This is a genomic window from Paenibacillus sp. J14, from assembly GCF_000518465.1.
Lineage (GTDB): Bacteria > Bacillota > Bacilli > Paenibacillales > Paenibacillaceae > Fontibacillus > Fontibacillus barengoltzii.
Genome location: NZ_JADQ01000009.1, coordinates 1 through 57,671, shown reverse-complemented (window position 1 = coordinate 57,671; position 57,671 = coordinate 1). Strand labels below are relative to the sequence as shown.

Genomic DNA, 57,671 nt, shown 5'->3' with positions numbered 1-57,671 from the left:
TAGACGAGCTTCTGGCTTGTTGTTAATTGACCGATGAAGTTGTTCGGCTTCAACGTCAAAGGCTTGGCCGTCATCCATAGCAGGTTATCGTAAGGATCGAAGCGGGATGACGTATACACCATAGCGGCGGGCGATAAGGCATCGCGGCTGCCGGCGGCCAGCCGCGGCGGCGCGTAGCCGCCCGCCTGCTTGTCCCAGCTGCCCGTCGTCTCGGGCAGCCATTCGCCGTCGGCGGCATTGACGTAGCCGGGTTCACCGCCCTCGGGCAGGTGAACCCTCCACGCGGCCAATGCCGGGCCGGCGTAGAGCGGGACGGCGGTCACGCGTCCCGCAGCGGCTGCGCCGAGGCCGCTCTGCCGCAGGGCGGCCTCGAGCAGCGCCGGGTCGAATACGGAATAAGCGCCCATTCCGTATTCGACCAGCTTGTAATCTCCGCTCTCTGTCGCGGAGATGATGAGGTAGCCGCGCGGCGTTCCAGCCGCACCGCCGGCGGCTACGGTGACGAGCCAGCTGTGCGTGCCCGGTCCCAGCGGCTCGATGGCGGAGCTGGCACCAGCCCAAGCCGTAAACGGCTCGGACTGGACCAGCTTGTCGATGGCCTCGGCGGCAAAGCGTCGCAGCGCCTCCGGCGCTGGCGTATCCGCCGTGGCCCGCATCGTCGCCAGCGCGACCGTCCCCGTCCACGCGCCGGCCGCGCTGCCTGTGCCTTCGGCGGCCGCTGCGCCCAGGCCGCCAAGCCCTCCCGCTGTGCTGGCTGCACTATATAAGATGCTTGCGCATAAGAGAATTTTGCGAGTGATCGATCGTTTCTTCAGGTTGGTTCGGGAATAACGCGGTTGCAGCATGAGATCGCCTCCCTGGCAATTCGTTTGGCACCTAGGCCTGTAGATTTCGATTGCTTGTCCATTGTACCGAATCCGGTTCAAAAAGGATGTTACAACCTGTCGCGCGGCTGGTCTGCCAACCGCTTCTATTTTTGCGGTCTTTTAGCGAGATCCGTCTATTTGTCGTTACCTCTGCGAACGCAGATGAAAGATGCCGCAGCCCATGGCGGATACGACAATTCTCGGCTCATATTGCCAGCGGATTTCCTCCCGTCTCGCTTCATATTGCTCCGTTGCGCCTTGCGCCCGCTCGGGTTCAGGATCTTTGATCAAATCCTTGTAATAGGCGTCGATCAATGCCAACTCATCGCTCAGCCGTTCGCGCGCTTCCTTCGCCCAGCTGTCGTCATAGGCCTGGATCCGTTCGGTCAGACGCTGTTCTAATGCCAGCCGACCGGCATCCAAGGACAGGCGGGTAGGCTCGATATGGATATTCTCTGGCAATCGGGGAACCAGCGGCTTGCCTGCGATTCGCGACTGAAACGATTCATCGACCGTACCAGACTGCAAGGATACCCCGTAAAAATGGAGCTCCTCCCGCTTCATATCACAGCAGAACTCCACCTTAAAGCAAACCCCGAGCCACGGCTCATAAGCGGCGGGCAGCAGGGCGGTTCGCTGCCGTGGCCCCGGCTCCTCGAACAAGTACACGTAGCGGCCGCCTTTTCGCGCCGCCTCAAAAATCTGTTTGAGCCGTGGGCTGCCAAACGCCAGCTCTTCGCGCTGAATCCGTCCGGGGCCAAGCACCGGCAGCGGCCGGACCGCGCCAAAGTAACGCCCCAGCAGAGTGTCTTCCTGGGCAGTTTCCATCGGTTGCCCGGCGTTCGCCTGCTCTCGAGCCGCTTTCGCTTTCTCAGCCGCTTGATGCGCCTCCGGGTCAAAAATAAACGAAAACGACATCGTTTCCGGCTCCGCTCCGGTCCGATCGATGAACCCCCAATAATAAGGGCGGTTCGTCAAATCGCGGTCGGCGCGGGGGGAGAGCTTCACCGTGACGTGATGGGGCGATTTTTCGAGAAACTGGCATTCCGTCGCTTCCAAATAAGTCATCACAAAATCGCGAATCTGCTCTCGGGTCATCGACATAACCGTTTAACCTCCCAAGAGCTGCTGCAGGCCGCCGCTGTCCCCGCGGTCTTCGGCTTCTGCATCCAGCTCGGATTTAATCGTATCGAACTCGCGTCCCAGCGAATCGACGCGGCTGGCGATTTCCTCGTCGCTGCCGGATTCCAGAATGATTTGGTAGAGGCTTTTTTCCAGGGAATGCTGCTTCTCGAACCGTTCCAATATCACATCCAGGTGGCCGATGACCATTTCGAACATATTGATCTTCTCATGCAGCAAGTGAAGGATGTGTTCTTCAATCGTGCCTTTGGTGGACAGGTTATAAATATGGACGTCATTGGTTTGCCCCAAACGATGGACGCGGCCAATCCGCTGCTCCACACGCATCGGGTTCCATGGCAAGTCGAAGTTGATCATCTGGTGGCAAAACTGCAGATTGATCCCTTCGCCGCCCGCTTCAGTAGCGATCATGACCTGGGCTCGGCCGCGGAACAGGTCCATCATCCAGTCTTTTTTGCCGCGATTCATTCCGCCCCGATACGGCACCGCCGTCATTCCGCGCTCGCGGAAGTATTTCAGCAAATACTCCTGCGTCGCCCGATACTCGGTGAACACGATCACCTTGTCGTTCATCTCGCGGATTAGCTCCATTGCTTTCTCCGCTTTGCTATTGGCCTTGATCTGACGGATCAGGTCGACGAGATCCCATATCCGGTCGCGGATCGGGGAGTCTGGAGCGAGCTTCTTCGACAAGTTCACCAGCGTAACAAATACGGCGTCGCGGCTGCTGCACACCTCGCGCTGCAAGGTGACAAGGGACAGCATGCTGTTCAGGTCGCCGCCGTTGGCCTGATATTGGTCTTTGACAAAGGAAGTGACCCCATCATACAGATTCTTCTCCTCAGGGGATAACTCCACATCGATGTTGCGGACGATCCGCTTGGTGAATTCCAACTCTCCGTCGCCGCGCCGGTTACGGATCATGACCTTGGCCAGCTCATCCTTCAGCTGCTCCTCATTCTTCGGCAGCCGCTTGTCAACGACGAAATTGGCGGCAAACTCGCTTTGACCGCCCAGTTGTCCCGGCTTCAGGAGCGTGATCAAGTTGAACAGCTCGCCGAGGTCGTTTTGCACCGGGGTGGCGGTGAGGAGCAGGCAATATTTTTTTCGCAGCTGCAGCATGAACTGGTAATTTGACGTTTTCTTGTTTTTCAACTTATGGGCTTCGTCCACGATCACCAGATCGTATTCGTTGTTGAGCAGAATGTTCTTATGTGGGTCGCGCTTTGCCGTGTCCATGGACGCGACCACTACGTCGTTGTGCCAGGAATGCTCCTTCTTCTGGGCAACGGCTGGAATGCCGAACTTCTGGTTCAGCTCCCGAACCCATTGCAGCACCAAGGAGGCGGGCACCAGGATCAACGCCTTTTTCACTAATCCGCGCACGATATATTCTTTTAAAATTAAACCTGCTTCGATCGTCTTCCCCAGTCCCACCTCGTCAGCCAAAATGGCCCGTCCACGCATCTCGAACAAGACTTTGCGGGCAGTTTCCGTCTGATGGGGCAGCGGGGTGACATTGTTCAGATGCTTTAAGCACTGCATTTCCTCAAAGCTGGTCACAAGCGAAGCGGTTTCGGCCTCAAGGGCAAGGTTAAACAGCTTCCAATCGTCCCAGGGGCCGCCCTTTTGATGCCGGGTCTCCAGTTCGTTGAACCAGCTTCGGTCGAAGTCGATGGGAATCGGGGCGTGCAGGTCTGGCGACGCGGCCGGGTGGGGGGAAGGGCCGGAGGGATGTGGATTCATAGTGTAAAACCTCCCTTTCGGTGCGTAATTATCAGCTCGATTACGGTGAGAAGAAATCCGAATCAGGCAGCTCTTGTGCTTAAATTGCAGACGTAGGTGTAGTATGGACGAAAAGGAAGGAGTTCATAACTTTGGAAGGGCAGGAGGGGAGGCGGGATGCTAACTTTCTGATATGTAAAAAAGCCGGTCAGGGATTATCTCCCTGACCGGCGAATTTCTGTGTACTATTTTACTCTGCTTTCACCAGGATCTTGATTTGGTTCCGCTCTTTGAGGAGTCCTTCAAAGCCTTCATCGATGGCTTGGTCCAGCTTAATGCGCTTCGTCACCAGCTTGTCCGCCGAGAAGTACCCTTGAGCCATCAAGCTGATTACCGCCGGGAAGACATCGCGATAGCCGATAATGCCGTTCACGGTGCGTTCCTTCATGACGATGTTTTGCGGATGGAGGGAAGCTTCCTTCTCGAAAATGCTGACGATCATCGTTTCGCCGCCAATTTTGGTGGATTGGATCGCTTGGGTGAGCACAGGAGAAACTCCGGTTACTTCATAGGCGACATCCACACCGCCTTGAGTGCGTTTGTGAATTTCCTCAACGGCATCGTATTCTTTTGGATCAATGACAATGGCGCCAAGCTCGGCAGCTTTCTGTTTCCGTTCCTCGGACAGCTCGACTGCATAGATTTCCGATGCGCCTGAAGCCTTCAGCGCTTCGATCACGAGCAGACCAATTGGCCCGGTGCCAAACACAGCGGCTTTATCGCCTACTTTCAATTTACTGGAGCGAACAGCGTGAAGAGCTACAGCGGATGGCTCGACCAGAGCGCCTTGCTCGAAAGATATTGAATCCGGGATTTTATGCAGCATTTGTTCCGGTACATTAGCATATTCGGAGAATCCGCCGCCTCCGCCCGCCAGGCCGAAGAAGCCCATTTTATCGCAAAGATTATATTTCCCTTGTTTACAAGCCTCGCAGGTTCCGCAAGCATAAATCGGTTCAATGACAACGCGATCGCCGACAGCTACGCGGGTGACGCCTTCGCCAACCTCAACCACTTGTCCGGAAAATTCATGTCCCATGACGATTGGCGCTTTATCTCCGCTGAGCGGGTGGGTTTCCAGCGGAATGAATATCGGGCCAGCTACATATTCATGCAGATCACTGCCGCAAATGCCGCACCATTCCACCTTGATTTTCGCTTTACCCGGTTCCGCCTTCGGCTCCTCGATGTTCTCCAGTCTTAGGTCCTTGACGCCATGCCATCTTAACGCTTTCACTTGAACTCATCTCCTCGTAAATTATGAACCTCATATACTAGGTTACTCCTTTTTCGCGGAGTGGCATCGATCAATTGTTAAAATTGTGTTAATTCAAATTCAATTAAACTTAGGAGATGTTTCCCTGGTTTCTTGGAAATGGTTACAAAGCGGTTTCATAGTTTTGAGTCTGAAAAATAGAGAGAATGGAAGGAAACGGGGGGTTGGGCCAGATGAAATCGGATTAAAGCCTAAAATTTCACTCTGAACTGCTATGACAACGAGATATTGTATAGTATAATGGTATTCGCACACAATATATTGTGATTCATACATATGATATTACCGTTTACAGGGTGTGTGCTGCGGTGATCAAGTGGGCAGATTCCGGCTTGATACAGCGTTTTTTTTCGTTTTTTTGCCTAATTTTCACTTCAGGAAACGAGGCGAATGACCGATTAATTAATGGATACTCTGAATCAATTTTTAGGAGGGTGTTTTCTTTGAAAACTGTGCAAAAACAGCGCCTTGAGGGGCTAAGTGAGAAAATCTTCTTGGACCGGTACGCCTGGAAGGACGCAGATCCTAGCCACGCTAAGGTAGGCGATGTCGTACTTGTTCTGACGAAGGACGACCCCAAATTCCCGACGAAGGAAGTAGGGGAGGTTGTTGCCCGTGACGGTCGCAAGGTCACGGTGAAGACCCGCCGGGGAGATCTGGTGGAGACCGACGTCGAGAAGCTGACCCTCAATATCGAGAAAACGCCTGAAGAAATGTGGGACCGTCTGGCCAAAGCGATGGCTTCGGTAGAGGAGACGCCGGAGAAACAGAAGGAATGGGAAGAGAAATTCCGTTATATTCTGGATGATTGGAAGCTTGTTCCGGGCGGACGGATTGCAGCTGGCGCAGGTGCCAGCGATGAGTTAACTTTGTTCAACTGTTACGTTATTCCTTCGCCGAAGGACAGCCGGGGCGGCATTATGGAAACTCTGTCCGAAATGACCGAGATCATGGCTCGCGGCGGCGGTGTTGGGATTAACTTGAGCTCCCTTCGTCCGCGTCGTGCGATCGTTCGTGGCGTGAACGGCTCTTCCAGCGGTGCGGTTTCTTGGGGCGGCTTGTTTAGCTACACCACTGGTCTGATTGAGCAAGGCGGCAGCCGTCGCGGTGCGTTGATGCTGATGATCAATGACTGGCATCCGGATGTGCTGGACTTCATTACCGTGAAGCAAACGATGGGCCAAGTGACCAATGCGAACCTGTCGGTTTGCGTCAGCAACGCCTTCATGAAAGCTGTGAAGGAAGACCTCGATTGGGAACTGGTATTCCCGGATACAACTTATGAGGATTACAACGAGGTGTGGGACGGCGATCTTGATAAATGGAGAGCTGATGGACGTAAAGTCATCCACTACCGTACCGTCAAGGCGCGTGAAATCTGGCATACGATCATCGAATCGGCTTGGAAATCCGCTGAGCCGGGCGTGGTCTTCATGGAATACTACAACCAAATGTCCAACAGCTGGTACTTTAACCCGATCATCTGTACGAATCCGTGCGGGGAGCAAGGGTTGCCGGGCTGGGGCGTATGTAACCTGTCGGCGATGAACTTGTCCAAGTTCTACGATGAAGAGAAACATGATGTCGCATGGGATGAACTGGCGACAACTACGCGTTATTCGGTTCGCTTCTTGGACAATGTCATCAACAAGACGCCTTATCATTTTGAAGAAAACGAGAAGAACCAGAAGAAAGAGCGCCGCGTCGGCCTCGGAACGATGGGTCTGGCCGAGCTGATGATCAAGCTGAACATCCGTTACGGCAGCCCGGAATCGCTGGAATTCCTCGATAAATTGTATGGCTTCATTGCGAAGGAAGCTTACTTGGCCTCTGCGGATATCGCAGAAGAGAAAGGCTCCTTCCCGGCATTTGAAGCTGATAAATTCCTGCAAAGCGGCTTTATGAAGAACATGACGGAAGTGTATCCGGAAGTTGGCGAAGCAGTTCGTACCAAAGGGATTCGCAACGTCACCATCATTACCCAAGCGCCAACGGGCAGCACGGGGACGATGGTAGGCACCTCGACGGGGATCGAACCGTACTTTGCCTTCAAATATTACCGTCAAAGCCGTCTCGGCTTCGACGAGCAATTCGTGCCGATCGCTCAGGAATGGATGGACGCGCATCCGGGCGAACCGTTGCCGGATTACTTCGTAACGGCGATGGATTTGTCTGCGGAAGATCATATCCGCGTACAAGCAGCCATTCAACGTTGGGTGGACAGCTCGATCTCGAAAACGGCCAACTGCCCGTCCGACTTCACGGTTGAAGATACGAAACGGCTGTATGAACTAGCCTTCGACTTGGGCTGCAAAGGCGTAACGATTTACCGTGACGGCAGCCGCGACGTGCAAGTTCTGCAAACCGAGAAGAAAGAGGAGAAGAAAGAGGAAGCACCAGCTCAAGCTAGTGCACCGGCAACTCCACAACCGGCAAGTGCTTCGGTTCAAGCTAGCAGCCCAAAAACCGGCGAACAATACAAGAGACGCCCGCAAGTGCTGCATGGAGCAACGTATAAAATTAACACGCCGTTTGGCATGGCTTATATCACAATCAATGACATGAACGGGACTCCAGGTGAGATCTTCTTGAACGTAGGGAAAGCGGGTTCTGACGTATTCGCGATGGCCGAAGCCCTTGGCCGCGTCTGCTCGCTGTTCCTGCGTTACGGCGACCATGGCGAGAAGGTTGAACTGCTGATTAAGCACCTCAAAGGCATCGGCGGAACGGGAGCAATCGGCTTTGGTCCGAACCGTGTAGAATCGATCGCGGACGCCGTCGCCAAAGCGTTGGAGACACATGTACAAAACGGCCCATACGGGGACCACGACCCGGCTCCGGTAGCCGCAACGGTTGCCCAAGAGCCAGCACACGTTCATGATACAGCAGATGGCTCGCATGGCAGCCACAACCACGGCAGCGCACCAGCCACCTCGCGGGACCTGTGCCCATCGTGCGGATCGGCCTCGCTGATCAACATTGAGGGCTGCAAAACATGCAGCAACTGCGGTTATAGCAAGTGTTCTTAAGCAATTCAACAACACCTTTAGGTCAGGCGACTTTTGCCTGACCCTTTTTTTGTTGTCAGAAGTATAACTTATATAACCCTATCTTCGTATGCCTTCCCCTACCACTTGAATATTAGCAACAGTCCGAAGCTTCAAATGGGGATAGTGCGCTTTCCAGGTGTCTTCTTCCCAATGCCGGGTCTTGCTCCGGACAAAGTCGCCTATGCCAAGCGGATCAATTTCATTTCGTTGGAACATCCACATGAGTTCATTCCCTGAACGTTCTAAATTTTCCTTGAGTGCTTCGCGTACTTCTTCGATCGTATGCGAGGAGAAATTCTCACCATTCAGATCCGACACCGTGACCTTCATGTTCAGCATAATGTGGACTTCGTCCTGTTCTAAGTTATCCGTCGATCTTATGAGGTGATAAGTCGGCTTAGTCCGTATTAGTTGAACGGTGATAATCGTTCCGGTTGGCAACTTGACACTGATTCTGCCGTTATGTTTGTCCTCCAGGAGAAGCTTCAAGATCGTCATTTCTTTCACATTAATGGACGTTATATACTTATCGTGTTTAAACAGAGCTAAGCCGCAAAGAGTGACTTTATGATCATCATCAAGTTTTATCAACGGCAGGAAGGGGTCTATGCCTCTCCCTAAGAGGGCGTACTCGAATAGATGAATGTCTTGCTTCGGAAGGTATCCGTATTCGATATTCTCCTCAAGTAATCTTTCTAGGAACATGCCTTTTACTTCTTTGCCGTTGAAGTCTGCATGCAGAAGCTCCTTCGCCGTCCCATCGACTACCGCTAGATGCATTTTTCGAGTCGATCTGCCATCCCGCAATATCACATCCAGATCTTTTTCCAGGCCCTGTGTTGCCACTTCCTTTCCATACAAGAACACCGTAGTTTTCGAGGGATAGATGCGTCGATTGATTTTCCTTTGCATCTTCTCAGTAATCTCTGCCTTGGTAGGACCTGCAAGCGTGATCACTTGATCCGATACCGTTTCTATATTTCCAGGGCTGAAAGATGGGAACGCGAAGGTCAGTTCGATTTCATTATTATCGACAAAATCCACCCCGCCTGTCAGCGGTAAGGCGATTCGATCCACAATCTCTTGATCCACACATGCGTTCATCAATAAGCAGCACAAAAATATCGGAATGAACTTGCTCATGATACTTTCCCTGCCTTTGACCGGATGAGATGCAGGATATATAGGAGAGGAATATATCCATACAGCAGATATAAGCTGAAGTTGGATAATATAGTTTGAATCTTCTCCATGATCTCATCGCTCGATATGATACAAAAAATGGCAAGTACGATAATCAGGATGACCGGTACAGCATGTTTCTGTTTCATGTTGCTTACCGATTTCAGAATTCTGGCCGCCGACCATAGACATAAACAGACGATCGGCATAACCCGGAAAACATGGATGGCTGCCCCCATAAACTCGAACCGTTCGAGAAAAGGGAGTTGTACGAATTTAAATTTTGTCATGACAGGCCATATTTCCTTAGCCAGCTGTTCAGGCTTGAAGAGCAGAATGGAGAGAAACATCGATAACAAGTAGGTAACCGTCGTCGCAGCGTTTCCGGCATGGGCCCATCTTTGAGACTTTGGAGCATTTTTGACGAATATGTAATAAAAAAATAACAATTCAAAGCCCATATAGGAGAACGTGATAGGTTTGGATGCTTTGATAAGCTCTGCCACTGTATGTTCAAAAATGGGAGTCAGATTGCGAAAATGAAAATAGGGTGCTGAGAATACGAGTGTAAGCACCAAAACTTGGGTCGTCAGGGTGAAGGCGCAGATCCCTGCAATGGTGCGGATGCCGCCGGAAACAATGTAATAAACCAGCAGGAAAATCACGAAGCCGAGTACCCATCCGCTAATTTCAGGAAACAGCCAGGCTTGAACGAGTTTAATATACGAGCTCACTTGGAATGCGGCTGTTACCATGAAATAACAAAGAAACAGGAGGTTGAATACATGTCCTGTCCATTTCCCAAGCAATTGCTGATGAATTTGGATTAAGTCAGCGTTGCGTCGGGTCAATATTCTATACATCAGGAAAATAATAAGATGAACGCTTATCGCGCTTATTAGAACCGATATCCATACATCTTGTCCGGCCCATTGAATAGCCGGGGTAGGCATGGACAGGTAGCTAAGCCCATACTGAGAGGAATGGATCAATACCATGACATAGAAATCCGATACCTTGAAGCGATCCTGTATGGGTGGCGACTCCATGACATGTACCTCCTCTGTTCAATAATCGTCCGTATCCATCGGATTTTGGGACTTATTCCCTCTATTGTTTACTTTTGGTGTACGGAAGTAGGATGGGGGACGACCCATCTTGTCGAATTGCAGCCTTATGAGCGTATCGAAATGATCCTTCGAACGCCATGGGTAGAAAGGGGCTAGATAAGGCATTCCAAGTGATGTCAGCCTGATCAAGTGGGTTATAAGGAATAGGGTGCAAATGGCTATGCCGAGCACTCCCCATAAGTGAGCTGCAATAATAAACGGAAAACGTAATAGCCTGATCGTGGTGCTCATCCGAAAAACGGGAATCGTAAATGACGCCATCGCCGACGAGGCAACGATAATCAGCAAAATATTGCTTGTTAATGCCCCTTCCACAGCGGCAGTACTGAGTACAAGGCCCCCAACGATACTGATCGTCTGCCCGATCTTGGTCGGCAGTCTAGATCCGGATTCCCGGAGCAGCTCGATCACAAGCTCCATCAACAGAACCTCTACAACAGGCAAGAACGGAACATTCATTCTCGACGTGATGATCGTGGGTAAATACAAACTCGAGATGCTTTGGCTGTGATGGGTGACAATCGCTACATATAGAGAAGAAGCAAATATGGAAAAGACGATGGATACGATCCGAAGCAATCTTAAGGCAGAACCTACGATCCAAGGCAAGAAATAATCTTCGTAGGAGACAAAAAACAAACCTATATTAGCTGGTCCCAGTAACGCGGTAGGGGAGCCATCGAGCATAATACAGATTTGACCAACCGATATCGCCCAAGAAATTCGGTCAGGACGCTCCGTTCCGAGCAGCTGGGGGAAAATCGATTTCGAATTGTCTTCAATCATTTGTTGGAGGATCGTAATATCCGGGATAACTTTAAACTCTATATCCTCAATACGCTGTTTGATCGTTTCGATATTTTGTTGGTTGGCAACCCCTTCCATATAACAGATGGCCACTCTCGATTTAGACATATTGCCAATCTTTAGTTCGACAATACGCAGGTCAGGGACGGGAAGACGCTTGCGCACAATGTTGATATTGGTATCCAAGGATTCAACCAGCGCTTCCTTGGAGCCCTCCACTGTCGATTCTACTTCGGTTACGGTAACTTGACGCCCTTTGTCGGCGGTGGCATGAACAAGAAGACATTGGTGAGCCTCGAGTCCGCACTGAATAGCCACATATCCCCTTAACAGATTAGAGCGAATGGACTCCATATCGGAGGTGAGCTTCTTATCCGCAACAGGCATGATTGGTAGAAGCTGCTCCAATGTCAGCTCGGATTTGATGTGGACCAGGGTATCCATAATATGTTCATTTAGTACTTTTGAATCTACGATCGACTTGATATAACCTACATAATACGATTGCCCGCCAATCATGTGCTCATAACATTTGAAATCTGTTGAAAAATATAATTCCTTCCACATCGGAGGCACACGATCCATAACTGAACCCCATTTCTTATAACGTTAAACATTAACATTATTGGTACAGATGAGAGGGACTATTCCAATATTTCAATGGATATCATGGAAATCATCGGTCAAAATAAGTTTTGAGAAGCAATAAATTCGCGCATGTGCTCATTATCTCGCACCGCACCTCCTCCAAAATCGGTTGCAATGGCTCCTGGAGCTACAACATTGACTCGAATCCCCCGTTTACCCCATTCTTTGGCCATATATTTCGTGAGAACTTCAATTGCACCCTTCATGGCTGAGTAAGCCCCAAACCCATCAATAACAAAACGTGTTAAGCCCGTTGAAATATTGATGACTCTTCCATTATCGGAAATGAGCGGGAACAACTTTTGGGAAAGGAAAAATACGCCTTTGACTTGCACGTTCATCAGATTGTCGAATTGCTCCTCCGTCGTTTCCATAATTGGAGCATGAACTCCAAAACCTGCATTGTTAACAAGAATATTGAATTGCTCGCGATCCCATTTTTCTTTTAGCAAAGTGGACAACTGCGATACAAATGTATCGAAAGAGGAAACATTCCCGGCATCCAATTGTAATGCTGCAGCTTTTTGGCCATTGTATTCAATCTCTTTAACGACTTTTTCAGCTTCTTCCTTCTTCGTATGATAAGTAATGATGACGTCAATTCCCTTGCGGGAGAGAGCCAATGCAGTATTTCTTCCTAGGCCTCTGCTGCCGCCCGTAACGAGTGCGATCTTCTGTGTTGAATTCATAATGTATTCTCCTTTGGATTGGTTTTATTTTGTCCCACTTGTTATCTTATTGCTCGTGGTCTATAGTGAGTATATTGGTTCGAGTTAACTCTAAGTCAAGGAGGAATTTTTTTGAATTACACCATTCATGAAGTTGCTAATAAATTTGGCCTGTCTACCCATACGCTCCGTTACTATGACAAAGAAGGTCTAATGCCATTTATAGGGAGAACCAAATCCGGTAACCGGGTATTTAGCGAAGCGGATCTCAATTGGGTGAAGATGGTTTGCTGTTTGAAGGATACAGGAATGCAAATTAAAGAAATCAAGAAATACGCGGATTGGTGTATGGAGGGCATGCGAACAATCGACGAAAGAAAAGCAATGCTCATTGAGCATCGCAAACAAGTCGTAAAGCAAATGGAAGAACTAAAGAAAAACCTGGAACTTATAGATTCTAAGATCGCAATCTATGATGATCCAGAGTTGGCCGAAAAGATGTACGGAGGCCTCGAGAAGTCATGAGTTGAGCGGCTGTATCCAAGGTCTGTTCAGAAGTAGTTTACCTTCCCTCAACTAGATACTAATTGCATCACTCAAAGGATTCCAAACGGGCAGATAGTATGGGGAGAAGTGCCATTCTTGAGGGGTGAGAGCTTTTCGGAGGCTAGAGGCAAAGCGACAGCACAAGTCGAACTCAACTGGATTCGGCAGCAGGAAGAACAATGATCAATGGCGATTTAGATTGCATAACCTTCGAACTGACGCGAACATTGAATTTGCTAAACGAAGTTAGCAGCATTCTGAAATTAATGATGCTAACCGAATGATCGACTCTGTTCTACTTAATTGGATTTGCCATGGAGAACACAGACACCAACTGTTTTTCAGGTACTCTATGGCTTTTTCTAATCACAAGGAAAGAAATCAATTTCTGAAGAACTTTCAAAGTATAAAAAATAAGGATTTGCAATAAATGATCTCTTTTGTTGACCGTCAGCGTAGTAATCACAGGGTAATGCTTGTGGTTGAATGGTCATTTCTGGATTCAAGGATTGAGCGGATGATTGAATTTGAATAGGTGTAATCGCTTGCTCCTCTGCCGAAACTGAGCCGGCAAATCCTACTAGTAGAAAGAAAGTAGAAAAAAATAAAATGGCAAAATTTCTCATAAATTTCACCTCCTCCCAACTATATTATCACTTATTTACATTTATTTGTAAATATAAACTTACAAAAAAAGAAATTAATGGTATAATCTGAATAACAATAAAAATCGGAGGTTAACGTTTGTGAGAAACACGTCGTCCATAAATTTGTCAGCAATCATTGTTCTCATTTTGCTAGCAATCGCTCTTTTATTAAGTGGATGCTTTTACGCATCCCCTGCGACGGAAGAATTCGGGGTAGAAACTACAGTCAAGGAACTATCATCCCCAAAGCTTTTGGGAAGGTTGACGGGAACGGATGGAAATTTGAAAGCACAAAGCTTGATCGAAAATCATTTCAAAAGCCTGGGTCTAAAGCCTTTATTTTCAGATAGCTATTTACAGAGTTATTCCCATACGATGTTTCAACCGGATAAGCAGGAATTCACGCTAAACTTTCATTTAGAGGATGGATCAGTAAGGAGATTAACTTACGGCAAGGACTTTATGGAGCAAAGAGTCAATGAACGGTTTCATACTGTCTCTCCGCTCTCTTTTGATTTGCAAGACTCTCATATAGAACAGAAAATTGCGATAATCGAAGACAGCGCTAAACTCTCTCAAGCCTATGAACACAAACCTCTGGCAATCTTAAAACGAAGTGATACTTTTATGAAGCTCCTGCCTGAACCATCGGATGGTGTTCCGGTTTTACAGATCAGTCCTGATACGGCAGATTGGCTAAATCATCATCGTAAGGAAGTTCGAAATGTTGAAATCGGAATGAAATTACATGCTGAAGAAATTACCGCATCCAATGTTGTAGGATATCTTCCGGGAACACAGAGTGAGGAACATCGGCATGCCATCGTCTTGTCGGCACATTTTGACCATGTGGGTTGGGTAGGAACAGGGAAGGATAAAACGATTTATCAAGGGAGTTTGGACAATGCCTCCGGGGTTAGTGCCTTGCTGCAGCTAGCATCTATATTAAGTACTGTATCCGCGGCAGAATTCGAAAGCGACCTCATTTTTGCGGCCTTTAACGGAGAAGAATCCGGAATGCAGGGAAGTAAAGCATTCGTCAAGCAGTTAAGTGATAAATATGATCATGTGTATAACATTAATATTGACTGTTTGGGACTTAAGAATGGCAACAGAATGCTATTGGTCGGGAACCCATCGAGCCCTTTGCTTTCCGCTTTAAACACTTACATGACGAAACGGGGGATATCGTCAACAACCGAAGGAACCTATGGTGGGAGTGATCATCTTTCATTTTTGGAATCTGGTTTTGAAGCAGTCACCATTACACAGGAAAATATCCAAGGTTTCCATACAACTGACGATACCCCGGATCATCTCGATTTCAAGCTGCTTGATCAATATGTCGAGGTCTTATCCAATTTTATTCTGGAACAAGGGGATTCTCCTGAGTTTGTTCATGGTGATCAAACTGTTCAATCGCAAATCTCTCCACTCACGTCTGAACAACAGGCAACCATGAGTGAGCTGCTAGAACAAGCTGAAAAAGAGCGTGAGAGTTTGCGATTGGGAGAATACAAGCTGATAGGTCCGGATGAACAGCCGCTGTTGGTGATTGGATCGAATGAAACATTCACAGATAAAAGTTCTGCGGAACAAGCTGTGGTGGGCTTGATGTTGCCTGCGAAGATTGGTGAATATGCTTTTGGCTCCGCCATTGTCAACTTAACGTTTCCCAATACGGAGACCAACGAATTTAATGGCACAGAATTAAACAAAGTTTATAAATATAAATCAGAAATCACGACGGAAGATATCGAGGGATTGGGACTGATCTACAAAGACGATCATGGAAGAGGCGTCTCTATATCGATAAGCAAAACGAAATTCGACTTCGAAGGGCAAAACATAAGCGAATCAAAAAAGATATATAACGGTCACGAGTATACCGTTATATATACGCCTGAATATGTCATCTTATCAACCGAAGCAAACGTTCGCGGACAGCAATATTTTCTGCAAATTTATGGGGGGAAAGACCACCAGGTGGGCGGTGAAGGAACGTCGTTTGTGTTTAATTGGACAAGCGAAGACCTGCCGTTGGCGCTAAAATGGACGGATGGGATTGACTGGGGAGCGCTGATAGAAGGCATGGGCATTTAATGGATTCTCTATCCTAAAGAGGCTACCTCTCAGGTCAAAGTTAATGACCTTCTGAGGTAGCCGCTCTATATTGAAGCATGAATCGGCTATGCCAATAAGGCAGGCTGTCGTGGGTGAGTCTGTCGATTTCGGCAATCCATTAGTCATTTCGTAGGTTTGACTAATCTGCTACCCTGTTTATCATTCTTTAATCCGATACTTGCGATTAATGCGACGATCACTGCAATGGTAACCACCAGAAATGAATCGGAGTAGTTTACGACATCTAAACGATACATTGGGTTTAACGGAAAGTTAGCATCTCTCCGTGCATGCAGAAATGCTCCAACGAGGCTAGCTCCTGCTCCTGCCCCAAGATACAGTGCCCCCTGAAAGAATCCCATACCGACTCCAATCATATCCTTCTGAAGAACTTTTACAGCAGAATTCGTAGCGGGTGAATTAACTAAAGCAAAAGCTATTCCCGCCCCCATGACTCCCACTGAACTCATAATGGGGGATGCCCCTGAGGCAAATGTCGACAAGAAAAAAGTAGAACTTCCCATCACGATTAGTCCAGTGAAAATAAGCGATTTGGTCCCAACACGATCCGATATTCGGCCAACCCATGGCGAAAGGAGTGCAACAGCCGCGCCACCTGGTAAAAGTGTTAAACCTGCTTCACCAGGAGTGAGTTGGTTAACTTCCAAATTAAGCAACGGTACGTATACAAGGACCGCAAAATAGGAAAACGCAGATAAAAATGCTACAACCACGGAGCTCACATAGAATTTATTTTTGAATAAGTCCGGTCGTACGAATGGATTTCTTGCCACACCAATACGCCAAATGAATCCAATCATGGAAATAAGGGAACCCAAAAGACTTCCTAATGTAGACAATGAGGTAAAGCCGTTGCTTTCCCCTTGCGTTACCCCCAAAAGGAATAGTCCCACGGCAAGACCTAACAGAGCACCACCTGCCAAATCAAATCCTCGCCCGGCTTCATCTGCAGTTATCGGTTTATTTCCTGGCAGAGCAAAAATAGACCCGACTACAGTGAAGAGTGAGAGGATAAAGGTTATCCAGAATAAAGCAGGCCATCCCCATGTTTGGCCGACAACGCCGCCGAAGATCGGTCCTAAGGCTGTTCCTATACCAATACATCCCGCAATGACTCCTAGTGCGGTGCCGCGTTTCCCTTCTGCAAAAAACTTCGAAACCGCCACAACAGATAAGACCGGTATGGCAGACATTCCAGCTCCTTGAACCATCCGGCCGAGTACTAATACGGGCAGGCTAGGAGCAAGAACGCAGATCAAACTTCCAATGCTCAATACAAAAGTGGCAAAAGTGTACAGCTTTTTGAGTTCAATAAAATCCGACATTCGTCCGTATAGAGGAATACCAATAGCAAGTAGAAGTGTAATTCCAGTCACTACCCAACTCACTTGAACTGTCGAAGCTTGTAAGGATTCGCTAATGAGACCAAGAACAGGGTTCACCATATCCACCGTGATGGCTGCCAATAGGGAAGACAAGACAAGGACCATCATGAATAATTTTGTGGACACCCTATTTTGTACAGATTCATTTTGTTTTGACTTTGTTTTCATTTGGAAAAGCCTCCTAAAATATGTGATTGCTTATTTTAGGAGGCTTTGTCATCTGATTTCTTTACCACGTACATTCACCCTACCCACATGTGACAAAGGTTGGAGATAAAATAATAGACCTGCAGGGGCCGCTATTGTCATTTTAGGTCAGAAAAAAACGGTTTTTACGGAGACGATTTAAAACTTATGACATTATGACATTATTATGAAGCAACTGAGTCTGACAAACAAGAGCACGAATTCATGATAATCGTTAAATCTTAATTTTAATAGCTTCTCTAACACTTTAGCTCGTTGTCTCCATGAATCATTTAAAGATCCATTTTTCATTAGTTTACATCAATTTGTATATTGGAATTACTTCAACCTAAGCTGACAAGCTTAGGCTTTTTTCTACATTCAAAACTTATTACGTATATTTAATATGTCAAATAAAATGTTCCACAAAAATGAATATAAACGCCATTTAATTCCTAGAAATTTACACATTTTAAGCCTTGTAGGTTGGTTTTACAAAAAATATCTTGGAATTTTTCTTATAGCATATTGAATATATTCATTTATATCGAATATTATTAACACATAGAAAGAAAACGCTTGCAACTAAGGGGGGAGTCTATCGCAAAGTTAGCAGCTTAGGAGTACAAGTCACTAGAATCCATCCAACGAAGCTTTAGGAGGTGAACACAGCATGGGATCCAGTAAATTACGCAAAATTTGGTATTTCCGGCATATCTACTTGTTTTTGCTTCCGGCGATCATTTGGTATTTGATTTTTGCCTATTATCCGATGTACGGCATTTTAATAGCGTTCAAAGATTTCAAATACAATCTGGGCATATTAGGGAGCCCATGGGCTGGCTTTAAGTATTTCGAACAGTTCCTTAACGATTCCAGCTTTTATGATGTCCTCCGCAATACCTTGTCGATCAGCGCGCTCAAGCTGATTTTCGGATTTCCGGCGCCGTTGATTCTGGCTTTGATGCTCAACGCGGTGATGCATGGGAGGCTCAAAAGAGTGTTCCAAACGATTTCTTATTTGCCGCACTTCGTTTCATGGGTTGTTGTTGTGACTTTGCTGCAAAAAATTCTGTCCCCGAACGTCGGGCTGATTAATGACATCCGGTATCAAATGGGGTTGGAACCGATCTTCTTTATGGGTAAGCCGGAATTGTTCTATCCGTTGGTCGTCATATCCGACATCTGGAAAGGGGTCGGCTGGGGATCGATCATTTACTTGGCTGCGTTAACGAACATCGATCCTCATTTGTATGAGGCGGCGGAAATCGATGGGGCCGGAAGGTGGAGTAAGCTGTTTAAAATTACGCTTCCCAGCTTGACGCCAACGATCGCGATCCTGCTCATTTTCTCGCTCAGCGGCATTCTGAACGCAGGCTTTGACCAGATTTGGCTGATGCAAACCCCGGCGACCTTAAGCGTGTCGGAGATATTAGACACTTATGTGCTGAAGACAGGACTCCAGCAAGGGCAATTAGCTTATTCTACTGCCATCGGTTTATTCAAATCAGCGATCTCACTTGGGCTCATTGTGCTTGTCAACTATATCTCCCGAAAAGTGAGCGAGGTATCGCTATGGTAATAAGCCAACGGCAAGCATGAGGAGGTTGTGCGCATGGGGGCGAAAAGGCTGACGTCGGCGGACCGAATTTACATGGTGCTTAACTATTCGGTGTTGTTTATATTTTGCGCCACGGCGCTGTATCCCTTTATCTATTTCCTTGCCCTTTCGTTTAATGACGGCTACGACGCGATGAAGGGCGGAATCTACTTTTTTCCGAGAGTCTTTACTTTAGAGAATTATGCAAAAGCGTTTACCAATCCATTGATCTTAAATTCGTTTTATGTATCGATCGCCCGAACCGTGATTGTAACGGTTGGTTCGGTATTATTGACGGCTTTGCTGGCCTACGCGCTGTCACGGAAAGGCTTGCCCGGCCGAAAGTATATCGTCTTCTTCTTTTTCTTCACCACATTGTTCAGCGGGGGCTTGATCCCGACCTTTATTCTGTTCCGGCAAATCCACATTCTCAACACGTTTTGGGTATTGGTGCTGCCTTCCCTTTACAGCTTCTTTAACGCGATTATTATGAAAACCTTCTTTGACGGAATTCCTGAAGCTTTGTCCGAGTCGGCCCGGATTGATGGTGCCAGCGAATTATCCGTATTCGCCAGAATCATCCTGCCGCTCTCGATGCCGGTACTGGCGACCATTGCCTTGTTTGTTGGGGTCGGGGTGTGGAACGACTGGTTCACGGGGCAGTTTTTTATCCAAAATGAAAAATTACACCCTGCAGCGACCTTTCTAAACAAAATGATTAGTGAAGCTTCCTTCCAGTCGATGACTTCGTCGTCGGGGAACAGCGGTTCTGCGATTCAGAACATGACCGAATCCCAGCTGGAGCTGCGAGGAGTGACCCCGGAAGCCTTGCGGATGACGTTCGTCATCATCATTACCACACCAATCATTTGTGTCTATCCGTTTCTTCAGAAGTATTTCGTAAAAGGCGTATTGGTTGGTTCGCTTAAGGAGTAGTTGGTATAAAAGGTGAAGCCTTTTATATAAAAAATGTTCATTGAAAGGGGAGTAGAGTATGAGCAAGAACGGGTTGAGGAGCGGTTTTATCATCACACTGATCGCTATCCTGCTGACAGCATGCGCAGGGTCAGGCGGGACTAAGGAGGCGAGCACGGTTAACTCGGGTTCGAATGAACCGGGGAACGTGAGTGAGACGGGTGCCGAACAATTTAAGCCTGTCACCTTAACGTACCTCAGCACCTGGAACGGCGGCGGAGGTGCTTTCCCGCAAGATCAGGAGAATAATCCCGTAGCTCAAAAAATCCGGGAAAAAACCGGGGTCACTTTAAAGATGGAATCGATTACGACCAGCGAAGTAGAGAAATTGAACACCATCTTCGCTTCCGGTACGGTTCCGGATATCGTGAATGCTCCATTCTGGTCAACGACCGGGGGAGAAGGACAAGTTATCAAGAAAGCGGCCATGGAAGGCCAGATTCTGGACTTAACACCTTATCTGGATAAGTATCCGAATGTAAAAAGACTCGTGACAACCGGGATCGCTAAAGACTTTAACGAGTTCGATCTGAACAACCCGGATTTTGAAGGAAAAACCTATCTCATTCCTACCGAAACTCCAGACGGAACCCCTGAGAGCATTCATAACTGGAACTACGGCCTTTTTGCCCGGGGAGATATTCTGAAGGCGCTGAATGTCAAAGCCGAGGAGATCGACACGCAAGAAGAGCTGTATGATTTACTGGTTAAAATCAGAGACGGCGGCTTTAAGGATATTGCCGGCAAACCGGTCATTCCGGCAGGTACGATGTGGAATGGCTGGGATTATGGCCAATTCCTTGCCGGTTGGTCCGATTACAACATTTCCGACTACCGTGAAGAAGACGGGAAGCTGATCCACTGGACGCAATCCAAGGATCATGAAGAACGGCTGCTCTACATGAGAAAGTTGCTGAACGAAGGGTTGTTTGACCTTGAAGCCTTCAGTAATACGAGCACAACGGCGAACGAAAAGCTGACGACAGGTAAGCTCGCTGTATTCGGTGCACAACCGATGTTAGCGGAGTTGTCTAAGACGCTGTATAAGACGAATCCGGAAATGCAATACGAGCTGCTTGGCCCGATGAAGAATAAGCGCGGTGAAATTCGGACGCAAGTAGAGAAACCGGGACGTTCCGGCTTCCCTGTCCTGTTCTTAAGCGCGAACATCAAGGACCCTGATGCAGCATTGCGTTACATTGATTACGTTAACAGTGAGGAAGGACGCTTGCTTGCCTACTACGGTATTGAAGGTACGCACTACACGCTGGAAAATGGAATTCCGCAATGGATTCCGGACGTGAAGAAGCAATTTGATGAGAACCCGGATTTGAAGAGAGACGCAGGGCTTAATTTCCTTCCGGGACGATTCATTGGCGCCTTCTCTGATTCCGTCACTTGGCCGATACCAGAAGACCAAAAAACGCAGTGGCAAAAGCTGGAGGAGAGCTTCTCGGCCAGAATGCCAATCAAGATCATCGACAAGGTCAGCGCGAGTTACCTCGCGAGAGAATGGCCGAAGTATGACGAGTTTATCAATAAGACCAGCAGCTTGAATTTTGACGATGAATTTAAGAAAGCCCTATTTGCCTCGTCGGATCAAGAAGCTCTAAATATACTGCATAAAACTCAAGAGAAATTCCGAGATGCAGGCGTAGAGGAAATGGCGGCGTTTGTGGCGCAAAAAGCGGCAGAGCGGGATGATGTAGGGTTCTAACCCCTACTCATCCTGAAGATGAAGGAGGGAACGAAGATGTTAAACGTGGCGATGTTAAGTAAATGGCATGTGCATGCAGAGGATTATGCCAGAATGTTGCAATCCCATGGGGATGTGAGAATCACCGCGGTCTGGGACGAAGAACCTGAACGCGGCAGAGAATGGGCGACTCGATTAGGTGCGGACTTTGAGGCAGATCTGGACACTCTTTTGCGGCGGGAAGATGTGGATGGGGTAGTGGTGGATGCCCCTACAAGCATGCACGCTGACGTCATGGTGGCTGCGGCGCAAGCCGGCAAGCATATTTTCACCGAGAAAGCGATGGCGCTGACCACGGAGGAATGTGACCGAATATCGGCAGCGGTACGTGAGGCCGGCGTTAAGTTCTGTATCTCCTTCCCGGCCCGCACGAGACCGCAGGAATTGTTCGCGAAGCAGCTGATCGATGACGGAATCTTAGGGGATGTGACGCTTCTGCGCATTCGGAACGGGCATGACGGGGCATTAAACAATTGGCTTCCGGAGTACTGGTATGATGAGAAGCAAGCCGGCGGCGGGGCGATGATGGATTTAGGGTGTCACCCCATGTATCTCGCCAGCTGGTACTTAGGGAAGCCGAAACGGATCACCTCCATGTTCCATTACTTCACTCAGCGCGCCGTGGAAGATAATGCACAATGCTCCATTGAGTTTGCCAACAATGCAGTTGCCCTGGTCGAAACCAGCTTGGTGACGTATCGAACTCCTTCTGCGCTTGAAATTTACGGTACGGAAGGCACGTTGATCATCTCGGATTCGAACGTAAAAGTCATTTCGAAGCAGTTCGATTCCCCCTTCTCCGGATGGATATCGCCAACACAGCTCCCTGCAGCGCAGCCGCTCCCGATCGTTCAATGGGTGGATGCCTTGCTTGAGGATAAGCCGATGCCGTTCGGACTGGAAGATGGAACGAAATTAACAGAGCTTCTGGAGGCGGCCTATATCGCCCACAAGAAAAATCGAACGGTGGAGTTCAAGTAGCGCGGAGGAGGGGAACGGATGAGAACGGTAAAAGTAGGGATCATCGGTTGCGGACTTATTGCCAATGATAAACATATGCCGAGTTTAGCGAAGGTGGACAATGTGCAGATGGTAGCCTTTTGCGACTTGATCCCGGAAAGAGCTGAAGCTGCCGCGAAGAAATTTGGTACGCCGGATGCCAAGGTGTTCACGAATTATAAGGATCTGCTGGCGCTGGAAGAGATCGAGGTTGTACATGTGTTAACCCCCAATAGTTCTCATGCCTCGATTTCCATCGATGCGCTCGAAAGCGGCAAACATGTCATGTGCGAGAAGCCTATGGCCGTCACGGGTGCTGAGGCGAAAGCGATGTATGATGCTCACTTGCGAACCGGCAAGAAGCTCACCGTCGGTTACCAGAGTCGATCCAGCGCCAAGAGCCAACTGCTCAAGAAGATGATCCAAAATGGCGAACTGGGAGATATCTATTTCGCCAAAGCGGTGGCTACTCGCAGAAGAGGTGTACCGACCTGGGGCGTGTTCTTGGATAAAGAGAAGCAAGGCGGCGGCCCGATGATCGATATCGGAACCCATTCCCTGGACTTGATCCTCTGGTTAATGGATAATTATGAACCGGAAAGCGTCGTCGGCAGTGTGTTCCACAAGCTGAAATACACCGAAAATGCCGCAAACGAATGGGGCTCTTGGGATCCGAATGAGTTCGAAGTCGAAGACTCCGCGTTTGGCTACGTGAAATTCAAAAATGGAGCTACGGTTATCATTGAAACGAGCTGGGCCTTGAATATTGCAGATGACGCGGGCAATCTACTGTGCGGCACGAAGGGCGGGGCGGATTTTAATAACCGTAAGCTGCGGATCAACGGCGAGAGAGACGGAAGCTTGTTCGTGAATGAAATCGATGTCGATCCTAACGCAAGAGAACTGTTCCGCGGGGAGAAGTTGACCGATTTCGAGTATGAAGCCAAACAATGGATTCACAGCATTGTCAGCGACACGGAGCCTCTCGTGAAACCGAGGGAGGCCATGATCGTATCTCAGATTTTGGAGGCGGTCTATCAATCCGCGGAAACAGGGAAGATCGTTTATTTTGATCAGGAATAAGTACGTATAAGGCCGTGAGGCGTAAGCTTCGCGGGACAGAGGGCATGAAAACAAAATGGGGCTGTCCAGAAAGTCAGTGAAAATTGACCTCTGGACGCCCTGTTTTGTTAAATGTTAAAAAAAGGAACAAAATAACCTAATTTTCCTGTAGAATGAAGTTACCACACAACAATCTACAAAAGGCGTAGCTCGGCGTGATTGATGAGATGATTGAAGCCATCCCGGATGAGCAGTTGTTTGCTCACTATACGGCGAGGGCTAAAGAAGGTTCACACGGAGTTTGGGATTGTGGCTTTGGCTCACAATTTGCTTAAGGTGGCGGGTATCCGCCACGCTACTCTATCAATCAAAATATATATTATATTTACAAAAATGCCATTGACTCTTCTTGCAACTGCTGTGCCTGGATTTGCCGATACAGCGCTAAAAGCATCGGGTGGATGGAGTGAATCAGGAGGCTATTATATTAATCAAGCTAGATCAACTGGCGTAGGTATTTTCGCAAGTGATAGTCCCGATAAACATTATGGTGAACGTCGTACAAAAACAGAAGATCATGGTGAGACTGTATTTTACGCAGCTTATGGTTACACTATTTGGAAGGATACATACCATTATACAACTGCAAGGATGGAAGATAACAAAGGAAATGTGAGAACAACTAGTGGTAGACAATGGGGAACTGGATATACAGAGGCACAATCTCCATGGTATGCACCAGGTATATTTGAAAATACTGAGGCCAGAACGTACTGGGGACATTAAGCTTAACTCATATTGGGACATAAGTAGGATTAATATAGTGAAAAGGTTACTCAATCTATGGATTCGGATTAAGTAACCTTTCACTCTTTAACCCAAATGAAATGAGGAAAATGAATTGATTACGCTAAGAAAGAAAGATGCAGTTCTTTACATTGTTTTGACCGGTCTATTTTTATTCTTCTGTATCTTTCAAACTTATTTACATAAGCAAGAAGAGTTTAATGAAATTTCTAATGAACTATATACTAATCATCATAAAGTTCTTATTAATCAAGGTGATGATCGGTGGTTAAAGGAATTGTCGGATTCCGATTGCAGAATTTTCGCAGAATATAATAGCACCTATCGAGCGTTATTGAAAAATTCAGGGGAATGGTCTCCTCCAATAAGATCGGGGCATTATTTCTTAGAAACAGACCAAGGCCGCAAGGCAGTGGTTGGCAATGAAATGAGAAAACAAGTATATGAACGCGGAGGAAATAAATATATTACTTTTCAAGGAGTAGAATATGAAGTCACCGGTTTTATGGGGGCTTCATTTGCAAGTTCGATAGATTATTTAGTATTACTTATTAATCCTGAACTTCCGAATATCCCTAAAAATACTAGAATTATTGTGGATGGCGATAACGAATCTACAGTTGAAGAGTTAGTTGAAAAAGTTGTAAGCAAAAACCCCCTTATATCTCAGATTGAAAGTACACAGAAAGGTGTAACTAGAACAGCAGAAGTATCATTTTTTAATTTTTTGTTATTCGTTGAAATGTGCATTCTTATATTATTCACTATTACAGCTTTTATAAGATACTGGTATGAAAAAGAAAAGAAAACCATTCGTGTTTTGTTCCTCTTGGGCGTTTCGAAAAGAAAAATATATCAACAAATTATAAATAAATCACTGCTAATTGTGATTTTTTCAAGTATTTCCACATTTTTTGTCATTTATATCTTTGATTCATTCATCTTATTTAATTTGGGTTCGATGATTTTGCTGACATTTCTTTTCTTATTTAGTGTTTGGCTATTGTTGAGCTTATTTTTTTATAATGATCATGCAAAAGGAAAGGTAACCAGGAATGATCCTCAGTGAATATAGGTTATATCTAAAGAAATATAAATTTTTGGTACTCATCATGTACTTGCAAATCACAGTTTTTTTAATCCTTTTTGGAACGTTTGTTGCTTTTCTACAGCAACTTGATTATGAAAGTAGGAGCCTTGGTGAAATATATGAAGGAAAGGCGGTCTATCAATTACTGGACAATTATTATGATGGGGAAAAGTATCAAGATTTTAATAGTCAATCGGACTATTTAATAAAATTAAAAAATTACTATTCGATGCTAAATACTTCAACCGATTTTCAATATTTGGCAATGTTTAATCATCACATTCTACTGGAAGATAAAGGCCTTCCGCTTAAATTTGTTGAAGGTTACGAAAGCGGGGGAGAAAAACACCAGGAAAGTATTAATGGAACAGTATATACAGCAGTAAAATCATTTCAAATGAATAAAAAAGCTGCTGATTTTTTTCATCTAAATACGTCGGAAGGAACAATGTGGGGCGAGGACGATTTTAGTAATTCTACCAATACCATGTCAGTATTATTAGGTTCTTCGTATAGAAAGATCTATCAATTAGGTGAAGAAATATCCATAAAATACTACAATAAACCACAAAGAGTAAAGGTTATTGGGTTCTTGAAGGAAAATAGTAAGTTGTTTTTTAATAATAATCCGGAGTTTTATCTTGATGATTACATAATTATTCCATATAGAGAATATGGGAATCCAAAATCAGAGGAAGATGAGTTGTTTCAACAAATAAATTATTTTGCCATGATTAACGGTTTTATTGTTACTGAAAATAATACTGTACAGACTCAAAAAATGTTTCAAAGAATTGATGCGATTGCAAAGCAAAATGCTATCGACTATTCTTTTATCGGTTTGAATCCACATTTTCTAAAATATCGAGGTTTGCTGACAACACTATTAGAAAATAAATCGTTGGTGCAATCATTCTTTTTCGCTATGATTTTTTTAAATTTGTTAATTATTAGCTATATCATCATTTTGCAACAAAAAAGAAGATTTCCTTTTTTATTTATTCATTTTATAAATGGAGCCACTAAGATGGAACTTATCAAAATGCAATTTTTGGAAATTGGAAGTGTTTTCCTGGCAGCTTATTTATCCGCGTTTATTATTATTGATCAAGTTTTAAAATTGGGTGATCTTAAAACACAGTTTATTTTGTTACTGCTGAGCATAGCTATGAGCGTTATTTCGTGCATTGTCCCCGCTTATAAGCTTCTGTATACACCATTCGTTATAAATCATGAAGAAGAAGGGGGAAGAGGGCAAAATGCTTATTGAACTAGCTGGAATCACTAAATGTTATAAGAACGGAAGCCAATACGTCAATATTTTAGAGGATTTGAATTTAAAAATTCATGAGGGAGAATCAATAGCAATAAAAGGGAAGAGTGGTTGTGGAAAATCAACTTTACTAAATATTATAGGTGGGCTTCTTCCTTTCGATAAAGGTGTAATGCTCTTCAATGGTACGGATATCTCAAAACTAACAGAAAACCAAAGAGCCGAGTACCGCAAAAAAAATATTGGCTTTGTAACTCAAAATTTCCATTTGCTTGATGACAGGAATGTTTTTGAAAATATTGCCCTCCCGCTACAATATCTTGGGATGCCAAAACATCAAATAAAGGCTAGGGTTGAAGAAATTCTTTATGATCTGGAAATTGAGTATACAATAAAGAGAGAAATTTCAACATTATCTGGTGGTGAACGTCAACGGGTTGCTATTGGACGTGCTATTGTAAAAAGACCCTTATTGCTTTTGGCAGATGAACCTACCGGTTCACTTGATGAACAAACCGAAGAATCGATTTTGAAAATATTTAGTTCTCTGCATCAACAAGGAGTGACGCTAGTCATAGTTACTCATGACGATACTGTTGCAAAAAGTTGTCAGCATATATATAAACTACAGCATAAGGAGTTGTATTCTGTAAGTTAGTAAATTAGTATTCAGTAAAAATATGTACAAATTAACGAAGTCTTCACGTTAACAAATATTCAGACAATAAGGATGTGAGAGCCAAAAACCGACGGGGCTGTCCAGAAAGTCAGTGAAAACTGACCGCCGGACGCCCCGTTTTTGTCGAATGATAATAAAAGGAACAAAATAACCTAATTTTCCTGTAGAATGAAGTTACCACACAACTTTAGCCAGTTGAGCACGCGAAGCGTGCGAAACAAAAAACCACCCGCTATGCGGGTGGAGGGAAGCAAGGTTTGACCAACAAGACCATCCCCATAAAATTGAGATGTTCAGGCTCAATTAAAGAAAGGAACGGTCTTAGATGGCAAACAAGAGCTATAGTCTAGTTCGCACGAAGTGGATGTGCAAATACCATATCGTGTTCACCCCGAAGTATAGACGGAAAGAGATCTATAATCAAGTGAGGAAAGACTTGATCGAAATATTTAAACATTTGTGTAAGTACAAAGGAGTAGAGATCATAGAAGGGCACATGATGCCAGATCATGTACATATGCTTGTAGCGATCCCACCCAAAATCTCAGTATTGTCATTCATGGGATATCTAAAGGGAAAGAGTTCACTGATGATATTCGAGAAGCATGCCAACTTGAAGTATAAATATGGCAATCGAAAATTTTGGGCAGAGGGATATTAGGGTGGTTATGATTTACAGCATGTGTTAAAATTTTTCAAGGTTCAATATGTTTACATTTGCGCACAAATGCATATATAAAAATTAGGCGGTGAGATTATGGGACTCAATTATGATCCAAGTAAATGTAAGCAAATAATTGAAGACAATATTGATATTGAATTTTTTAGAGCTCTTTTCGACCCAGTTCGAAGTGAATTGTTGATATTTCTTTCCGCTAATGGTGAAATGACGGTTGGGGAAATAGCAGAACATTTTCCTCAAAATCGATCGGTGATTTCTCGTCATCTAGATTTTATGAATAGATATAGTATTGTTCAGAGAAGGAAAGAAGGTCGAGAAATTTACTACAAAGCAAATAAAAAGTTCATTGCCGATAAGTTTGAGGCAACAGCGCATAATATGAAAGCACTCATGAATATAAAAAAATGATGATCCCACAGTGACTATTGATTGGGATCGGCACTGCTAATATTCAAAATAATAGAGTGCTTTTTATTTTGCTCTATATATGCATTTATGTGCACATAAACACGGAAGGGGTTTTTAGGATGGAACAGTCGAATAGAAAATGGTGGATTCTAGTCACAGTTAGTTTAGCTGTATTTATGGCAATGTTGGACATTACAATTGTGAATGTAGCGCTGCCAGAAATTCAAAAAAAGTTTTCATCCAATTTTTCAAATCTACAATGGGTATTGAATGGTTACACTTTAGTATATGCTGCGATGCTATTGCCAGTCTCGAAGTTAGGGGATATTATCGGACTTAAAAAAGTGTTTCTATTGGGATTAAGCGTCTTCGTGATAGGTTCCCTTACAAGTGGCTTAGCGAGTAGTCATCTTTGGTTGAACATTTTCCGAGGTTTGCAAGGAATTGGTGGAGCAGCAATGATGTCATTATCGTTAACGATTGTGACATCATCATTTCCTGACAAACAAAGAGGATTAGCATTAGGGTTTTGGAGTGGAGCAGTTGGTCTAGCTATATCAGGGGGACCCCTTATTGGCGGGGCTTTAGTTGATAGTTTGGGTTGGCGATCAATTTTCCTGATTAATATACCTTTTGGTATTTTGGCAATCCTATTAGGGATCTTCTTCATCCAGGAAAGTAATAGAAATAGTAACGAAAAAATTGATTTTTTCGGATTTCTTTTAAGTACTGCAATGATCTTCACTATGGTATTAGCTCTAATTCAAAAAGAAATGCATGAAAATTATTCGTGGATCGATTGGCATATATTAAGTTTATTAAGCTTATCAATCGTTTTCTTCATTGCTTTTCTTGTGGCTGAAAGAAAGGTGAAGAATCCTATGATTGAATTGTCGATTTTTAAAAATGGTTCATTTAATGGTGCCAACATTGCAGCATTTGTTTTAGGTGCGGGTTTATATGGCGGTTTCACATATCTAGCCATTCTTATGCAAAATTATATGGGCTATTCCGCGTTTGAAACAGGAATGAAGATGTTATTAATCAGCGGGTTTACGATTATATTAGGTCCTATGGCTGGTATAATTTCCGGGAAAATTGGGAACCGTTGGTTGATTAGCGGTGCGTTATTGATTGGAGCAATTGGAATGATTGTTCTTCGTCATATGATGAAAGTACCTTTTGAATGGAGTTATTTAATACCTGGATTTGTTCTTGCTGGGATCAGTAATGCTTTGGTAAATCCTCCAATCTCTAATGCTGCAATGAGCTCTGTTGATCCAAAACATGTTGGTATGGCTTCCGGTATTTTAAATGTATTCCGGCAAGTAGGTATTTCATTTGGTGTGGTAATATTAGGCATTAATTTGACAGAAGGTTATAACCATTCTTTGGATAAGCAAATGATGGGAGTACAAAATATTCCTGCAGAGTTTAAAAATCAAATGCTAGATGTTTTTCACAAAACGGGAGCTTTTGCTGGCTCACAAATTTTTGAAAGTAAGCAAGCTGAAGTATTCAAGCAAATGCCAGCTTTTGGAGATATCAAGAATATTGTCTTTAGTGCTTTCAACACCGGGATGAAAGATGTCGATTTATTCATTGCCATCTTATTGCTTATTGGCTCATTTGCAAGTGCTGTTCTGATTAAAAAAAGAAAGCCGAGCAATCAAACGGCTGTGATTCATATGGATAACGCAGCTTCTGAAAATAGTAATTTAAAATAGGGAACTGAAATTCAAAATCCACGAGGCGACAGCCTCGTGGATTTTGCTTATCCATTTCCGTTTACTCTGCGGTACTCTTGGTTATTTTCCATGACGAGGGCGGCGGTGCCGATAAAAAACGCATTTCCCGGGAATTTTGAACGTGCGATCTGGACTTTGCGGCGGTTGCCTGCGGCGATGATCCGGCGATTTACCTCCTGCTCAAAATATTGAAACAGCGGGTCTTTGGCAAACCATAAGTCGCCTCCGATAAAAATACATTCCGGGTCATATAGATGCACGATGTTGATCAGGCCGCTCAAAAGATAATGCTTCATCCGTTCCAATGCAGCGGAACAGATCGCATCGCCGGCTTCCGCCTTAATCAGAAGCTGCATCCAATCCATATCGTGCGGCGCGCCGTTCTGATGTGCCCAGTGGAGGGTGGCGCGAACGCTGCTCATCGCCTCCAAGCAACCACGTTGCCCGCAAGCGCATAACTCTCCGTCGGTCTGCACAATCATATGGCCAATAATTGAAGCGAGCCCATTCGTCCCGCTATATAAGCGTTGATCAAGAATTACTCCTCCGCCGATCCCTGCGGTTACCCCCACATACACGAAGTTGTTATACTGATTCCCGTCCCCGTAATACATCTCCGCCAGGGCGGACACGGCCATATCGTTTTCGATATAAACAGGAAGATTCCAACGTTCCTTTAACCGGGGAACGATATGGATGATATCGATATTAAAATCAGGCGGATCGATAATGACGCCTTCCGTCATATTAATCGGGCCGATACTCGCAATTCCGATGCCCCAGACCTTCTCGATGGGGACATTCTGGAGGATGACCTCGCACATGGCTAACAAGCCGCTAATAAAGCTGTCCTCCGTCGTGAATTGCCCGATCGGAACTTGGTTGTGCAGAACGATCGCACCGGTCAGGTTGATTATTCCCACCTGTAAATAGTCCCGCCCCACACTGATGCCCAGCGTAAGCAGGCTGTCGGGCACCACTTCCAACAAGGTCGGTCGCCGTCCTGACGTTGAAGCGCTTGTCCCGCATTCGCGGACAATGCCCTCCTCCAAAAAATCAGCAATCAGCGAAGTGATGGTCATTTTACTTAGCTGCGTTTTTTTGCTCAGCTCGATTCTGGATATTGGACCACATGTAGCAATGGTCTTTAGGATGAGAAACTTATTCGTTTCGATCATATTCTGATGATTTACGCCTCGCATTGCTGCCATCTCCATATGTAAGAATAGGTATTCCTTTACAATTCGAAAGTATATTACTCGTATTATATCACAGTTACATCGGGATCGTACCATAAGAGTTTTTTAAAAGTATCTAATTTGTATCACTAATAGGATGATGAATAGTAAGTGTAGGATATTAATTGCGCTTGGATTAAGTTTTCGTCCCATAACAAAGAAAAAATATTATGATTTAAATTTGCCCATTTTGTATTGACATCCCGTTGAAAGCGGTTTTATAATCCAGTTAGTAAGAGATATTTACTATTAGATATTCCTGTAAGGTGTCGCAGTTTATTAAAGGTTATATAAACCGAGTTCATCAAGAATTCTGCCTATTGCGGGGATACGAATGGAGTGATGAAGTTTGCTATGCGGATAGGAGTGGATATTGGCGGCACGAAGGTCTCATGTGCGCTGGTAGGAGAGGATCAGACCATTCTTTCAAAGGTAAGTTTTGATACAAGGGGGGGACGGCCCTATACGGAGGTGCTGCGTGATATCGCGGATTCCATTTACTCGGTTCTGGACTTAGCTGGAATCCAACTTGATGAGGTTAAGGCGATTGGCCTTGGCTGCCCGGGAATCTTGGATCAGCAAAAGGGAGAAGTGATTTACTCCAACAATATTGCCTGGGAGCATGTCCCGCTAGTCAAAACGCTGCAGAGCTATGTACCCAAGGAAGTTTATATCGACAACGACGCCAATTGCGCTGCATTGGGCGAGTATCTCTGTGGAGCATCCCAAGGAACAAGCTCCTCGGTTACCGTGACGCTGGGCACTGGAGTTGGCGGGGGGATTATCCTTGGCGGGCAAATTCACAGCGGTTTTAATTCAGCGGCTAATGCGATTGGACACATGGTCATTGTATCCGGGGGCGTACCATGCACCTGCGGGCGACGTGGTTGCTGGGAATCCTACGCTTCGATCACGGCGCTGATTCGGATGGCAGAGGAGATGGCGGCGCAATTTCCGGAGTCCCTACTGGCCGAAGTGAAGAGGCGTTCCGGGCAATTCAACGGGAAGAACATCTTTGATACCGCCAGACTCAACGACTCAGCAGCCTTAAAGCTGCTGGATCAATACTTCTATTATGTGTCAGAGGGGATTATCGACATCATTAATATTTTTCAGCCTGAGATGATTGTGATTGGCGGTGGAATTAGCAGTGAAGGCGACTATCTGTTACAGCCCATCCTTGCTTATGTCAAAAAAGGGGTGTACTGCAAACAAGTTCCGCTGCCGCAAATTACGATTGCCAAACTAAACAATGATGCCGGACTTATTGGCGCAGCTTACTTGCATGGGTATCAGGCAACAGTGGTGAAGCAAGGAATTCAACGCGTTTAGTCTACAAACCCGCTTGATGCACATCGTGCCGCGGGGTCATTGTATAGATCAAACCAAGGGGAGGATAAAACGATGTCTGGCAAAAAAATGATGTCCTTATTTCTTACCATGTTCCTTATGACGGGGATCCTTGCAGCATGTGGTGGCGGGAACGCCGCCGATAACACTTCTGGAAATCCTTCTGGAAACACTTCCGGAAATACCGGAGATACAACTGCTTCCGAGAATCCGCCTGCACAGACTGGCGGAAAAGTAGACTTTTGGCTGGATAAACTGGGCGATGCGGAAAAGGCAGCTCGGTTGGCTGAAGCTTGGAAGAACGATTCGGGGATCGAGATCGAGCTAACCAATTACCCTGATGTAGCAGCCTATCAAACGGCCATCCAACAAACGATTGATGACCCCGGGGCTCCTGGCCTGTTCACCTGGTGGAGCGGCCCGCAATTAGAAACACTGGCCAAAAACGGCAAGTTGGCAGACTTGACTGCGGAATGGGATAACTACATTGCCGATGGTGTTTCCGCAGATATCAAGGACGCTTTCACGGTGGATGGGAAGGTCTACGCAGCGCCTTATAGTCTCCGTTACATGTCTGTGCTCTATAATGTGGAAGTTTTTGAGGCTGCCGGCGTGGCTGTTCCAACGACATTCGAAGAGTTTCTCGAGGCTTGCGAGAAGATCAAAGCCAGCGGTGTCACCCCAATTGGCTTGAAGAACGACTCGTGGGCCAGCTTTATCTGGTTCCAGCAATTGATTGCCGCTTACGATCCGCAGCTCTATATCGATATTTGCAACGGCACCAAGCCTTATACGGATGAAGCTGTGAAGGAAGTGATGACGATCTGGAGAGACATGTTTAATAAAGGCTACTTCGGAGAGCCCATCGTCTACAGTGACCTCCATAAAGAATTTGCGACAGGCGTCGTCGCTATGATGTTGGATGATAGTCCTACCGTAACGGGCTTACAGAACGATTTCGGCATGGAGCCTGGAACGAATGTTGATGCCTTTATCCTGCCGAGCATAAATGGTGCAAAGGGGACGATCTTCTTTGAAGCTTCGCCAATTGTAGTAACTGAGGCTAGCTCCTCCAAAGAACAGGCCCTCGCTGCGCTGCGCGGCTTCTACAAACCGGGTACCCAAACGGTGATGGTGGGTGAACTCGGCATTGCCAACATTAGTTCGATCTCCGTGGAAAATGGGACCATTCAGCGCATTTTGGATATGACCGGAGATTCCTCCAAGTACCAGCTTCTGCTTCGCTTCTATGAGAATACCCCTGAGGATCTGCGCAATACAGCCATTGATGAGCTCTCTCGCTTTATGTACAGCGGCGCGGATATTGACGATGTACTGAATACGATTCAGGCCAAGGCGGATGAAGTATTCGGTTAAATTACGACGGAGTGAGGGGGTTCCTTTGAAGAAGAGCAACATTGCTTGGACGAATTACCTTTATCTGCTGCCGGCGGTTCTGCTGGTTGCCGTATTCTTTGCCACATCCATCGTGTATACCGTTCGTTTGAGTTTCTATGAATATGATGGATTTTCCGCCATGCGGTTCGTGGGCATAGAGAACTATCGCCATCTGTTTCAGGATGCGAACTTCAAAATCTCTCTCATGAACACCGTGATCTGGGTTGTGTTTTCTCTTGTATTTACGTTGGCGCTGCCGCTGCTATTGGCTGTTTTCATTAAGAACAGTTCCTGGGTTGGCGGATTCAAAAATATTTTCTACTATCCCACAGCACTGTCGAGCACCATTGGCGGCATTATCATGGTGGCCATTCTCTCGAAATACGGCATTCCTCAGTTGTTCGGCTTACTGGGATTCAAGAGCTGGGTTCGCGATTGGCTGGCCATCCCGTATGTCAATACGTTCATCATGATTTTGATGGGAACGTGGCAAGGCGTTGGCTTGAACACCATTCTATTCATCACCGGGCTGACCACCATTCCCAGCTCTCCGATTGAAGCCGCCAAGATCGAAGGCGCGCGGACGATTCAGCTATATACGAAGGTGATTTTCCCGCTTCTCCAGCCGACTACGGTGGTGGTGCTGCTCATGTCTCTGGTGAACAGCTTTAAGGTGTTTGATTCGATCTGGGTCATGACAAAAGGGGGGCCTTACCGGACTTCCGAAACGTTAGCGTTGACGATGTACCAGGAGTCCTTTATCCACGGGAAATTTGGTGTCGGTGCGGCAGTCGCTGTGGTGCTCACTGTCATGATCCTGATCGTCTCCTATTTTAATATCCGCAACACCTTCGGAGACACCGACCGGACGGTCTGAGGAAGCGAGAAAGGAGAACCCATCCTATGAAAAAAGTAAGCCGAGGAAGCATCGCCGTAAATACCGTGCTGATCATTCTATCCGTTTTTTGGATATTTCCGGCGGTGTTCGCCTTCATCGGGATCTTCAAGAAGAAGCAGGAATATAATCTGGGGAACTTCTGGGATCTGCCGAAGGGAATAAACTTGGCCGAAAATCTAAAAGGGATTGCCAGCGCTTTTGGTATGGTGAAGGGGATGGTCAACAGCTTCCTGTATGCCTCTGTTTCGGCAGGGGCAGCCGTCCTCATCGCCATCCTGGCCGCCTATGCGATCTCCCATCTCAAGATCAAACGGCCGATGTTCTGGTTCCTCTTTATCTACAGCGGAACGATCTTCCCGTTCCAGATCTATTTGATTCCGGTTTACAAGGGACTGACCGCCACGAAGCTGTACGATACCCAACTGGGGATGATTTTGTTCTATACGGCCATCTGCGTTCCCTTCTGCATGTTTGTGCTCCGGAATTATTTTCTTGGCATATCGAAGGAAATTTGTGAATCGGCCAAAATGGATGGCTGTAACAGCCTGCAGATTTTAGGGCATATCTTTGTCCCGATGTCAACCGCCCCGCTGGCTGTGATCTTCTTGACCCAGTTCAATTGGGTGTGGAACGAGCTCATGTTTGGACTGACCTTCACGAAATCCCGGGAGATACGTCCGGTGATGGCTGCCATATCCTTAATGGACAAAGCGAATGTACCGGTCATTCTCATGGCCTGCGTGGTCGCATCGATTCCTACGCTGCTGCTGTTTTTCTTGCTGAACAAACATTTTGAAGCTGGCTATGCTTATCAGAGCAAGTAATTCTTAAGGAACGGAGTGGCTTTATGAAACTGTCAAAGAACTGGAAGGTATTCCTCATTCATCATTCACACACCGATATTGGCTACACCGAGCGACAGGACAAAATCATCCATTATCATTGCGATTTTATCAAACAGGCCGTGGATATTCTGAGAGAGATTGACCGCACCGGTAATGAAGCTCGCAAAGGATTTGTGTGGCAGTGCGAAAATCATTGGCAGGTCAAAAACTTCTATGCCCATGCGCCTTCGGACTATATTGCAGATTTTGAAAAATACGTGCGAGAAGGGCGAATTGGCCTTTCTGGCAACTATTTGAATTTAACCGAGCTGGTTAGTCGAGATATTCTTTACGATTGTACGATACAAGCCAAGACGTACGGTGAGCAGATCGGTTATCCCATCCGCAGCGGAATGAGCGCCGATATCAATGGGTTTGCCTGGGGATATGCCGACGTGCTGCAGGAGTGCGGCGTGGAGCGTCTGTTTTCCTGTCTGCATCCCCATCACGGCATGTTCCCGCTCTACAAAAAGCAGACCCCTTTTTACTGGCAAGGGCCGTCTGGGAAGAAGGTACTCGTTTGGAACGGGGAGCATTACCACTTTGGCAATGAGCTTTGCTTCTCACCGCACGCAGCTTCGACCTATATGATTTTTGATGAAATAGGCAAAAAGATTCGTGGCAATCAGCTCTTTACCACCAGCCCCGAGGATACCGAGCAAGTCGAGTTGGCCATTCTCGATGAACGACTGGAGCGTTACCTGCAGAACCTGGAGGCTGAAGGGTATCCCGGTGATTTTGTGCCATTCATGGTTTCGGGAGCGATCACGGACAATGCGCCGCCCAACGTGAAGATCGCGGAACGGGTTGACTTGCTGAACCGGAAGTACGCCGGAACCTTGGAGTTCCAGATGGTAACGCTGGATCAATTTTTTGATCATCTGGAAACAGAATGGAAGGATATTCCGGTCTACCAAGGCGATTGGAACGATTGGTGGGCGGACGGCGTAGGCTCCACTCCGGCGGTTGTCAAGGTGTATCGGGAGGGGCAACGCAAGTACGATCTCTGCAAAAAGCTGGATCCCGATGCCACTTTGGGGGATGCAGAGTTGATGCAGAAAGCGGCGGAAAATCTGATCCTCTACAGCGAGCACACCTGGGGGTATTCCTCCTCCGTATCGGAACCTTGGGAGACTCTGGTTGGGGAACTGGAGCACAAGAAATCGGCTTACGCCATTAATGGCAACACCGAGGTGGCAGATAACCTGGATCGGATATTAGCGAAAAAAGGGGAGGTAGCCATCCGCCAAGATCGGCCGCAGCGCTATCGAATTATCAATCCTCACGACATTTCGCTGGAGACGACTGCCAAAATCTATATTGAGTTTTGGGAGTATGTTGATGGGTTGAACTACAGCCTGGATGTTCCTATCGAAGTGTTTGATTTGACGACTAACGAAGTGATCCCGCACCAGGTGAAAAGAATCGCCCGAGCTTTTGAGATTGAAATTCCGCTCAAGCTGCAACCGAAGGAGGAACGCAACGTTGGGGTGCGTGCAACCGGCCGCTATCAGAATGGAACCTCCCAAAGCCACGCTCATATTGGCGCGGAGGGGGTCGAGGATGTGCTGCAGCCTGGGGCGCTGCGCGAGGATGTGGCCTGCGTGGAGACGGCGTTCTACCGGGTGGAGTTCGATCAAAAGCGGGGAATTACTTCGATAATCGATCGGAAGAGCGGGAAGAATCTGGTTCGGCAGGACGCAACCTATGCCCCGTTTTGCGGCATTTACGAAGTGACCGATATCCGCACCTCTCCGACAGAGGAGCGTCGGCGAATGGGGCGCAACCGTAAATCCCCGGCAACCCGGCGGTATGAATCTCGTCTGACTGATATCCAGATTGTAGAGAGCGGGCCGTTGTTCGTCTCGCTGCAGCTCGATTACAGCCTGGAGGGCACGCGGTTCTACAAGGTGTTCTTGAAGCTGTACCGGCACATCAACAAAATTGAAGCGATGGTGCGCGTCCACAAGGATAGTGTGTGGGACCCGGAAAACCTTTATGTGTCGTTGCCGTTCACGGCAGGGGATGAAGAGGTGAAGTACGTAGACAAAACCGGCTGCATCCTTCGCCCGGGCATCGATCAGCTGCCTGGCAGCAATATGGAATTTTATCTGATCCAGAACGGATTGGTAATGGAAGCCGGCGAACGGCAGGTGCTGGTCGCAGTTAAAGACACGCCGTTGCTGACGTTTGGCCCTCTGGAAGCGAAGCCGATCCAATTATGCGACGGCAACAATTGGGAGCTGAACCGTGGGGAGACCTTCGCTTGGGTCATGAACAACTACTGGGAGACGAACTTCAAAGTCGACTTGGGCGGGTTTTATGAATTTGCGTTTACTCTGTCCAGCCAGGAAAAACAGACCACCGAAGCGGCAATGCGCCTTTGCGAGGCTTATAACGAGGGCTTGCTCGCATTCTACATCTAAATCGTTGAGGAGCATTGGGATATGAACAACACGAAGTACCGCAACTACGACTTGGAGCCGGTAGTGGACATACCGGGTTGGGATGAGCATGCTTTTTCGGGATGGGAAGCCATTCGGGAAGAGCTGAGGCAGCAAATGAAGCAACACCGTGTGTTTGTGTTTGATTGTTATCCGGGCACGGATAAAGAAGAAGTGGCCCGGGAGCTGGCGCTTTTGTCTCCAGCGCGGATGCTGGATTGCGAAACGTGCTTGTTGCCGCCGGAGCAGCTGGAACAGCTTCTTGCTCCCAGTCTTCCGCCGGACCCGGTGTTTGGGGTGATGTTTTACGGCAAGCTGGAGCATTGTTTTGATCCTGCCTCCCTGGATGCATTGCGGGAGGAAATTAAACGATCCGATGGCCCGGTATTTCTTTACGGAACCGGCGCCTCCCTTGTCACCCAAGGGGATTTGCTCGTATACCTCGATTTGCCCCGTTGGGAGATCCAGCTGCGCTATCGCCGGGGAATGACCAACTGGCTGGCTGACAATCCCGATGCGCCTATTCTAGAAAAATATAAACGCGGCTTCTTTGTCGAATGGCGCATCGCGGACCGGCATAAAGCCGAGTTGCTGGGAAGCTTGGATTATCTGATGGAAACCACCAAGCCGGAGCAGCCCAACATGGTTACCGGGAACGCTTTTTGCGCAGCTCTTCAATCGGCGGCTTCGCGGCCGTTCCGTCTGAAGCCCTATTTTGATCCCGGAGTATGGGGCGGGCAGTGGATGCGGGAGAACTTCGGCCTTCCCGATGGACCGCCAAACTATGCTTGGAGCTTCGACGGGGTGCCGGAAGAGAACAGCCTTCAGTTTCGGTTCGGAAACGTTACTATGGAAGTTCCGGCGATGGACCTGGTGCTGTTCTGCCCCCGTGCTTTGTTAGGGGAGCGGGTACACGCTCGCTTCGGAGCGGAATTCCCGATCCGCTTTGATTTGCTGGATACCATGGGGGGCGGGAATTTGTCGCTCCAGGTTCATCCGCTGACCGGATATATCCAGCAGACGTTTGGCATGCACTATACCCAAGATGAGAGTTATTATATTTTGGACGCAGCTGAAGACGGAGAGGCTTTCGTGTATTTGGGACTCAAAGAACAGGTGGACCACGAACGCATGGCGAGCGATCTGTACCGTGCTCAAAGTGGAGAGGCGCCCTTCCCGGCCGAGGAGTATGTGAACAAAATCCCGGTCAAAAAGCATGATCATCTGCTGATTCCTGCAGGGACGATCCACTGCTCAGGCAAGGACACGATGGTGCTGGAGATTAGCGCGACCCCGTATATTTTTACCTTTAAGCTATGGGACTGGGGACGTGTAGGCCTGGATGGTCTTCCTCGACCTACCCATCTGGAGCATGGGCTGAAGAATATCCAATGGGATTGGGACACCGCTTGGGTTAAGGGGAATCTTATTCATCAGGAGGAAGTGCTGGAGGAATCGGAACACCGTAAAGTGGAGCGAACCGGCCTGCATTCCCGGCAATTTATCGAGACCTTCCGGTACACCTTCTCGCAGTCGATCGACATGGAATGTAACGACAGCGTCCAGGTGCTGAATCTCGTAGAAGGCGGGCAAATTACGATCTATAGTAAGACCGACGCTTTTCCTCCATTTGAGGTCCATTACGCCGAGACGGTGATTGTCCCGGCAGCCGTTGGCACTTACTCGATCCGGCCTTCGGGAGTGTCAGAAGGGGAGAAGGTCATGATTATCGTTGCATCGGTTCGTTAGGTTCGCACGAATTAAAAATTGATTATAGTCCGTGAGGCGTAGGCTTCGCGGACTTTTTTTGTTTTTTATCCAAAAATCGGTATCAGATGCGCAGATGCTCTCATACAATGGAACAAATCAAATTATCGATAATCGATAAACGATAATCGAATGGAGACTGAGAAGGATGCCAAGCAATGAAATCGTCCCGTTGGTGAATTCCATCAGCGAACAAATTTATTTAAGTCTAAAGAGCAAAATTCTTACTGGGGAATTGGCTCCCGGAACCCGGCTGCTTGTGCTCGAGATCGCAAGACAATTTCAAGTGAGTCAGGCGCCGGTGCGGGAAGCGCTGGAACGGTTGAAGCAGGAAGGATTAATTACCGGGATTCGGAACAAGGGGTCGGTGGTGTCCAACATAACGTCCAAGGAGATTCGAGATCTGTTCATCCTCCGGGAAATCATCGAGGGCTACGCGGTTCGCACGACGATGCCAACCTTAACGGAGGCGGATTACGAGGAACTGGAAGCGATGATCCAGCGCCTGGAGAAGGCCGTCGAGCAGAATGACACGCTGCAAATTCTCGAGCTAGATATGGATTTTCATGGTTTCTTCTATAAACGTTGTGACAATCAAGCCATCCTGGAGCTATGGAACCATATGCGGACGAAGGTGATGCGCTTCATGGCCATCTCGAATCGGCATCATACGACGGAAATGTTGGCCGATTGGCATCGGCGGCTTATTGATGCCCTCCGGACCGGGGACAGCGAGGCGGCGGAGGCAGCCTTTATCGAGCACATGCACGCTTACAAGTTCATTCATTTGGATTAGGTGCATGCACACGTTCATTGTTTTTCAAAAGGGGGAAAAAGTATGCTGAATGAACGTCTAGTGTTGGACCAGCAGGCGATCACGACCTGGATGAGCGACCGTCTCCTGCGGTATTTGGTCTCCGGGAGCGCAGAAGCCAAGGTAGACTTGAAGGAATGCTTGACCCGGCTTCAGCTGAACCCGTATTACACGTTTCCAACGATTGCGCTGTTGGAGCCGAGTACTCCCGCTGATCATGCTTACGATAAGCTGGCTTATTTGGAGACCATTCGGAAATCGCTTCAAGAACAGATGCCGCGAAGCAGTATCGCTTTCCTTGCAGGTGACGGACGTATTGGGCTGCTGTTCTCATGGGTGTCCAAGGAAGTGCTGGGGCGGCTGCAAGCAGTGCTTCGGGAACAATTTGAACACCCGGTATATATCGGGGTGGGGAAGCCATGCAGCCATTTGAGGGACATTCACCTCTCTTATCGGCAGGCGGCTTGGGCGTTACAGAGCAAGTTTTACAGCGGAAGCGGGCAATTGATGTACTATGGGGAGCTTCGCCGATTGGAGCCTGTCAACCGTTACCCGGCTAAGGAAGAGCAGCAATTGTATGATCGTTTCCGGGCGGCGAATTCGGAAGAAGAGATTACGGAGGCGGTGGAAGGATTCTATTCGGCTGTGCTGGAGAAAGGTCCAATTGATATTAAAAGTATGTATGAGCTGACGATCCGCATGTTGGTTGGCATGGAAAGAAGGGTTCAAGCTGACGAACAAAATGTAGGCGCTTACAGTCCGTTTGAGGCAACATCCTTGGTGAAGTTGAGCACACTGGAGGAGCTTAAGCGCTATGTCAGCCAGTTTTTGACCGGGTTGTGGAAGGTCGCCTCCCCTGGCTTAAAGGAGCGGGAGCATCATCGCAGCATTATTAAAAAGTCCATCCACTACATGGAGCAGGAATGCCAGCACGCATCCCTGCAAAGCGTAGCACAGAAGGTGTATATGACGCCAACCTATTTAAGTCTGCTCTTCAAAACGAATACCGGCAAGACGTTCATTGAGCATCTGACTGATATCCGGATCGACAAAGCCAAGGAAATGCTCCGGACCACTCACTACAAGAACTACGAGGTGGCGGAGAAGGTTGGATACCAGGATCCCCGTTATTTCAGTCAAATCTTCAAGAAGAAGGTTGGGGTCTCGCCAAGCGAATATCGGGAGTCGGTGAGCAAATAGAAGAAGGAAGCGGTACAGCGCCCGCTTCCTTCTTTTTGTTGGAGTCGTCTCTACAGTCGAACATCCGAACGGTGGCTGCCGTCTTGCTCGTTCCGGCGCGCCTCTTCAAGCTCCTTCTCCCACGTCAAATGACGGTATTCGGCGGCTGCCTCATCATTCTGAAACCACTGGATGAAGTCTTCCCATAATGCGGTAGGCCAAGCGGCGTCAATCTGCGCGGTCGTATAGACCCCTTCCTTCAACCGGATGAAACCAAAAACGTCGCGAACCTGGGATTTCTCCGCCTGTTCAACAGTCAGCTCGGCAAGATGGGGAGGGATGAAGATGACGCCTGCCGGTGTTCCAAGCACGACGTCGCCGGGAAGGCAAATCGCTTTGCCGATCCGGGCAGGTACGTTCATGCCCACCATCGTGACATCCCCAATCGCCGTCGGGTCGCTGCCGCGGTAATAGATGTTAATGTTCTTGATCTCGGCGACTTGCTGATTATCGCGAATACCGCCCCAGATCACAGCGCCGCCTCGTTTCGTGCGGGTAGAGATGGCAGTCGACAGATTGCCGCCGACATAGGTGCCGAGGTGGATTTTATCGAACATATCGACCACCACGACATCATCCTCGACCAGAGAATCGATCACCCATTGGTTAAAGAAGCCCCTTCGTCCCTCTTGCTCATGACCGTAATGGAGCAGCGTTTCGTGAAGATCGGGCCGCTTCGGCACCATCACAGCCGTCACCGCACGTCCTACCATCACCTGATCGGGGTGGATGATCTTGAAATCGCCTTCAAACTGAAACATATAGCCACGGTGCCAGAGCGGCCCCCATGCTTCCTCCAGCGTAATTTTACGAATTCTTCGCAGGACGTCATCTGGTACCTTCGGACGTCCGTTCTCAAAGCGTTCGCCCTTCCAAAGCGGCGTCAGTTGAATGATGTCTTCCGGATTATCAAATTTCATTGAAGCGCCTCCTCCTAGCCGGGTAATTGTGAAGCCTTGCCGTTCGATATGACTCTATTGTTAGGGACGGCGGCTCTTTTGTCGATGCGACTTTCTTAAGGCTTTTTGCCTGTTGGATCATAATTTTTCCTACCGGCACTGCCGGAGGATGAGAGTGAATTCCATGAATTTTAAAAAATCAAACAATATCATAATTTCCTCACCTTTATGGATGAAAGCGCCTTCGAATACAGTAGAACTACATCCTGAATCTCAATCATGGATCGCAAGAGGGGAGGAGTCCATAGGATGGCTGCACAAATGAACGCTTCGAATGAAGCAGGAAACGCTCCACGCGCCGTCCGCAAGCGCGTGAAGAACGGCGCAAATCACTTGGCCGGTTATATTTTTATATCTCCGTGGCTGATTGGCTTTCTATTGCTGACATTATGGCCGATCGCCCAATCGTTTTATCTGTCGTTTACTGACTATTCCTTGCTGGAAGATCCGGTATGGACGGGAACGAGCAATTACGTCAACATTTTTACCAATGATTCCACCTTTACGAAATCGTTGAGTGTGACCTTTACGTTTGTTCTCTTCTCCGTGCCGCTGAAGCTGTTGTTCTCGCTGCTTGTCGCGATGGCACTTAATCAGAAGCTAAGGGGGATGAACCTGTACCGGACAGCGATTTACTTCCCTTCACTGATCGGCGGAAGCATCGCGGTTGCGGCATTATGGCGCAACATGTTCGGCTTGGACGGCTACATCAATCAGGTACTAGCCTGGTTTGGCATCCAAGGTGTGGGCTGGATCACGAACCCGGATACCTCCCTGGGGACACTCATTTTGCTAAATACGTGGCAGTTCGGCTCCACGATGGTCATCTTCCTGGCTGGACTGAAGCAGATTCCGCAGGAACTTTACGAATCCGCGGCGGTGGACGGCGCGAACAAGTTCCGCCGATTTATCAGCATCACCATTCCGATGCTGTCTCCTGTCATGTTCTTTAACTTAATCCTCGGCGTCATCGGCTCCTTCCAAACCTTCACCTCCGCTTTCATCATTACCAAAGGCGGACCGGTCAATTCCACTTATGTGTACGCCTTATTCTTGTATGAGAAAGCGTTCAAGCACTATCAGATGGGATATGCGTCGGCGCTGGCCTGGATTTTGCTGGCGATCATAGGGATTTTAACCGCGATTAACTTTGCCGTCTCCCGCTACTGGGTGTTCTACGAATCGGAAGGAGGGGGCTCAAAATGAAGCTGGGCTCCAAGTTAACGAGTCATCTGCTCCTTACGTTATTTTCGCTCCTCATGCTGTATCCGGTGATTTGGTGGATTGGCGCTTCGCTGAAGAAGACGGAGGAGTTGAGTTTGCCGACGCTGTGGCCCAAGACGCCGATGTGGGAGAACTATATCCATGGCTGGCACTACTCCAACGATTACACGTTTGCGCATTTCTTTGGCAATACGCTGTTAATGGAGGTGGGGAACGTGTTTGGCGGTGTGCTGACCGCCGCCATCGTCGCTTACGGCTTCGGCAGATTGGATTTCAAGCTGCGGGGCTTCTGGTTCTCGGTGCTCCTGCTGACGATGATGCTGCCCGGCCAGGTTACGGTCGTTCCGCAGTACATTCTGTTTAACACCTTTGGCTTTGTGGACAGTTATGTGCCGCTGGTGCTGCCGCATTTCTTCGGGGGAGGCGCGTTCTTCATCTTCCTTCTGGTTCAGTTTATTCGCGGCATTCCCCGGGATTTGGACATGGCGGCGAAGATTGATGGTGCGTCCGTCTACGGCATTTTTAGTTGGATTATCTTTCCGCTGATTAAGCCAGCGCTTGTGACGGTTGCAATTTTCACCTTCATCTGGAGCTGGGATGATTTCTTCTCGCAGGTGCTGTACCTCAGCTCTGTGGATAAATTTACGGTGGGGCTGGCGCTCCGTGGATTCATTGACCAGTTCGAGATCCAGTGGGGGCAGCTGCTGGCGATGTCATTGTTGTCCGTCATCCCGTCTGTACTGATCTTCCTGTTTGCGCAGAAGCACTTCGTGGAGGGGATTGCTACGACTGGATTGAAAGGCTGATTTCGTTTTTCATTTCAAGGGTCTAACGCATAGAAATCGGGAGAAGAAGAAAGGGGATATCGATGATGAGAAAAGCAAAATGGATGAGCTTCGCCGCACTCTCGCTGGCGCTGCTGCTGGCCTTGACGGCTTGCGGCGGCGGTGGAGGCGGAAGCCGTGCCGGCGGGAATTCTGGCGGAAACGGCGGCGGGAGTGGTGGAACAGGAGGAAACAGCGGAGAGAAGACGCTTAGCATCATGTGGTGGGGAACGGACGCGCGACATGAAGCAACGCAAAAAGCGCTGGACTTGTATTCGCAGCAAAATCCCGGCGTGAAATTCAAACCAGAGTTTATGGCTTGGGACGCGTATTGGCAGAAGTTGCCGACGTTAGCCGCCTCCAAGACGATGACGGACGTCCTTCAGATGGATGCGGCATATATTCAGGAATACGTCAGCCGGGGACAGCTCGAGGATTTGTCCGACATTGACCTAACTGGCATTGTGGATCCTAATGTGATCGAGAATCTAAAAATCGACGGGAAGCTGTACGGCATTCCGCTGAGCCAGAACGCCCAGGGAACAGCCTTCAACAAGGTCGAGCTGGAGCAGTATGGCATTCCGCTGCCGCATAAGGACTGGACGTACGACGAGTTTTTCCAATGGGCAAGGGACGCCCGCGCCAAGCTGCCGGAGGGTAAATACCCGATCGGCGATACCACCACTTGGGACTTCTATAACTATTATCAGACGGCGATGGGGAAACCGCCGATTATGTCTGATGGAGGAAAGACGTTTACGCTCGACAAGGACCTGTTCATGAAGTTCTATCAAACCTATGAGCAGTTCCGTAAGGACAACATCGTTCCTCCAGCAGAGCAGTCCGCCGCCTTCCTTGAAAACGATCCGCAGGCAGACCCGATGGCCAGCGGAGTGGTCATGACGAGAGGGGCAACCACCGGTTCCGTCAGTGCGCTGGAACTGCTCATGCCGGGCAAGGTAGGCGTAGTGAACATGCCGGTTGGTCCTGCAGGCGGGGGCTGGGCGCAGTCCACGATTTTCCTGAGCGTCAGCACCAATTCAAAGAACAAGGAAGAAGCGAAAAAATTCGTGAAATGGTTTATCACCGATGAAGCGGCAGGAGATGTGCTTGGCTTGACCCGCGGCATTCCAATCAATCCGGATATTTACAAGAAGCTGGAACCGAATCTGGAAACCAAGGATAAGCTTGGGAAGGAAATTTACGATTTATCTGTAGATCAGGCGTTGCCTTTTTATTCTCCAGCTCCTGGTTTCTCGGAATGGGTGGATACCTATAAGAAGGAGATGGATGCGGTGACATTCGGCCAGCAATCGATTGAAGAGGCCTATAACAAGATCGACAAGCTTGGCAAAGAACTGGCGGCCAAGGCGGGGAAATAAGCGATAGAAAGCGGGGAATCATCAAATGCAGCTTGCGGAATTTCTTTCAACTCAGCCCGATCAACTGTGGCATTTGTCGAAGCAGATGAACGTCAATTATGCGGTCAGCGGGCTGCCGTGGGACGAGAAGACGGAGAAGCCATGGGATTTAATGCCGCTGATCCGGATGAAGCAGCGTTTTGCCGACTTTGGGCTGACGTTGTCCGTAATTGAATCGATGCCGCCCAGCAACAAGATCAAGCTCGGGACGCCCGGCCGTGACGAGGAGATCGAGATTTTTCAGCAACTTATTGTGAATATGGGGGCTGCGGGCATTCCCGTACTTTGCTATAACTTTATGGCGCAATTTAACTGGTTCCGCACATCCACGACGACCCGAACGCGAGGGGGTGCGCTTGTCTCCAGCTACGATCACAGCTTGATGGCGAATGCGCCATTAACGGAAGCTGGAATCGTGACGGAGAAGCAGCTGTGGGAGAACCTGCATTATTTTCTGGAAAAAATCGTTCCGGTCGCAGAATCCGCCCGGGTGAAGCTGGCGCTTCATCCGGACGATCCGCCGATTTCGCCAATTCGCGGCGTATCCCGGATCTTGACGAGCGCGGCGGCGTTGCAGCGGGCGATCGATCTGGTGCCCAGCGCGTACAGCGGCATCACGCTGTGCCAAGGGACGCTGGCAACGGCCGGCGAAGACATTCCAGCGGTGATTCGGCATTTTGCCAATCAGCAGAAGCTGTTCTTTGTTCACTTCCGCGACGTGAAGGGCACGCCCGAGAAGTTCGAGGAAACGTTCCATGACGATGGTCAGACGGATATGCTCGAAGCGATGAAGACGTATTACGAGCTAGGCTTTGACGGTCCGGCGAGACCGGATCACGTGCCAACGATGGAAGGTGAGAGCAACGAAAACCCGGGGTATGAGCTGCTTGGCCGTCTGTTTGGCGTCGGTTATATTACCGGCTTAATGGAGGCGGCGGCCAAGATGACCCCAGGTTCCGCTGCCCGATAAGGATATTCGAGAGAAGGATCGTCTTGACCGGCAATGCCGTCAGGACGATCCTTTTTTTACAAACACATAAAAAAAGCAGCAGAGCGTTAACTCCACTGCCGATCGTTAGAATAATGATAATTCCATTGGTCTGTAGATTCCCAGAGACCGCCGATTTCCGGGTGAAGGTGAGCTGCCAGCACTTCGTCATTGAGATCATCGATCCCAAGTCCGGGGGCGTCCGTCAGCGTGATGAAGCCGTTCTGGACGATTCTTTCCGGAAGGCGGCTGCCGATCACGATGTCGTCCCACCAATCGACGTCACAGGAATGGTATTCAAGCGCAAGGAAGTTCTCGGTGGCGACGGCGACGTGAGCTGCTGCTAGGCAGGCGATGGGGCTTTCGGCCATATGGATCGCCATGGCCACGCCGTAATCCTGCGCCATGTCTCCGATTTTCTTCGTCTCGAGGATGCCTCCAGCTGTCAGCACGTCTGGGTGGATGACGGAGACGCCGCCGGCTTCAAGCAGCGGCTTGAAGTTTTCCTTCAAGTAAATGTCTTCGCCCGTACAGATCGGCGTCGTCACGGCGCGGGACAGGCGGGCGTATTGGTCCGTATACTGCCACGGAATCATATCCTCCATCCAGGCAAGGTTGAACTTGTCGATGCGCCGGCCCAGTTTGATGCAATCTTCCAGGCCGATATGACCAAAGTGATCGATGGCCAGCGGTACATGATTGCCGATCACAGATCGAACTTCAGCGACGTATTGCTCGAGCATGTCGAGTCCTTTTTCGGTAATATGAATGCCGGTGAAAGGATGAGGGATATTGAAAATGTCGTAATGGCGGTTTTTGATTTCACGAAGCTCTTGCTCGGTAAGATCACCTTTGTCTCGGGCGTACCGGCGCTTTGAGATTTCCCGCATGTCCTCCAGGAAGCCAAGCGGTGCGCTAAGGGTGCCCGGTTCGTTGATGAGCTGTCCGATGCCAAGGTCCATCTTCAGGAAGGTGAAGCCGGCCTCCATCCGTTTCTTCAGCGCCTCTCCCATTGCTTTGCCGGTGTCTTTGCCCACAACGTCCGTGTCGCAATACATGCGGACTCGGTCGCGGAACTTGCCGCCCAGCATTTGATAGATCGGCACTCCGTACGCTTTGCCGGCCAGATCCCAAAGTGCGATCTCAAGTCCGCTGACGCCGCCGCCTTGACGGGCGTGCCCCCCGAACTGCTTAATCCGGCGGAATAGCTTGTCGATGTTGCACGGGTTCTCCCCGAGAAGCCGGCTTTTCAACATGAGGGCATATACCTTATCCGCGCCGTCGCGGACTTCCCCGAAGCCGACCAGCCCTTGGTTCGTGTAGACCTTGATCAGGCTGCTGTGGAACGGTCCGCCGACGATATCGGTAAAGCGGATATCGGTAATGCGAAGCTCCGAAGGGCTGGAGGAGGTACGGACATGGGCCAGCGTTTCTTCGTACGTTTCTTTATTTACCATGAAATCACTCCTTATGGAAGGATTGGCTGCAGCCAGCAGCTATGCGGGTTACAAGAGCATGCTCCCGCCATCGAGTCGAATAGCAGAACCCGTCATGAATTCACTTTCGTCTGACGCGATGAAGCAGGCGAGGTGAGCCACGTCAATGGGGAGACCAACGCGCCCCAACGGAAACTTCTCCTGTTGCTGCTTACGCCGTGCTTCCCGTTTCTTCTCTGCATCCGGATCGTCCGGTGAGATGCGGGTGTATTTGCCCACATCAACGGCTCCCGGCTCAATCGTGTTCACCGTAATGCCAAAGGGCGCCAGCTCAATGGCACTTTCCCGCCCCAGCATGCGGATCGCACCTTTGGTCATGGCATACACCGGGTCAAAATCGGTGGGGCGTTTGGCGTGCACCGACGAGATGAGGATAATTCGTCCGGTTCCTTTTCGTTTCATCCCGGGAATTACAGCCTGGATGCATTGCCAGTAGCCTTTCACATTCGTATCGAACAGGAGATCAAATGTCTCACCATTGTGCTTGAATAGATCGTAATTCAACTGTACAGCAGCATTGTTGACTAGAACATCAACTGGGCCAGCCTGGCTTTCGATCTTGTGTATCATCGCGTTAATTTCCCTCTGCTTCGAAATGTCCGCCTGGACAATCAAGCAATGGCCCCCCGATTCGTCTATTCTCCGCTTGGTCTCCAGTACGCCAGCTTCACTCCGGTTATAGTGAAGGGCGGTGACAGCGCCTCTCTTGGCCATTTCCACGGCAATTCCCTGACCGATGCCAGTTCCGGATCCGGTGACGAGAACGACTTTGCCTGTTAAACTCATGGCGAATCACTGCTCCTTGGTTGTCTCATTTTGTGATCCATATAATGAAGCAGGAAACCTCCGTCCAACCGCAAATCCGCGCCGTTCAAGTAACTCGCATCGTCTGACGCCAGGAAGCAGGCAACATTTGCGATATCGTCCACTGTCCCCAGCCGGGCGCTCGGCACCTTGGTTTCGTAGCTGCGATAGAGCGTGGTCAGCGAACTGCGGAATCGCTCATTATCGCCTGGGATGGGGCCAGCTTCAATGGTATTCACACGGATGCTGTGTCGCCCAAGCTCAAGGGCCGCTTCTTTAGCAAGCAGCTTTATGGCGCTTTTGGAGGCACTGTAGGCGAAGGAGGAGCCGTTAGGTTTCTCAGCATGGATGGAGGAAATAAAGATGATGCAGCCAGACTCCCGTGCAGCCATCACTTTCCCGGCAGCTTGCGTGCAAAGAAAGGCCGATTTTGCGTTGGTGTGGATCACCTCGCGGAACAATGCTTCAGAGCCGGCTTCAACGGAAAAAGGTACGAACAGGTCATGATTATGGATCAGCACCTGCAGGGCACCAAGCTCCCGTTCTGCTTGCAGCACAAGCTCGTTTGCGTTGGTGCCGGAGTTTAAATCGACATTGCTTACGAGCACTTTGGAGCCGGAAGCTTTAGCCAAGTTGATTTCAGCTGCAATCTCTATGCCATTGGACGGACTACTTAGCAGGAGATGGGCGCCATCCTTAGCCCAGCGACGGATCAATGCTTTGCCCGTCGGCTGGTCGGCGTCTGTAATCCAAACGACTTGCGGTGATCGCTTCATACATCACCTCCGAATAGCACGCCCAAGTCAGGGCGGCTAGCTATGACACACTCTCATCATAAGTTTCGACCGTTCCGGGTTCGAGACGTGAAACTTATGATTTTGTTTGATTTTTTTAGGAAGCCTTTCGTAAGATGGGGATAGCTTAATTTCTTGGCAAGGGGGATAACTATGGAGCCAATTTCTCCGAAAATATCGGCGTTCCAAGGCGTACAGCAGATGAATATCCCTTTAGCGGCTGGCCCGCGGCATTCCGTTGGACTTCGGTCGGACGGTACAGTGATGGCTGTAGGAGATGTCCGAAATGGCCAGTGTGATGTCAGCGATTGGCGGGGGATCGTGGCGGTGGCGGCAGGTAATGTTCATATGGCAACGAACACAGGAAAGTCGCATACCGTGGGGCTTCGGTCGGACGGTACGGTGGTTGCCACGGGATGGAATGGGCATCAGCAATGCGAAGTGAGCGAATGGAGCGGAGTCGTAAGCATTGCGGCGGGGTGGCGCAGAACGCTTGGGTTAAGAGGCGATGGTACAGTGGTGGCCGTAGGGCGGAATGCGGAAGGCCAATGCGAAGTCAGCAGTTGGCGGGATATCGTGGCGATCGCAGCAGGGGATTGGCATACCGCTGGTCTGAGCGCCGACGGAACCGTGATCATGGCCGGTAACAATCGCTACGGCCAATGTCATGTGAGCCAGTGGCATAATATCAAGTCCGTGGCGGCCGGTTATCTCCACACCGCAGGTCTTCGATCGGATGGCACGGTCGTAGCCACAGGGGCGAACAAGCATCACCAATGCGAGGTAGGGGATTGGCGAGGAATTATGGCAGTTGCTGCCGGCAGCTATCATACGGTTGGATTGAAATCGGACGGCACCGTAGTGGCAGCGGGCTCGAATCAATATGGTCAATGCGAGGTCAGCAACTGGCGTGAAATTGTTGCCATTGCCGCAGGATGTGCGCATACACTTGGTCTAAAGGCGGATGGCTCGGTTGTGGCGACTGGCCATAATGAGTACGGTCAATGTGAGGTTAGCAAGTGGAGAGGGATAAATTTGTTACTTTAACCCTATTTAACACTATCAGCATATCTCATTAATATTGGCCCTTATCATAGAGTACAGAAACTCAAAACACATAGGAGGTTCGAACTCTATGAAACTGGCAAAAAGCATGCGTTTAAAAGCAGCATTTGCGATAACAGCAGCGACAGCTGAAATCGCAATCTCAGGGTCCTTGAGGATGAACTTCCTCCCATAAGCCTTGCTTCCACTTTCACTAAAAAATGTGAGAGGGAGGCAGGGCTTTTTTGGGTTCGGGTGATGTTAGGAAAACTCTCAAAGTTCTGAAATTTGTCTAAAATTAATTTAAAAATAGGACTATACGCCTATCTTACATTTTAAACCTGAAAATTTTCGTTTTGTTCATTGTTTTTTTCAAGACCACTGCTATAATCTTACATAACAAATCGAAATATGTCGAAAATCACTGTCGAATTCGACATATTCTGATCTTTTTCGCATAAACCACCTTCATAATTTTCTGGGCAAAATTACTGAAAAGTAATGACGCAAAGCCATGGGTCTAAAGTTCTGAAATAGAGCTATGATTGCCAGGTTGCCAATGACTGAATTGCTGAATTCATGCATTGACGATGCCCTTCCAGACAACTAGAAGGGTTTTTCTTTTAACGGATAACATGAATTCGGCAACGAAGGTGTAATTCTCAAACGGGAGAGTCTTATGGCTCTCTCTTCGTATAGGGGAGGTGAAGTGATGATTGAAATTTCAGATAAGGAATTTATCAAATTAGCCGGTTATATCAAAACAAATTTTGGGATTCATTTGAGCGACGAGAAGAGAACGTTGGTAATGGGCCGATTGTGGAACGTCTTGAATTCGCTGAACATGGAAAATTTCTCGGACTACTTGAACTATATTGCTACCGATCAGAGCGGCGAAGCCGCAAGAACGTTTATCAATCAGATGACAACCAATCATACATACTTTATGAGAGAATCAGATCATTTTGATTTGTTTCGCGCCAAAGTTCTCCCCGAACAAGTCCCCAAAATCAAAGATCGAGATTTGAGGGTGTGGAGCGCCGGTTGTTCCACAGGGGAGGAAGCCTATACTTTAGCCATCCTAATCAATGAATTTTTTGGAAATGCTCGGCTCGGATGGGATACAAAGCTGTTGGCGACCGATATATCGGAAAAGGTGCTGATTGAAGCTAAGAAAGGGATTTACAGCCGTGAAGAGGTTGCGCTGTTGCCGGAGCGTTGGAAACATGATTATTTTCATCCGCATGGGATGAACCAATATAAAGTGAAGCCCAAAATCAAAAACGAAGTGGTTTTTCGGCGATTTAATCTCATGGATCCGTTCCCCTTCAAAAAGAAGTTTCATGTGATCTTTTGCCGGAATGTGATGATCTATTTTGACGCAAGTACGCGCATGCAACTGATTCACAAATTTTACGACAGTCTAGTCCCCGGAGGGTATTTATTTATTGGTCATTCCGAAACGATCCAACGGGATCACACCAAATTTAAGTACGTGATGCCTGCGGTTTATCGCAAAGAGTAACGATTGGAGAGTTGCCTGGATGCAGGTCAGAAATAAGATTAAAGTTCTGGTCGTAGATGATTCCATGGTGTTTCGCGAAATGATTGCCCGCGGGATTACGACGGACCCTGACATTGAAGTTGTAGCTACAGCTGCGGATCCATTCGAAGCAAGGGACAAGATATTAAAATATCATCCGAATCTCATGGTCTGCGACGTGCAAATGCCGAAAATGAACGGGATTGAATTTCTTCGGCGCTTGCTGCCTCAGTATTCGATTCCCGTTATCGTGGTCAGCGCGATCAGTTCGTCCGTGTTTGACGCCTTAAACGCCGGTGCGATTGATTTTATCTCGAAGCCGGATAACAAGTTATCGCATGTGGAGAAGTTTATCGAAGAACTGATCGAGAAAATCAAGATTGGCTCGAAAGCAAAAATTGTCCATCAACCGAAGAAACTGGCCGCTTCTCCTGCCGATCCGCCAACGAAGCTGGTTACTGCGAAACCTGCTACAACCAAGGAAGTGATTGCCATCGGGGCTTCTACCGGCGGTACAGAGGCGATTTATACCGTGTTAAAGTCGTTGCCCAAGGATATGCCAGGTATCGTTATTGTTCAGCATATCCCTCCCATGTTCTCGAGAATGTTCGCCGAACGGCTGAATCAGAGCTTATCGATTCGTGTGAAGGAAGCCCAAACAGGCGATACGATTGAGCGGGGCAAAGTGCTGATTGCACCGGGAGATAAACATATGCGAGTGAAGCGTTCCGGAGATCATTTCGTGGTCGAATGTTTTGCAGGCGATAAAGTCAATCGCCATTGTCCCTCGATTGATGTGTTGTTTGAATCCGTGGCGAAAGAGGCGGGGAATCAATCGATCGGAATTATCTTGACCGGTATGGGTTATGACGGAGCCAAAGGATTGCTGGCTATGAAACGCAAAGGCGCCCGAACTATTGGACAAGATGAGCAATCCTCTGTTGTATATGGGATGCCGAAAGTGGCCTATGATCTGGGAGCAGTAGAGAAACAAACCTCGCTGTCTAACATTTCTCATGTTTTAAGTACGATGCTGTAAAACCGTCTTTATTGTAGGGCATTCATTGAATGCCGGTCACACTAATTAGGTTGGGTTAAACAACTGAAAACCAGTGACGCAAAAGCTTTTTCCTTTAATTTATTAAACCAGTAAAGGGTACGACATCCAAAGGAAGAATAGGGAGGGAAATGATGGGATATCAGCAAGGCGACCCCATATTTGAGGCATACATTACCGAAACCTCTCAGCTGGTCGAACAGCTGGAAGAAATCATTCTGACTTGTGAGAATGCGAATTTCTTCTCAGAAGAGATGATTAACGAGATTTTTCGCATCATGCATACGATTAAGGGCTCTTCCTCGATGATGCAATTTCATAACATAGCGACCTTATCGCATGCATTGGAAGATCTTTTTTCTTATTTACGTCAATACCATCTCAAATTGGAAGATTGGTCTGAGTTGTCCGATTTGATGCTGGAGGGCGTTGACTTTACGAAAATTGAGCTCCATAAAATCAAACATGGCGAGCACGCCGATGGAGATTTTACGGCAATCACGCAGAGAGTTAAAGGGCTATTAGGCTCTCTTGAACAACAACGTTCTATTACCAAAGCAGATGAAAGGGCTTCTCAGGCTGAGATAGTTCGATCATCGAACAATTTTAAAGCTCAGATCCTCTTCACTGAGGATTGCGAGATGGAGAACATCAGAGCGTATCAAATCGTTCATCAACTCAAGGATCAGCTCGAGGATTACTGGCATATTCCGGAGGACGTGCTGGAAGATCCGACATCGGCGGAAACGATACGAAATCAAGGATTTCAGTTGTTTATTCGGACGAGCAAAACGTATGACGAGATCTACTCGGTGCTCTCCCAAACCAGTTATCTGAAGTGTTTGGAACTAGAGCAGGTTGAACTAGACAGAGAACAAGCGGTTTCAGACAAGGAGAAAGCTCAAGAGGTCCAAGATGAGGTTCAAGGAGAGGGACAAGTCGTTCAAGAAATACAAGTGCTTCCTGATTTGCAGAGCATTGTAGAGAAACCAAGCTCTGCTAAGCCCGCGATCGTGGACAATCCAACTGTTAAAGAGACGAAGAGTTCAACAAGCAGTTATCAAGGGAAATCCATCAACGTAAATGTGGGCAAGTTGGACGAGCTGATGGATTTGGTTGGGGAATTAGTCATCGCGGAAGCGATGGTCACTCAAAACCCGGATATTATCGGCTTGCAACTGGAGCAGTTTCAAAAGGCTGCAAGTCATTTACAGAAGATCACCAAGGAAATTCAAGACAAGGTGATGGAAATCCGCATGGTTCCGCTAGCCACAACGTTCCAACGAATGCATCGGGTTGTGCGGGATATGAGCAAAAAGCTTGGGAAGAACGTACAGTTACAACTGTTAGGTGAAGAAACGGAAGTAGATAAGAACATTATTGAACATATCTCAGATCCACTGATGCATTTGGTGAGAAATGCGGTTGATCATGGTTTAGAAACCACCCAAGAGCGAATGGAGGCAGGGAAGCCGGAAACCGGAACCTTGACGCTGGAAGCGCTCAATGTTGGCGGCGAAGTCATGATTATCGTGAGAGATGATGGTCGGGGATTAAACAAACAGAAAATTTTAGAGAAGGCAAGAGCGAATCATCTGCTGCATAAATCCGAAGGGGATATGACCGACAAGGAGATCTTCAACCTGATTTTCCTTCCTGGATTTTCGACCAGGGAGAACATCACGGAGTACAGCGGCCGAGGCGTTGGGATGGATGTCGTAATGCAGAACATCGCGGCAGTTGGCGGAACGATTTTTGTTAACAGTGAACCCGGTAAGGGCTCAACCTTTACAATCAAAATTCCGCTTACGCTCGCGATCATTGACGGGATGAATGTTCGGGTGGGAGATGCCCAGTATACGTTACCTACGACGTCGATTAAAGAGTCGTTCAAGCCTCTCGTTAAGGATCTCATTACTGATCCGCACGGGAACGAAATGATCATGGTTCGGGGAGAATGTTACCCGATTCTACGCATTCATGAACGGTATCATGTACCTACAAATACTACCCAGTTAACCGATGGCATTTTGATTATGGTGGAACAGGATGGCAGAGGGTTATGTATTTTTGTGGACGAGCTGGTCGGCCAACAACAGGTTGTTGTTAAAGCGCTGCCGCCTTATATAAGAGGATTTAACACCGTTGAAGGGATATCCGGCTGTACCTTACTGGGGGATGGGGATATCAGCTTGATCCTGGATGTTCAAGGCTTATTAAAAATGAAAGAAGAGGAGTGGTGAAGATGTCGGAGGCCGTTCGAGAGGATGTAGATCTTTTGGAGGAAGACTCGCAAAAGGATAAGTACTTGACCTTTATTGTGGACGAAGAATGCTATGGGATTGAAATCAGGTATGTGACGGAAATTATCGGGTTGCAGAAAATTACCAGCGTGCCGGAAATGCCCGATTTTGTGCGCGGAATCGTGAATTTGCGGGGCAAAATTATCCCGGTGATGGATGTACGGGTACGATTTAAGAAGCCGTTCCGGGAGTATATGGAGCGAACATGTATTGTCGTTATCGACATCAATGAATTATCGATTGGCTTGATTGTCGATAGTGTGGCAGAGGTAATTAGCATCCCGTCCAGTGAAGTCGTGGCACCGCCAGATCTGAATCAACGAAGCAATCGCTTTGTGATGGGCATTGGAAAAGTGGGGAATGAAGTCAAGCTGTTATTGGATTGCGAGAAGCTGCTGAATGATTACGAAGTAGATCAACTATTAAATGAGCGTTTTGCAGTAATCTGAGGCCTTGAGCCGTAAGGATTTTCGGACATAAAAAAGGGACTTCACCCCAACTTGGAGAAGTTTTCAAGTGACCAAACCCAAAAACCTCAAGGATGGAGGAAGTCACTTTGTATATTCTCCAAGAATGTCTGTTTTCCTTCGAAGAACTTTTAAAAATTCAACCCAAGGAGAGATTGCCGATCTTCTTCAG

General features: G+C 47.8%; 46 protein-coding genes, 1 pseudogene and 1 riboswitch (1 of these 48 running past the window's edge). Of the genes and pseudogenes, 32 read left to right on the top strand and 15 right to left on the bottom strand.

The features are described 5' to 3' along the window. The 4 genes from M891_RS0104605 to M891_RS0104590 all read right to left on the bottom strand — a co-directional run. Window positions 1-926, bottom strand: the 5' portion of a protein-coding gene (locus M891_RS0104605; RefSeq protein ID WP_157268761.1) for a hypothetical protein. Its footprint begins 217 nt before the window's first position; the window shows 926 of its 1,143 coding nt (coding positions 1-926); it begins with the start codon at window positions 924-926; its stop codon lies beyond the left edge, outside the window. A gap of 84 nt (window positions 927-1,010) precedes the next feature. Further along, the gene (locus M891_RS0104600) at window positions 1,011-1,970 is read right to left on the bottom strand and encodes a YqhG family protein (protein ID WP_028537992.1); all 960 of its coding nucleotides are present in this window, start codon (window positions 1,968-1,970) and stop codon (window positions 1,011-1,013) included. A 6-nt stretch (window positions 1,971-1,976) separates the two neighbouring features. After that, window positions 1,977-3,755, bottom strand: a complete 1,779-nt coding sequence (locus tag M891_RS0104595) for a DEAD/DEAH box helicase (protein WP_028537991.1) — start codon at window positions 3,753-3,755, stop codon at window positions 1,977-1,979. Between the two features lie 229 nt (window positions 3,756-3,984). After that, window positions 3,985-5,031, bottom strand: a complete 1,047-nt coding sequence (locus M891_RS0104590) for a 2,3-butanediol dehydrogenase (protein WP_028537990.1) — start codon at window positions 5,029-5,031, stop codon at window positions 3,985-3,987. Window positions 5,032-5,513: 482 nt separating this feature from the next. On the opposite strand from M891_RS0104590, the gene M891_RS0104585 reads away from it, so the two are divergent. Then, a complete protein-coding gene (locus M891_RS0104585) occupies window positions 5,514-8,099 on the top strand; it encodes an adenosylcobalamin-dependent ribonucleoside-diphosphate reductase (RefSeq protein WP_028537989.1) in 2,586 nt (861 codons plus the stop codon). Between the two features lie 78 nt (window positions 8,100-8,177). On the opposite strand, the gene M891_RS0104580 is transcribed toward M891_RS0104585, so the two are convergent. The 4 genes from M891_RS0104580 to M891_RS23300 form a co-directional block, all read right to left on the bottom strand. Next, entirely contained in the window at window positions 8,178-9,263 is a 1,086-nt protein-coding gene (locus M891_RS0104580; RefSeq protein WP_028537988.1) for a Ger(x)C family spore germination protein, read from the bottom strand. Beyond that, window positions 9,260-10,351 (bottom strand): GerAB/ArcD/ProY family transporter, encoded by a 1,092-nt coding sequence (locus M891_RS0104575; protein WP_028537987.1) that lies wholly within the window; start codon window positions 10,349-10,351, stop codon window positions 9,260-9,262. Before M891_RS0104575 ends, M891_RS0104580 begins: the two co-directional genes overlap by 4 nt. A gap of 18 nt (window positions 10,352-10,369) precedes the next feature. Beyond that, the gene (locus M891_RS23305; protein ID WP_176221891.1) at window positions 10,370-11,806 is read right to left on the bottom strand and encodes a spore germination protein; all 1,437 of its coding nucleotides are present in this window, start codon (window positions 11,804-11,806) and stop codon (window positions 10,370-10,372) included. A 116-nt stretch (window positions 11,807-11,922) separates the two neighbouring features. Then, on the bottom strand, window positions 11,923-12,576 hold the full coding sequence (locus M891_RS23300) for an SDR family NAD(P)-dependent oxidoreductase (RefSeq protein ID WP_084628814.1): 654 nt from the start codon (window positions 12,574-12,576) through the stop codon (window positions 11,923-11,925). A gap of 111 nt (window positions 12,577-12,687) precedes the next feature. On the opposite strand from M891_RS23300, the gene M891_RS0104560 reads away from it, so the two are divergent. Beyond that, window positions 12,688-13,080 (top strand): MerR family transcriptional regulator, encoded by a 393-nt coding sequence (locus tag M891_RS0104560; RefSeq protein ID WP_016312653.1) that lies wholly within the window; start codon window positions 12,688-12,690, stop codon window positions 13,078-13,080. A gap of 383 nt (window positions 13,081-13,463) precedes the next feature. On the opposite strand, the gene M891_RS0104555 is transcribed toward M891_RS0104560, so the two are convergent. After that, window positions 13,464-13,727 carry a hypothetical protein gene (locus M891_RS0104555; protein WP_028537986.1) on the bottom strand — a complete coding sequence of 88 codons (264 nt, stop codon included), beginning with the start codon at window positions 13,725-13,727 and terminating at the stop codon, window positions 13,464-13,466. Between the two features lie 120 nt (window positions 13,728-13,847). Between M891_RS0104555 and M891_RS24550 the strand changes: the two genes are divergently transcribed. Beyond that, a complete protein-coding gene (locus M891_RS24550) occupies window positions 13,848-15,851 on the top strand; it encodes a M28 family metallopeptidase (protein ID WP_139816625.1) in 2,004 nt (667 codons plus the stop codon). 143 nt (window positions 15,852-15,994) lie between these two features. Here M891_RS24550 and M891_RS0104545 read toward each other — a convergent pair whose 3' ends face one another. Next, window positions 15,995-17,446, bottom strand: coding sequence for an MFS transporter (locus M891_RS0104545; protein ID WP_028537985.1), 1,452 nt, complete (start codon window positions 17,444-17,446; stop codon window positions 15,995-15,997). A 691-nt stretch (window positions 17,447-18,137) separates the two neighbouring features. On the opposite strand from M891_RS0104545, the gene M891_RS0104540 reads away from it, so the two are divergent. The 12 genes and pseudogenes from M891_RS0104540 (at window position 18,138) to M891_RS23280 (ending at window position 30,522) form a co-directional block, all read left to right on the top strand. Further along, window positions 18,138-19,046: an ABC transporter permease gene (locus M891_RS0104540; protein ID WP_016312649.1), complete on the top strand. Its 909-nt coding sequence runs from the start codon at window positions 18,138-18,140 to the stop codon at window positions 19,044-19,046. Window positions 19,047-19,079: 33 nt separating this feature from the next. Beyond that, window positions 19,080-20,000 (top strand): carbohydrate ABC transporter permease, encoded by a 921-nt coding sequence (locus M891_RS0104535; protein WP_028537984.1) that lies wholly within the window; start codon window positions 19,080-19,082, stop codon window positions 19,998-20,000. A gap of 58 nt (window positions 20,001-20,058) precedes the next feature. Then, the gene (locus M891_RS0104530; protein ID WP_232228286.1) at window positions 20,059-21,756 is read left to right on the top strand and encodes an extracellular solute-binding protein; all 1,698 of its coding nucleotides are present in this window, start codon (window positions 20,059-20,061) and stop codon (window positions 21,754-21,756) included. 36 nt (window positions 21,757-21,792) lie between these two features. Next, window positions 21,793-22,776, top strand: coding sequence for a Gfo/Idh/MocA family protein (locus M891_RS0104525; protein WP_028537982.1), 984 nt, complete (start codon window positions 21,793-21,795; stop codon window positions 22,774-22,776). An 18-nt stretch (window positions 22,777-22,794) separates the two neighbouring features. Next, window positions 22,795-23,877: a Gfo/Idh/MocA family protein gene (locus tag M891_RS0104520; protein WP_028537981.1), complete on the top strand. Its 1,083-nt coding sequence runs from the start codon at window positions 22,795-22,797 to the stop codon at window positions 23,875-23,877. A gap of 288 nt (window positions 23,878-24,165) precedes the next feature. Further along, on the top strand, window positions 24,166-24,642 hold the full coding sequence (locus tag M891_RS25240; protein WP_157268759.1) for a hypothetical protein: 477 nt from the start codon (window positions 24,166-24,168) through the stop codon (window positions 24,640-24,642). A gap of 115 nt (window positions 24,643-24,757) precedes the next feature. Further along, window positions 24,758-25,732: an ABC transporter permease gene (locus tag M891_RS0104510; RefSeq protein ID WP_028537980.1), complete on the top strand. Its 975-nt coding sequence runs from the start codon at window positions 24,758-24,760 to the stop codon at window positions 25,730-25,732. After that, window positions 25,719-27,023: a hypothetical protein gene (locus M891_RS23290; protein WP_051416832.1), complete on the top strand. Its 1,305-nt coding sequence runs from the start codon at window positions 25,719-25,721 to the stop codon at window positions 27,021-27,023. The genes M891_RS0104510 and M891_RS23290 overlap by 14 nt, the downstream gene beginning before the upstream one ends. Continuing rightward, window positions 27,013-27,684, top strand: a complete 672-nt coding sequence (locus tag M891_RS0104500) for an ABC transporter ATP-binding protein (protein WP_036699379.1) — start codon at window positions 27,013-27,015, stop codon at window positions 27,682-27,684. The genes M891_RS23290 and M891_RS0104500 overlap by 11 nt, the downstream gene beginning before the upstream one ends. Window positions 27,685-28,030: 346 nt before the next feature. After that, window positions 28,031-28,363: pseudogene (tnpA, locus tag M891_RS23285) on the top strand (IS200/IS605 family transposase); the annotation flags it as partial. Between the two features lie 99 nt (window positions 28,364-28,462). Next, window positions 28,463-28,795 carry an ArsR/SmtB family transcription factor gene (locus tag M891_RS0104490; protein WP_028537978.1) on the top strand — a complete coding sequence of 111 codons (333 nt, stop codon included), beginning with the start codon at window positions 28,463-28,465 and terminating at the stop codon, window positions 28,793-28,795. A 119-nt stretch (window positions 28,796-28,914) separates the two neighbouring features. Then, the gene (locus tag M891_RS23280; protein WP_051416831.1) at window positions 28,915-30,522 is read left to right on the top strand and encodes an MFS transporter; all 1,608 of its coding nucleotides are present in this window, start codon (window positions 28,915-28,917) and stop codon (window positions 30,520-30,522) included. A gap of 47 nt (window positions 30,523-30,569) precedes the next feature. On the opposite strand, the gene M891_RS0104480 is transcribed toward M891_RS23280, so the two are convergent. Next, window positions 30,570-31,745 carry an ROK family transcriptional regulator gene (locus tag M891_RS0104480; protein WP_028537977.1) on the bottom strand — a complete coding sequence of 392 codons (1,176 nt, stop codon included), beginning with the start codon at window positions 31,743-31,745 and terminating at the stop codon, window positions 30,570-30,572. A gap of 378 nt (window positions 31,746-32,123) precedes the next feature. On the opposite strand from M891_RS0104480, the gene M891_RS23275 reads away from it, so the two are divergent. From M891_RS23275 to M891_RS0104440, 8 genes are all read left to right on the top strand, one after another. Beyond that, window positions 32,124-33,113, top strand: a complete 990-nt coding sequence (locus M891_RS23275) for an ROK family protein (protein WP_084628812.1) — start codon at window positions 32,124-32,126, stop codon at window positions 33,111-33,113. Window positions 33,114-33,185: 72 nt separating this feature from the next. Continuing rightward, the gene (locus tag M891_RS0104470) at window positions 33,186-34,508 is read left to right on the top strand and encodes an ABC transporter substrate-binding protein (RefSeq protein WP_028537976.1); all 1,323 of its coding nucleotides are present in this window, start codon (window positions 33,186-33,188) and stop codon (window positions 34,506-34,508) included. Window positions 34,509-34,533: 25 nt separating this feature from the next. Beyond that, window positions 34,534-35,406, top strand: coding sequence for a carbohydrate ABC transporter permease (locus M891_RS0104465; RefSeq protein WP_028537975.1), 873 nt, complete (start codon window positions 34,534-34,536; stop codon window positions 35,404-35,406). 26 nt (window positions 35,407-35,432) lie between these two features. After that, window positions 35,433-36,251: a carbohydrate ABC transporter permease gene (locus M891_RS0104460; RefSeq protein WP_028537974.1), complete on the top strand. Its 819-nt coding sequence runs from the start codon at window positions 35,433-35,435 to the stop codon at window positions 36,249-36,251. 23 nt (window positions 36,252-36,274) lie between these two features. After that, window positions 36,275-38,737 (top strand): hypothetical protein, encoded by a 2,463-nt coding sequence (locus tag M891_RS0104455; RefSeq protein ID WP_028537973.1) that lies wholly within the window; start codon window positions 36,275-36,277, stop codon window positions 38,735-38,737. A 21-nt stretch (window positions 38,738-38,758) separates the two neighbouring features. After that, on the top strand, window positions 38,759-40,504 hold the full coding sequence (locus M891_RS0104450; protein WP_028537972.1) for a class I mannose-6-phosphate isomerase: 1,746 nt from the start codon (window positions 38,759-38,761) through the stop codon (window positions 40,502-40,504). A gap of 166 nt (window positions 40,505-40,670) precedes the next feature. Continuing rightward, window positions 40,671-41,318: a GntR family transcriptional regulator gene (locus M891_RS0104445; RefSeq protein WP_028537971.1), complete on the top strand. Its 648-nt coding sequence runs from the start codon at window positions 40,671-40,673 to the stop codon at window positions 41,316-41,318. A gap of 42 nt (window positions 41,319-41,360) precedes the next feature. After that, on the top strand, window positions 41,361-42,536 hold the full coding sequence (locus M891_RS0104440; RefSeq protein WP_028537970.1) for a helix-turn-helix domain-containing protein: 1,176 nt from the start codon (window positions 41,361-41,363) through the stop codon (window positions 42,534-42,536). Between the two features lie 50 nt (window positions 42,537-42,586). Here M891_RS0104440 and M891_RS0104435 read toward each other — a convergent pair whose 3' ends face one another. Next, window positions 42,587-43,495 (bottom strand): RraA family protein, encoded by a 909-nt coding sequence (locus M891_RS0104435; protein WP_028537969.1) that lies wholly within the window; start codon window positions 43,493-43,495, stop codon window positions 42,587-42,589. A gap of 288 nt (window positions 43,496-43,783) precedes the next feature. Here M891_RS0104435 and M891_RS0104430 point away from each other — a divergent pair, with 288 nt between their 5' ends. The 4 genes from M891_RS0104430 to M891_RS0104415 all read left to right on the top strand — a co-directional run bounded on the left by M891_RS0104430 (window position 43,784) and on the right by M891_RS0104415 (window position 47,973). After that, the gene (locus M891_RS0104430) at window positions 43,784-44,740 is read left to right on the top strand and encodes a carbohydrate ABC transporter permease (protein ID WP_028537968.1); all 957 of its coding nucleotides are present in this window, start codon (window positions 43,784-43,786) and stop codon (window positions 44,738-44,740) included. Next, window positions 44,737-45,564 carry a carbohydrate ABC transporter permease gene (locus M891_RS0104425; protein ID WP_036699374.1) on the top strand — a complete coding sequence of 276 codons (828 nt, stop codon included), beginning with the start codon at window positions 44,737-44,739 and terminating at the stop codon, window positions 45,562-45,564. The genes M891_RS0104430 and M891_RS0104425 overlap by 4 nt, the downstream gene beginning before the upstream one ends. Window positions 45,565-45,629: 65 nt before the next feature. Next, window positions 45,630-46,964: an ABC transporter substrate-binding protein gene (locus M891_RS0104420; RefSeq protein WP_036699372.1), complete on the top strand. Its 1,335-nt coding sequence runs from the start codon at window positions 45,630-45,632 to the stop codon at window positions 46,962-46,964. Between the two features lie 25 nt (window positions 46,965-46,989). Beyond that, a complete protein-coding gene (locus M891_RS0104415; RefSeq protein ID WP_028537965.1) occupies window positions 46,990-47,973 on the top strand; it encodes a mannonate dehydratase in 984 nt (327 codons plus the stop codon). Between the two features lie 86 nt (window positions 47,974-48,059). On the opposite strand, the gene M891_RS0104410 is transcribed toward M891_RS0104415, so the two are convergent. Genes M891_RS0104410 through M891_RS0104400 form a run of 3 tightly spaced genes read right to left on the bottom strand, consistent with a single transcriptional unit; the run spans window position 48,060 to window position 51,067 of the window. After that, window positions 48,060-49,448: a mandelate racemase/muconate lactonizing enzyme family protein gene (locus tag M891_RS0104410; RefSeq protein ID WP_028537964.1), complete on the bottom strand. Its 1,389-nt coding sequence runs from the start codon at window positions 49,446-49,448 to the stop codon at window positions 48,060-48,062. Between the two features lie 48 nt (window positions 49,449-49,496). Continuing rightward, window positions 49,497-50,273, bottom strand: coding sequence for an SDR family NAD(P)-dependent oxidoreductase (locus M891_RS0104405; RefSeq protein WP_028537963.1), 777 nt, complete (start codon window positions 50,271-50,273; stop codon window positions 49,497-49,499). Continuing rightward, complete coding sequence (locus tag M891_RS0104400) at window positions 50,270-51,067, bottom strand: SDR family NAD(P)-dependent oxidoreductase (protein ID WP_028537962.1); 798 nt, start codon at window positions 51,065-51,067, stop codon at window positions 50,270-50,272. The genes M891_RS0104405 and M891_RS0104400 overlap by 4 nt, the downstream gene beginning before the upstream one ends. 171 nt (window positions 51,068-51,238) lie before the next feature. Between M891_RS0104400 and M891_RS0104395 the strand changes: the two genes are divergently transcribed. The 5 genes from M891_RS0104395 to M891_RS0104370 all read left to right on the top strand — a co-directional run bounded on the left by M891_RS0104395 (window position 51,239) and on the right by M891_RS0104370 (window position 57,481). After that, window positions 51,239-52,132: an RCC1 domain-containing protein gene (locus tag M891_RS0104395; protein ID WP_028537961.1), complete on the top strand. Its 894-nt coding sequence runs from the start codon at window positions 51,239-51,241 to the stop codon at window positions 52,130-52,132. Window positions 52,133-52,600: 468 nt separating this feature from the next. After that, window positions 52,601-52,690, top strand: a riboswitch (cyclic di-GMP riboswitch). 151 nt (window positions 52,691-52,841) lie between these two features. Continuing rightward, on the top strand, window positions 52,842-53,654 hold the full coding sequence (locus tag M891_RS0104385; protein WP_028537960.1) for a CheR family methyltransferase: 813 nt from the start codon (window positions 52,842-52,844) through the stop codon (window positions 53,652-53,654). A 19-nt stretch (window positions 53,655-53,673) separates the two neighbouring features. Continuing rightward, on the top strand, window positions 53,674-54,711 hold the full coding sequence (locus tag M891_RS0104380) for a protein-glutamate methylesterase/protein-glutamine glutaminase (RefSeq protein ID WP_028537959.1): 1,038 nt from the start codon (window positions 53,674-53,676) through the stop codon (window positions 54,709-54,711). A gap of 152 nt (window positions 54,712-54,863) precedes the next feature. Further along, window positions 54,864-56,972: a chemotaxis protein CheA gene (locus M891_RS0104375; protein WP_232228285.1), complete on the top strand. Its 2,109-nt coding sequence runs from the start codon at window positions 54,864-54,866 to the stop codon at window positions 56,970-56,972. Between the two features lie 2 nt (window positions 56,973-56,974). Next, the gene (locus M891_RS0104370; RefSeq protein WP_028537957.1) at window positions 56,975-57,481 is read left to right on the top strand and encodes a chemotaxis protein CheW; all 507 of its coding nucleotides are present in this window, start codon (window positions 56,975-56,977) and stop codon (window positions 57,479-57,481) included. Window positions 57,482-57,671 lie beyond the last annotated feature (190 nt).

Bases quoted from the DNA above. Each gene is read 5' to 3' on its own strand.
- M891_RS0104420 (WP_036699372.1), top strand. From the start codon at position 45,630: ATGAGAAAAGCAAAATGGATGAGCTTCGCCGCACTCTCGCTGGCGCTG.
- M891_RS0104470 (WP_028537976.1), top strand. From the start codon at position 33,186: ATGTCTGGCAAAAAAATGATGTCCTTATTTCTTACCATGTTCCTTATG.
- M891_RS0104440 (WP_028537970.1), top strand. From the start codon at position 41,361: ATGCTGAATGAACGTCTAGTGTTGGACCAGCAGGCGATCACGACCTGG.
- M891_RS0104460 (WP_028537974.1), top strand. From the start codon at position 35,433: ATGAAAAAAGTAAGCCGAGGAAGCATCGCCGTAAATACCGTGCTGATC.
- M891_RS0104395 (WP_028537961.1), top strand. From the start codon at position 51,239: ATGGAGCCAATTTCTCCGAAAATATCGGCGTTCCAAGGCGTACAGCAG.
- M891_RS0104535 (WP_028537984.1), top strand. From the start codon at position 19,080: ATGGGGGCGAAAAGGCTGACGTCGGCGGACCGAATTTACATGGTGCTT.
- M891_RS0104600 (WP_028537992.1), bottom strand. From the start codon at position 1,970: ATGTCGATGACCCGAGAGCAGATTCGCGATTTTGTGATGACTTATTTG.
- M891_RS0104520 (WP_028537981.1), top strand. From the start codon at position 22,795: ATGAGAACGGTAAAAGTAGGGATCATCGGTTGCGGACTTATTGCCAAT.
- M891_RS0104430 (WP_028537968.1), top strand. From the start codon at position 43,784: ATGGCTGCACAAATGAACGCTTCGAATGAAGCAGGAAACGCTCCACGC.
- M891_RS23300 (WP_084628814.1), bottom strand. From the start codon at position 12,576: ATGAATTCAACACAGAAGATCGCACTCGTTACGGGCGGCAGCAGAGGC.
- M891_RS0104450 (WP_028537972.1), top strand. From the start codon at position 38,759: ATGAACAACACGAAGTACCGCAACTACGACTTGGAGCCGGTAGTGGAC.
- M891_RS0104380 (WP_028537959.1), top strand. From the start codon at position 53,674: ATGCAGGTCAGAAATAAGATTAAAGTTCTGGTCGTAGATGATTCCATG.
- M891_RS0104545 (WP_028537985.1), bottom strand. From the start codon at position 17,446: ATGAAAACAAAGTCAAAACAAAATGAATCTGTACAAAATAGGGTGTCC.
- M891_RS0104490 (WP_028537978.1), top strand. From the start codon at position 28,463: ATGGGACTCAATTATGATCCAAGTAAATGTAAGCAAATAATTGAAGAC.
- M891_RS0104580 (WP_028537988.1), bottom strand. From the start codon at position 9,263: ATGAGCAAGTTCATTCCGATATTTTTGTGCTGCTTATTGATGAACGCA.
- M891_RS0104480 (WP_028537977.1), bottom strand. From the start codon at position 31,745: ATGCGAGGCGTAAATCATCAGAATATGATCGAAACGAATAAGTTTCTC.
- M891_RS0104540 (WP_016312649.1), top strand. From the start codon at position 18,138: ATGGGATCCAGTAAATTACGCAAAATTTGGTATTTCCGGCATATCTAC.
- M891_RS0104530 (WP_232228286.1), top strand. From the start codon at position 20,059: ATGAGCAAGAACGGGTTGAGGAGCGGTTTTATCATCACACTGATCGCT.
- M891_RS23280 (WP_051416831.1), top strand. From the start codon at position 28,915: ATGGAACAGTCGAATAGAAAATGGTGGATTCTAGTCACAGTTAGTTTA.
- M891_RS0104575 (WP_028537987.1), bottom strand. From the start codon at position 10,351: ATGGAGTCGCCACCCATACAGGATCGCTTCAAGGTATCGGATTTCTAT.
- M891_RS0104435 (WP_028537969.1), bottom strand. From the start codon at position 43,495: ATGAAATTTGATAATCCGGAAGACATCATTCAACTGACGCCGCTTTGG.
- M891_RS0104400 (WP_028537962.1), bottom strand. From the start codon at position 51,067: ATGAAGCGATCACCGCAAGTCGTTTGGATTACAGACGCCGACCAGCCG.
- M891_RS0104370 (WP_028537957.1), top strand. From the start codon at position 56,975: ATGTCGGAGGCCGTTCGAGAGGATGTAGATCTTTTGGAGGAAGACTCG.
- M891_RS0104385 (WP_028537960.1), top strand. From the start codon at position 52,842: ATGATTGAAATTTCAGATAAGGAATTTATCAAATTAGCCGGTTATATC.
- M891_RS0104415 (WP_028537965.1), top strand. From the start codon at position 46,990: ATGCAGCTTGCGGAATTTCTTTCAACTCAGCCCGATCAACTGTGGCAT.
- M891_RS0104595 (WP_028537991.1), bottom strand. From the start codon at position 3,755: ATGAATCCACATCCCTCCGGCCCTTCCCCCCACCCGGCCGCGTCGCCA.
- M891_RS0104425 (WP_036699374.1), top strand. From the start codon at position 44,737: ATGAAGCTGGGCTCCAAGTTAACGAGTCATCTGCTCCTTACGTTATTT.
- M891_RS0104555 (WP_028537986.1), bottom strand. From the start codon at position 13,727: ATGAGAAATTTTGCCATTTTATTTTTTTCTACTTTCTTTCTACTAGTA.
- M891_RS0104455 (WP_028537973.1), top strand. From the start codon at position 36,275: ATGAAACTGTCAAAGAACTGGAAGGTATTCCTCATTCATCATTCACAC.
- M891_RS0104405 (WP_028537963.1), bottom strand. From the start codon at position 50,273: ATGAGTTTAACAGGCAAAGTCGTTCTCGTCACCGGATCCGGAACTGGC.
- M891_RS0104375 (WP_232228285.1), top strand. From the start codon at position 54,864: ATGGGATATCAGCAAGGCGACCCCATATTTGAGGCATACATTACCGAA.
- M891_RS0104445 (WP_028537971.1), top strand. From the start codon at position 40,671: ATGCCAAGCAATGAAATCGTCCCGTTGGTGAATTCCATCAGCGAACAA.
- M891_RS23275 (WP_084628812.1), top strand. From the start codon at position 32,124: ATGAAGTTTGCTATGCGGATAGGAGTGGATATTGGCGGCACGAAGGTC.
- M891_RS0104410 (WP_028537964.1), bottom strand. From the start codon at position 49,448: ATGGTAAATAAAGAAACGTACGAAGAAACGCTGGCCCATGTCCGTACC.
- M891_RS23305 (WP_176221891.1), bottom strand. From the start codon at position 11,806: ATGTGGAAGGAATTATATTTTTCAACAGATTTCAAATGTTATGAGCAC.
- M891_RS0104525 (WP_028537982.1), top strand. From the start codon at position 21,793: ATGTTAAACGTGGCGATGTTAAGTAAATGGCATGTGCATGCAGAGGAT.
- M891_RS0104500 (WP_036699379.1), top strand. From the start codon at position 27,013: ATGCTTATTGAACTAGCTGGAATCACTAAATGTTATAAGAACGGAAGC.
- M891_RS23290 (WP_051416832.1), top strand. From the start codon at position 25,719: ATGATCCTCAGTGAATATAGGTTATATCTAAAGAAATATAAATTTTTG.